Here is a 42,948-nt window from a genome sequence, read left to right on the forward strand (position 1 = left end):
CTGTTGATGAATCTGCTATATGTATTACTCCATTAGGAGGAAGACATGTAAATCACTTTTGGCGCTTGTTATCGACATTAGAAATACCGTATATAACATTACTAGATCTAGATGTAGCTCGATATCAAGGTGGCTGGGGAAGAATTAAATACGTTAATGATCAATTCTCATTATATAATCCGTCATTCATGCTCCCTCCTGAGTATGGAATACCTGATTGGAATGATGAAACACAACTAATAAGAAAATTTGATAATTACAGAGTTGAATTAGAAAAAAGAAATGTATTCTTTTCATCACCGTTAGACTTAGATTTTTCCATGCTAAAAGCCTTTCCTGAAGCTTATAAAGTAGAAAAAGAAACTCCTGATGAAAAAACAATTAAATCAGTTTTAGGGAAAAGTCATTTTGGTTCAAATCAATATTCAGTTGAAGAATTGGAGCTATTTGATACTTACCATTCTCATTTTAAAGTGGGTAGTAAACCAGCAGCTCATATTGATGGATTATCAAAAATCAATGATGAAGACCTGAAATCAAATATGCCTAAAGCTTATATCAATTTAGCACTTAAGGTGAAAGCGATATTGGAGAGTGTTCCAGAATGATAACACCTGATTTATGGGTACCAGCGAATAATTTAATTTTAGAGCCGAATGCATTAATCGCAGCAAAGGAACAGTACCGCTCACTTGCCCTAACCGCTGGGCCAGGGGCTGGAAAAACCGAATTGTTAGCCCAAAAAGCTGATTTTCTATTAAGAACTGGAATGTGTCCTTATCCTAAAAGGATATTAGCAATTTCCTTTAAAAAAGACGCAAGTAGCAACTTAAAAGAAAGGGTTCAGCTTAGATGTGGTAAGAACCTCTCTCGACGCTTTGATAGCTTTACTTTCCATGCTTTTGCTAAACGTATAATTGATAAGTATCGAGTATTATTGACTGGCTTAGATGAGTTGGAGCCTAATTACTCAGTTGGTACACAACGAATACATAGAAAGCAAATTGATTTTGACTCTCTTGTGCCTTTCGCACTACAGATTATCAATAGTTCTAATATTGTACGAAAATCAATATTACAAACTTATTCAGATGTATTTTTAGATGAGTTTCAAGATTGTACTGATACACAATATGAGCTTATTAAAGCCATTTTTTACAATTCAAATATTAAATTAACAGCCGTTGGTGATACTAAACAAAGAATTATGGGATGGGCTGGTGCCCTAGATGGTATATTTTTAAGATTCGCTGGTGATTTTAATGCACAGCCATTGAACATGTATCGAAACTTCCGTTCAAAACCAAAGCTACTACGCCTACAAAACGAAATTATTCGAAATTTAGATCCAATCTCGGTAATGTCAGAAGATTTGATTGTTGGTAATGATGGTTCAATCATTCACGAAAGTTTTAATAATAGTTCAGATGAAGCTGAGCACCTATCAAATTTAATCCAAACATGGATTATAGAAGAACATATTCCACCCTCAGACATTGCTGTATTAGTATCAAAGCAAATAGAACATTATGCATTTGACTTGATGACTGCACTCAAAGCTAAAGAAATTCCATTTAGAAATGAGCAAAGCATGCAAGATATTTCAACTGAGCCAGTTGCGAGGTTAATTATTGATTATTTACTGTGTTTATATGGACCTAGAAATCCCAAAGCATGGACAAAGGTAAATGAATTATTATCCCCATTCGATATTGATGAACAGACACGTATTTCTATTACTAGAAACTTTAATCATTTTTTTAAAGAGCAAAAGAAAAAGTTTTTAACAACAGACTATCAGCCACCAATTAAATCTTGGATAAATGCTAGTAGAGCCTTGTTAAAGTATTTAGGTTTATCAACCTTAGTTGCTCTTTCACCTGAATACGAATCTAAATCTTATTTAATAGATGTTATTGAGCAACTAGAAAATAGAATAAAGGATTTTTTAGAACAAGAAGCTGACCTTTTAAAAGCGCTCAATTCTTTTGATCATGATGAAACAGTGAAACTTTTGACTATTCATAAGAGTAAAGGCCTCGAATTTCACTCAGTCATACTGCTAGGTATTGAAAATGAAACTTTTTGGGGGAAATTGGAAGATGAAAGGTCTGCTTTTTTTGTTGGTGTTTCTAGAGCTAAGGAAAGATTAATTCTTACTGAAAGTGCAGAACGTCGACTTGACTCACCTCCTTATAGATGGAAAACAAGTCGAAGTACTCATGATGAATTCTTCAATTATCGAGTTGAGTAATAAAATCCGTGATTTTTACATGTATTGCATTAAGCCAGTCGCATAACTCAATCACATCTAAACGTCTTTCCAAAATTTCAACTTTGGAAACGTATGATTGGGGTTTATCTAAACGACGCGCAAGCTCAACCTGAGTCACATTTTTAGACTCACGAAGTTCTATAAGTTTCTTAATTAGGTCTTGATACCTAGGGTCGTGTATTGAGCGCATGGCTCAATATCAGTTACAATTAAAAATATCCCAAAATAGGATATTTTTAATTTAACCCTATCTGTTTACTGAATATTTCCTTTTGGGTAATCATTAAAAGATAGTTTAGGAATTCACTGTGAAGCAAAAATTTTCTGTGGCTAAAATCAATAGTATTGTTAAAAAGAATTTAGCAGGTGCAACTGTCGAACAAATTTGCGAAGAGTACAAAATCAGTGTAGCAACTTTCTATCGTTGGAAGGCAAGTTATATAGATATTAATGAGCAAATTCTGATTCGCTTAGACAAATTGGAACAAGAAAATTTGGCTCTAAAACAAATGTATGCTGAAGAAAGGTTATCTAATCGCCTGAAAATGTAAGGTGTTCTCACCCAAATATCGTATGTCTACGAAGATATTTTGCATTAAAAGTATCTTAGATAGCACCCACTGTCATGATAGTCGATTCTTTAAAGAGGTTATGAAACCTGACCTTTTCCAAAAAATCGGATGAGATCCTAACGTCTTTTTTCCAAGTATTAGTAACCAAATTTTCACTGTCCATCTTTGAAAATTGAGTTATTAACATTTGTAGATCCATTAGAAAATCTTCTTTGAAGCTATCGCCTAATATTGATTCCTTAGGGCCCACTAAAGAAAATACTTGGGAATGCATCAATAAAATTAAATTTTCACTAAAATGTAAATAAGGTTTTTTCATGCAAATAATAAGTAAGGTTCGATAAATAGCTCTGCTGATATCGACAATGCTACTAGTGTCCTCGACTCCCATTCGATAAAAAATTACCAATGCAGCTAAAGCATCTAAGCTAGCTAATCGTTCCAGCTGTATCAGTTTTCTAGGAGATAAACTTTCAACTAACTTCCTATCACAATTATATTTATTGGGTTTATAGAGTATCCTTTGAACTTCCCACGACAGTTTTCCAATGCCGTCTTTTAAAAGTAAATCTAAATTTATTGAATTTTTCATGGCTTGCCAAAGCACATGATTAATTATTAACGAACTACCTTGTACGGCTGCTTCAGCTTTATCTATAAGTTTTGGATGAGGAACATTTAAACCATTCTTATAGTTTCTCCACTTCCGATCATTATCAGTTACCCCCCCATTCACTACTCTAATTTTATCAGGTTCAACCATTTTTGCTATTTCAGATGGTAGTTGTGCATCTAAACCAAGCTGTATATGCGAATACCATAGTGCAACCCGTATTTGATCGACTACATCCCTTTTATTAATTCTAACTTTTCCAATATTTTCGTTTTGCAAAACATAACCCATAAAATTCAAATCAAATCCTTAAATATCAATTGTTTAAAAAAATATTTCCGGAAAAAGTTTAGTGATTTATTCAACTTGTACAGATATAGTCTCAAGTATAAGCTTTTGTTGAGACAGGTTACTACCAGGAACTCAATGGAAATCCATCCCATAGTTGATGCAACTACAATAGAAAAAGAGTTATTCGACCGTTACGGCCCGCTAATGACAGATGATGTACTACGAATCGCTTTAGGCTACAAATCTACGGAAGCCTTTCGACAAGCGTTAACGCGTAAAACAGTCCCAGTTCCTGTTTTTAGTATCCCCAATCGTCGTGGCAAATATGCCTTAGTAAAGGATGTTGCTACATGGCTGGCAAATCAAAGGAATGCTATTTTAGATTCTCAAGATAACCATTAAATTCTCAATAATCGAAAATGACCTTGGAGTGATTATGAAAAGTTAGAAAAAAAATCAATAAAAAAACGGACCCTTAAAAGGATCCGTTTGTGACTTTATATAGAAGAATATAAAGACCTGAGAATCATAGTATCTTCTCTATATCGTCACCAGTCAAGTGAGTGCTATTCAATAGTAATAGTACAGATTAGCTCATTCTCAAAAATCTATTGAGAATAGGATTACTTCTGGATGAACAGATATGCCTTATCGAACCGTATTTTTAAAAACTGATATTCAAACAAGTATCCTAGAACAAATCAGGATAGCTTTTGAATCAACTGCAAATGTAGCAGCCACACTTCATGGACAACGCAAAATCTACCAAGGTGCTTTTGGTCGTCGAACTTCACTTTTCCCGAGTGAAAAGTGTTGCGGAGCAATACCCTTAGAAAGCCGACTTGAACTCGCTCATGCAATCTCATTAGAACAAGATCCCAACATCTTAAATTATCGCTCACAAGCATTAAAAATCTTGCTAGCCAATGAACAGTATTGTTTTCCAGATTTCTTGGTTCAAACAAAAGAAGGTGCTTATGAGGTTCATGAAGTCAAACCATCCATAGCATCATTATCAATAGATGACTTAAATCGCTTTGCGATACTTTCTGATCTACTCCACTCAATGGATATTACTTTTAAGCTAATAGATCACTCAAACTTACCAAGTGAAACAGAAATATCTCAACTGCTTTACTGGTATCAGAGAGGACATCGATTCAGCTGGAGTACTTTCGAAATCAATTATGCTTTAGACCTGTTAAAACTCAATGAATTTGAAAACTCAAATCAAGCCTATAAAACACTTGAATCAATAGGCCTCAAGCAAGAACTAGCTGATTATTTATTTTTTCATCAAAGAATAACAATTAGCCCAATCAAACAAGAAATCAGTGAGGGCTATTGACATGAACAATGTTCTTTTAACCCCACAACCAGGTTTTCGTTTTTATTTTAAAGAACATCCTGACTATATTTTTGAAATCGGTTCTGTAACCTATAATGATATACGATATGCAGCCATTGCTGGTGGAAAGTCATTTTCAATTAATCCGAATGAGTTTGAAAGCCGCTACAAAGAAGGTGAAATTCTATGTGTATTTTCACCTGATAAGCTGATGATCAACCCTAAACACAGTTCAGAAATACACCGTAAAGAACGTTATGTTATAAGTGCTCTTCAAACTCTAAAATCCCCTACGAGCCCTCAAAATTTATCAAAATTAATAGAGCAAATCTCCACTGAAATTAAAGATTCTACCCCCCCTTCCTGCCGTACTGTCGCAAGATGGATTACTAAATATAAAAATTTTTCGCAGAACAAGCTCTGTTTACAAGATAAATATATAGGCAATCATCACTTAAGATTCCCACCTGAAGTCTACCAAATTCTGAATCAAGCAATTAATGAAGTCTATTTGAAACCTGAATATAGAACTGGTAAAGACGTACAAGCCTATATGCTTGGTCGATTCATAGAGCAAGGGATCTCATTGGAACAGTTACCAACACTGAGGAGTATCCAACGACACATCAAAAAACTAGACCCTTATATTAAATTAAAAATAAAGAAAGGATCTCGTATAGCGAAGAAAACTTTTCAAGCTGCCGGCAAAAGCATTATTAGCCCTTTTGCTCTTTATATGGTCGAAATTGATACACATTATCTCGATATTATTATAGTCGACCCAAAGAATAAGGTTGCTTTAGGACGACCATTTCTTGCTTGTGCAATTGATGTTTATTCAAGAGCAATTGTAGGTACGTATATCAATATGTATCCACCTAGCGCTGCAACTACTTTAGAAACAATTAAGGACATGGTTACTCGGCCGAATCATAAATTACCAGGAGGTATTCCGAGTATTATCATTCCTGATAATGGAATTGAGTTTAAAAATAATTCACTTGCGCGAGTGTGCGAACAGCTGAAAATTACTTTGACTCCTTCTCAAGTGGGTACTCCAAATAACAAGCCTCATATTGAACGCTTTTTTAGCACACTCACTCATGGGATCCTTCAAAAGTTACCTGGCACAACTTTTTCAAATCCGATAGATAAAGGGAGCTATAACTCCAATAAAATTGCTCAATTAACTTTAGAACAATTGAAAAAATATATAGATACATGGATTCACGATGTCTATCACAAATCTATTCACCATACGACTGGTCGCTCTCCTATTATTATGTGGCAAGATGCAATTGAAGATATTCGCCCCAGTTTTCTCACTGATATAGATGCAAAAATTTTATGTCGCAGGCCTATTGAAAGAAGTATTAATCACGGTCAAGTCCGTGTAGACGGCATTAGTTATTTTTCTCATTCACTTACAACACTACAAGCACAAGGCATAAAAACCGTTACTGTGCTAATTGACGATTTAAATTTAAATGAAGTTTATGTTGTAGACCCTAATAATAAAGATGTAGTTATTCAAGCAGACTCAACCAATCAAAATTATACATTTGGCTTGTCACGCGTAACACATCTTGAAGTGCAAAAGTTAAAGAAAGCCCAAACTCGATCTGACAAACAAAGGATTGGTCCAATGTCGGACTTATATCACCTGTATAAACTTATGCACGAGATACAAAGTAATCTTATTAAACATAAACCGAGACTAAAGCCCCTTACTTTAGAACTTCCCAAACAATTAAAAAAAGTTGAAGAACAGCTTTTTTCGGAAGAGAAGCATATATCTGAACAACCTGTTTCTACTATAAATACACCAACACCAATTGAGCAGTTTGGTTCTTTGGAGGTATTAAAACATGGAAAAATTTGATAATCGATTCGATAAAATTAGATCTATTAACAATATTGTCATTACTTCAAATGAGTTTATGACAGCTTTTACAGGTATACAAGATTGTGTCAAAAGAAGTATTTCCTATAGTGAACCAGTTGGAAGTATGTTGCTCGCAGAGGGTGGATTAGGAAAAACAACGTTGTGCAAAACAATTTTAAGTTTGATGCCACGTTCAGAAAAAACAGTAAAGGATTATAAAAAATCTATTATTCCAGTATGTTATGTCGAAGTCCCCTCACCAGCTACTGTAAAGTCATTGGCCATAATGATGCTTAAAGAACTGGGAGATGTTACTTGTGAAAATGGATATGGAACAACTGAATATCTAACAAGTAGGCTTATTCATTTACTTGCTCAATGCGAAACTAAGCTCATATTTTTAGATGAGTTCCATCATTTATTTGAGCGTAAACCTACATCGACGAGAATGAATCGGACTACGGGGAATTGGATTAAAACTTTAGTGAATAGAACTGGGATCAGTTTTTGCTTGGTTGGTTTACCAGAGTTCGTCCCGCTACTTCAAATTGATAGCCAAATTGCACGTAGATTCCCATTCATTTACCAGTTAAACCCATTAACTGTTGATCCCATACAAGGTGGGAGTATGCTTGCCTTTCTCGCTGAAGTTTCAAGAACACTTAATAAACAGAATATCACCTTCTCGCCAGCACTAGATAGCCAACTTGTAAGCATGCAAATTCAATTGGCAACGAGAGGTTATCACTCATACATCATGAGTCTGATTAGAGAAAGTATTACGCATGCTTTAAACGATGGAAGGCAAGTCGTTAATTCTAATGATTTTAGTTATGCCTGGAAACTAGGTATCACACTATACATTAGCAAACAAAGTAAAAATCCATTCGAAATGAATATTTCTCAAATCATATCACTCATGAAATAAATATCATTATGCAAAATTCTCTTTTAATACAAGCAATCCCTTATGAAGATGAATCGCCAATCAGCTTCCTACTCAGAACCGCAAAACTTAATGCACATAGCTCAATCTTTAATTTAGTTGGCAAAGAAAACTATAAATCCATCATTAAGAAATCTCTTAATTACCATCTAGCGGATGATGTTCGCTTTAGTTCAGTTCTGAACGCTTTAAATATAGATAGTGAATATGCTTGTTTAGCTTTTGAAAGATCAGGTCCTACAAATAGATCTCCAAGAACAATAGGAGCTATAGAAGTTCCTCATGAGTTATTTGAATTAGACAACATACGCTACTGTCCTATTTGTCTTGGAGAAAGTGCATATTTAAAAAAATTATGGATGCTCAAACCAATTTACGCATGTCCGATTCATTCATGCTTTTTAATTGATACTTGTCCAAATTGTGAGAATCCAATTACATCTAAAGCAGGTGTTCAAAACTGTTCTTGCTGTGGTTATGAACTTAATAAAGCCCCAATCAGAGAAGCAAACTCTATTGAAACCATTTATTGGTTTATCGACGTTCTAAACTTCAACTCCAACAAATTATTCAAAGAGTTTGCAGCTTGCTGGAATGCTTTTAATAACTTCTTTAAGTTCGATAGATCTAACACCGATTTGAAAGTTTTCCTTTCCGTATATGAATACTTTCATCATCCTGAACTTTCAGCACTCAAGCTCAGTGCTCTTATTAATTCTAGAATCAATTACTCACATCCTAGGGTACAGTTAATACCATTTTTAAAATATGAGAATTTTTTCAAGAAGCACATTAAAGTCGTTGAACAAAATGCAGATGAATACAAAATAAGTGAAAAAAGTATTTCTATAAAACTTAGAAACCATCAGATAAAACGTATTTTGAAAGTTTCACGTTTTGAGCTTGAGAAATTGATTGAAAGCGACTATCTAAAGCTAGGGAGAAAAGAACTTTATCGTGGAAATATATCGAGTATAGATATAGAACGCTTTCTTTTAGGCTTAATAGACAAGGATGAATCTATAGCCGACACACTGCGTGACACGACTATCGTTAATGACCACATTTGTCTAAAAGAAATTTCTAAAGTTTTAGAAATCAATTATGAAACTGCTCGTAAACTAGCAAATATTGGATGGTTCAATCTAGAACAAAATGAACTAGATGTAGCTACTCCTAAGCAATATTCAAAGAACAAACTTCATGAATTCAATAGCAAATATATGCTGATTGCTCCTTTAGCAAAACAGTTGAAAGTATCTCCTACAAATCTCGTGGAGAAATTAGCATCAATAGGTATTAAGCCCGTTCATGGGCCACATATTGACTCTACGCCCATTAACATTTTTTTAAAGACAGATGTTCAAGATATAAGTACAGCTAATTTAGAGGTCATTCAACACTATCCAACACGTACAGGTAGACAAAAAGACAAGTCGGAATCAATAACTACCAGTACAGATTATTACTCTTTAAAAGAAGCAGCTGCACTTTTAGGAGTTAGCCCAAATAAAGTTGCGGTACTGGTCCAAAAAGGCATTCTTAGCAAGGATAAGAACCATCCTCTCTCAGTTCAAATCCAGGCTAGGTCATTATTAGATCTTAAGAATAAACTGAATTCCGAAGATTATGTTCCTTACTTAGAGGCAGTAAAGCAATTAAGTTGTCCTATAAATTGGATGAAAAAAAATTGGTGCGAAACAGGATTCTTGTATATTGAAGATTTAATTTATTGGAAGCTCATTAATAAGAATGAGCTAACTGAAGTTTTGAAGTTAAAAGAGGAATACGTCACTGGTGCAGAAGCAAGTACTCTCTTAGGTATGCGTCACTCTCATATCACTAACTTACAGAATCGAGGAATTATTAAGCCTTACTATTTGGGAAAGGAAGATAAAAAGATTAGGCTTTTCAATAAAAAAGAAGTATTAAAGTTAGTATTACAATGATTTGATAATGAGTTGAAGATTCCATCTAATCCTGATGCTGGGATCTTCTTACAATTAATAGGGCTTCATTAGGAACTTCGACTTTAACTTTTATTTTAACTATATTTCCATTTTGGTCTTTGGTTTTAGTTGTATATTGAATTAAAGCATTCTTACCTACCCCTTTTAAGAGTATTTCACCGCCTTTTATCTCAACGTATTCACCCTTTTTCTTACCAATTTTTGACTCTGGAAAGAAATCTTCAAATCCATCTTTGATATAAATTAAGCTATTTTTTTCATCCTCTCTTACAGAGCCTAGTGCAATATTAATAAAAACATTTTTTGATTTATCTGAGGATAAAATATAGACAGAACTTGGAACAAGAAGAATATAAAGTAGCATCAATGAAAGCTTTATATTTTTTTCATTATTTCCATTTTCAAGTAACTTCTCATTATTTTCCTTCAGATTTTCTATAAATTTATCGATAAATAATTTCAAAATAATACTTAAAAAGAGCATTACCAATATATTTATTGATTTCCCACTATAAAATACTAAGGCAAAAGCAAAACCAAAAATGCAAAATAAAAAATTAATAAAATTATTGCTTATTTTTTCAAAAAAACCTTTGAAATCTAACTTTAAGAAAACCAGATCAATTAAGCCTTTAGACAATATTATTCGCAATGAAAATAAAACCTTGAAAAAACTCCATACAGCCCTTAGACAAAATAATAAAACACTTCCAAGCGCATAGTGTGAGCCCAAAAAAAATACATAGATGAATAAAAATTTTATTGTAATTAAGAAAAATAAAAGCCCATCTCCTAATGATAAGTCAGTAGGAAAGTAATCAATATGCCAAAAATATAAAAGGATAAAACATATACCAACACCTATAGTAAATTTAGCAATAAACCCACTATTATCAACAATAAGTTTAATTTTCTGCAATAAAAAGATAGTAAAATTCACTTATTCCCCATTTGTATTTTCCTTTCAAATCAATTTCTTAATCGACTAATTATTCATGCTAAGATTATGAGAAGTCTATCAACTATACAATATTTATTAAATTTAGATCATGATCCCGAGAACTCTGTGGTATCAATGTGATGATACTCAAAAAAAAATTAGTCAACATGAAATACTTGAAATAACTAATTCATTGGTTATTTTAGGTGAAGCGGGAATGGGAAAGTCTAGCCTTTTAGAATGGCTAGGAAACTTAAAAAATTACGCATATTGTACTGCACGTCAATTACTAAATCGTGCTGATCCCCGCCCTCTTCTTGGTGAAAATAGCATATTAGTTATTGATTCACTCGATGAGGTAAGTTCGAAAAATGATGGTGATGCAGTAGATGGAGTATTGCAAAAGCTTGAATTTTTAGGATATCCAAAATTTATTTTAGCTTGCCGTGCAGCAGATTGGAAAAGTGCTACAGGCATACAAGCTATAAGAGAACAATATTCAGAATCACCTTTAGAACTTCATTTAAATCCTTTTCCTCAAAATGATATGGCTATATTTCTTGAACAAAACTTTAGCACCCAAAGAGCTCAAGAAATTATCACTCACTTTACAGCTAAGAATCTGGATGATTTGCTAGGCAACCCTCAAACTCTTAGTTTAATTGCTAAAGTTGCAATTCAGGGAGAGCTACCTGAATCTTTAACCCAATTATTTGAACAAGCTATAGAAATTTTAAGAGCAGAACATTCTGAATCTAAATCTGAAGCACAATTGCCAAGCGAAGTCTCACTTGATGCAGCAGGAGCTGCTTTTGCCAGTTTAATCCTGACAGGTAATGAAGCTATTTCTAGAAAATCAATTATAAATTTAATTGACGGTGAACTACCGATAAGTGAAGTTAAGCAACTTCCTGGTACTGAAAAAATCGATCTAGTTTTAGGTTCACGCCTTTTTCGATCAAATGGAGTAGAACGTTTTACTTACATTCATCGTCGAATTGGTGAGTTCTTGGGAGCAAAATGGCTAGTAAAACTAGCTGATACTAACCGAAAACGTAAGCGTCTTCTATCTTTGTTCCATAGCCATGAATTTGTTCCGAGTAACTTACGTGGTTTACATTCATGGCTACTGAGTGACCCTGCTTTAGTCTCAAGTATTATGAAGGCAGACCCTATAGGTATTCTTGAATATGGTGATGTTGGAACCATAACAGTAGAGCAAGCTCAAACTCTACTAAATAGTATTCAAGATTTAGCTGAAAATAATCCTAGTTTTTATAACTTTTATAATAGAAATGGATACAGCATTCGAGCTTTCACAACGCCAATAATCTTATCTCAAATCCAGAAAATTATAATTCAATCTGATATTCCCTTTGGCTTTAGACTTTTTCTAATAGACGTCATTAAAGGATATCAACTTCCAAATGATTTTATCCAAATATTAACTAACCTTATTAATGATTCCAAAATAGAATTTGCAATACGTAAATCAGCTGGTGAAGCTCTAGCTGTTCAAGAACAATTTATAGATTGGCCTAGTATATATACATCCCTATTTCAATTAGGTGATGAGTCATCTATTAGATTAGCAATAGAGTTATTAGATGATACTGGCTACAACAAAACCAATGATGATTTAATTGCTAATCTTGCTATTTCATATTTAAAAATAAATAGTAATACTGTCGGAACATTATGGTATTTACAAGAAAATTTACCTTTAGAACAAATTGAATATGTTCTAAACTATTTTATTATGGGCTTTAAAACCCTTGAGAAAGATGATGATTCAGAAATTAAAAGTGAAGCCAAAAATTTTGCATACCGATTGATTCTAAGATTTATAGAAAAATATGCTATTACACCTAAAAAGTTGTGGGAATGGCTTGAACCTTTCGGGAATACATATGGATATCAAGACGAAAGTATTAAAGAGCTAGCAGAATATTTAAAAAATGATTACATATCAAAGCAAGCGCTACAGTACATGGTTTTGTTGGATTTACCCCACGAAGGAAATATTTGGCAAAGAGCCATATATCTTTCAAGTCGATCCTCAGGCTTAGCTCTTACTAGTCTAGATCTAATATTCATTCTTAAAAAATTGTATTTAAAAAATTCGAAAGATATTCGCTGGAAAGAAATTGTTCAATTAACACGTCACGATGCTGAAATTGGCAAGGAAGTAAGAGAGGCTGCATTACCCTTCACTCTCAATAGCAAGGATGATCAAACTTGGTTAAATCAAATTTCTGTCATTGAATTAGAAGATTGGCAAATTAAAGACCTTGAAAGGAAAAAACAAAGAGAAGTTAAAAAATCTACAGATCGAGCCAAACACAGATTATTTTACATCTCAAGTATCAATCGATTATGCCAAGGTGAATATGAACTGATACTTACACCAGCTAAAGTTTATTTACGTCTATTCACTGACATCAGTAAAGAGATCCCTGCACATGAACGTATATCAGATTGGATCGGATCTGATATTTCTGAAGCATGTATGGAGGGTTTTGAGGCAAATTTAATTAAAAACCCACCTGATGTGAATGCACAAGATATTGCAACTATTTTGCCTCAAGGTCGATACTACGAATCGAGTTTTATCCTGATAGTTGGATTAGCTGAACGTGTTAGAAATAGTAAATATTTTTCTGATCTCCCAGATGAGAGACTAATAGCTGCCTATCTTTTTTTATCGTATCGTCGATATGATGAGCACGCGGGAATCAGTAACCTTTATACACATATAATTGAAGAACTTAAAAAAAGAAAAATTTTCAAAGAAGCAATACAAGCTTTTTATGAGCCACACTTTGAAGCTCAATGCCCCCATATTGGTGGGTTATCAGAATTTATGAGAAAAATAGAATACGCTGAATTAGGTACTGAATTAGCAACAAATTGGTTAAATAAATTTAAAAATCTTAATAATGAGGATGAAAAGGAACTTGCGGATTGTTTACTACACAATGGAAAATTTGAAGAATTGAAACAGTTGATTCCGTCCTTAGATTTATTAGTGAATGAAGAACGACGAAAATACTGGATATCTGTCAACATACTTATAAATTTTGAAGAAACAATCAATAGTCTAGGAAGTCAACCAATAGATAAAAGTTTAATTTGGACTTTACGAGATAGAATAACTGGTCGCTACAGAGAGAATCATTACAATAATCTATTAAATACTAATCAACTAGAGTGGATTATTACAACTTTCCGAAATTTATGGCCAAATGTAGGTCAACCTATAGGAGGAACATTTGGGGATACAAATCCTTGGGATGCTTCAAAATTCATAGTTCAGCTCATTAAACTATTAGGTAAAAACTATAGTGATGAAGCTTGTAAAGCTATGGAACGTTTAAAAATATCATCTTTCGACGAATACACAGACTTAATCAAAACAGTAAAGTATGAACAAAGACTTATTCGTAGTGAGCATCTTTATATACCACCAACAATCAATACAATTAAAGCATTTATTACTAATGATAGTCCTCAATCAATCTCTGATTTACAAACAGTCATATTAGATGAGCTAAGTATCGTTCAAGCAAAAATTATGAGTGATGATGCTGAATCTTGGCGTGGATTTTTAAATGATCAAGGTAAGCCTTTTAATGAAGAACGATGCCGAGACCATCTAATCGGTTTACTTCGCCAAGGTGATAAAACAATCACATATGAACCTGAAACACATGTAGCAGATGACAAAGAAGTTGATATCACTTGTGTTGTAGGCAAACTTCGAATTCCAATTGAAATAAAAGGTCAGTGGCATCCTGACCTTTGGACTGGAGCAGACAAGCAACTTAATAAATTATATGCCACTGATTGGAGAGCTGAAGGTAGAGGTATTTATGTCGTACTCTGGTTTGGTGAGAGATCTGATAATAAAAAATTAAAAACACCAGGGAGAGGTAAATTCAAACCTACCACCCCTCATCAACTACAAGATATGTTGGTACTAAATAGTCGAATTGCTCAGGAAGGTAAAATTAAGATAGTAGTTATTGATTGCAATAGAAAAAGACTTTGAAAACACATTTTCAAAAATTGTCATAGGTTGTGTCGTTTTACCAAAAAAATGACATAGGTTGTGTCGCTGATCAATGTCATTGTACGTCGCAACCACACTCAAGTCATTGAAGTTAATAAACTCGAAATGACAAACTATGTGTCGCATGACGCAAAAGGGAGGCTTAACAGCCTCCTTTTTTTTAATTTTTTTTAAAATAAAATGGAGAATAAAACAATGCCTGATGATATCGTCACGCGACACATAAGTTGTCAGTGAAAAATATTATTTTGCATCTTGCTTTTCTTTTGCGACACATGCCACTACTTGTAACACAAGACCTTCAACAAAGGAGTTATCTTATCTCATATCTCCTAAAAGAAAATGGGCTGTTATTATGAGATTGGAAATGTTCTAGTTGTTTTAGGGGGGATTACCCTTTAATCCAATTATTTCTTACTTTAAAACTAAGACATTTTTCAGGCTTTTCAACTTACAGAAGATATCTATTTGTTGAAATTTCTTTGAATTCTATGGTTATATTTTATGTATTCGGTGTATGCCCATAGACATATTCATCTTTTGTCTGAAAAAAGAAATCAAAGCTTTGACTCATTAACGGATCTTGTTGGCTTTGCTTTTGGTAGATAAGTGCAAGGCTTTTGAGATAGTGATTAATCCAATCTATTTTGTTACAAAAGAAGGCATAATCTTTTAGATCCTTGTAAAGATTATTTAATTCTTCAGAAATGTTTTCAATATTTGGCTGAAACAACCAAACAGTAATATGCATTGGCTTTATTGCTGTAAGCTCATAAGGCTCCAATGGAGAAAAACGTTGGATGGTATAAAGTTGTGCACCATATTCACTGTAACTTGAACAAAGTAGTTTTGTGTTTTCAACCTGAAAGTAGCCTGTACCTAATTCTAGTTCTCTGATTTGTCGTGATATTTCTAAGCATTGAGGAAGCTTATTCATGTCTGATTGAGTAAGTTTCTTAAATAACTCAATGGCTCGACTAATCACATAGCTTTCGCCCGTTCCAGTGATAATCCCTTTATCCCATAATTGAATTTTAGCAATTTTTTTAGTATCGAATTGGGTTTCGCCTGTTTCTCTTAAAATAATTTTCTTATTGTCAGTAGTGACAATAATGCTATCATTTAACTGAATTGCTATGATAAATGTCATACTTTTAGCAAAATTAGTGAATTAACAATATTTATATTATGCCAAATTAAGGTTGAATTTTATAAACTTATAATAAATAGGTAAATCTATGGCTGGTGGCTCTCAGATCATCATCAATCAAGATGGAATAACTATCATCACCCCTGCAAAGTTTGAGGCTAAAGCAGGACAGCATCTTTTTCAGTCTGGTGCTCAAGTTCCAATGCTTAAAAATGTTCTAGCTCAACCTATTTGTATTGAATGTCTTGTGAAAGCAGCAAAAGAAGGTTTAGGGATAGTAAGAAGATGAGTTTACAAAATTATAATCTAGATCAATTAATTAATAATAAAATTAGTGAGGATTCATTTTTCTTATTAGTTGATGGGGCACAAATTGATCGTACTGTGATACACAATATTTCCTACACATATGGGGATGGTATTTATTTATTCAAAGGAACATATGAAGAAGAAGCCCATGAATATGGACCGATATTATTTGATTTATCACAACTAAGACAGGATCAAATAAGTAATCACATAGAACTTATGAAAGCTAAAGACTCTATGATTTTGATCAGAAGTTTTTTGGATACAAAACAATTAAAAAATACACTATTAGAAAAACTCTATCTTGAATTCGAGGATGGTGGAATTGGAATTCTTAGATATTACGACCCTCGTGTAATAAATCGTTTTTCTTTGATTTTTACAAATGAACAAAAAAAGCAATTCATGGAGGGTTTGGAATCAATTTCTTATTTACTTAATCACCTTATATACGAGATAAAAAGCGATGCTTAAGTTAAATAAAAATCAAATAGATAGCTTGGAAAAAGTAAAAAATAGAGAAGAGTTATGTGAAAAAATTTATAACTATCTTTTAGATAACAAACAATCTTTTCTTGAGTATCAAATTAATTACAACCTGTTAAAACAAGAAATTTACGCAAGTTTTGATTTATTGATTTCATTGTTATTAACAGATAACGAAGTAATTTCACAACTTATTGTATGGAATACCATCATAAGAAAAAATCTTCTCCAGGATCTAGATGTACAAAAATTTATATATGGGTCAAATCTTAGAGGAAAAGACCTATTGTCTACTTTAGAGTTTCATGAGTTAAGTGAGAATTAAATGGTAGGATTCCTTATAAGCTTAGGGCGATTAGCTACAGTTGGAGGCCGAGGAGCAGCAACTGGCACAACAGGAGGTGCTACAGCAGGAAGTACGACGATTGCTGTTGAAGCTGCCAAAGGTATGGCTGCTGTTGTTTTAGCTAAAGAGGTCAGTAAAGATATAACTAAACAACAGCGTTGTAATAAATGTGAACCTTATCAATTAGGTAATAAGCATCAAATAAAACGCCCAATGGGTAATGAAATCAATACTGAATATCAAATTAAAATAGCCAACTTATCAAGTTACCCTCTAACATTCCAAGCTTCAGATCCATATCTTGTTTCAGGAAATACAAAACAAACAACAGAAATACAAGAGTGGGTATTATCTGGAGTCTCATTTGATGGGCTATGGCCAATGCAATGTATACTTGTCGAAGCGAAAGGGCGTTATGCTCAATTTTTAGAAGGTAAACCTGATTTTATGAAAAATAATATTTTTCTAAAAATGCGTAATGAGGCAACTAGCCAAAGAAGTGTTGTTAGTCGTTTTAAAACATCAAAGTTGAATTGGTATTTTTATGAAGAAGAAACTAAAGTGTATTTTGATCGTTTCAGTCGCAACATAGTGCCAACAATTTTTATGCCTTTATAAAATAGGATTTCAGTATGAGAGAGTATTTTCTTAGTACACGAATACCAAAAATTCTTGGTAATAATGATAATGAAATAATTGAACAAATAGAAAAAGTTGAGCAGATTATATCTGAACTGTCAAAAATTGATCCTATTTTTAAGACTTGGTATATCAATAATGCAACTAGCTCAAAACCACCTTTAGACTATCCTTTCCCTTCAGAAAAATCGAAAAAATATTTGTTTAATCATAGAAAAGAAGACAGTTTTGAAATTTTTGGGCTCTGGAATGGATCGTTAGAAACAGAGCTTTTTGCGAGTTTTAGTTTCGATAGAACAGGTTTAGTTATGACTTTCAAAAAAGTCTTGACTCTTGAGCAAATAATTCAACTTTTTAAAGTCGTATTAGAATATCCTAAGAATGATTATGTATATCTAAATAGCGACTTTTTTGGAGATATCAATGTTTTTCCACATCGGTTAGAAACGACTTCCATTTGCTATATCCCCATTAAAATAGATGAAAAATTAATACCCCACCTTTACAAAATTGTTGATGTTGATACCCCTCTAAATAAAGGAACTATTCTAATTTTTGATGAGCATTGGGCAGATGAATCAGATGAAATGAAGAAAAAAGTACAAGAAAACTCTTTAGCCTTAGTTGAACTAGGAGTGATTCCTGAAGCTGAATTACCTGAGGATTTTTTTGAGCAATAGCAATTCCTAAAATCAAAGTAATAGGTGTTATAGACAATTATTTTCATTTATTAGTTTAAATCATACTCATATGACATAACGAAAAAACCCGATCATTTCTGATCGGGATTTTTGATTCATGCCCCATCTATGATTAATTTTTAAGCAAAGCAATTTAGTTGAAATTTCTTTGAATTTTAAGGTTGTATTTTGTGTATTCGGGATATGTCCATAAAAAATATTCATCTTTTTTCTGAAAAAATAAATCAAAGCTTTGACCCATCATTGAATCAACTTGGCTCTGCTTTTGGTAGATAGGTGCAATACTGTTAATGTACTAATTCATCCAATCAGTTTTATTCGTAAAAGATGCATAATCTTTTAGATAATCATAAAGATTTTGTAGGTTCTCAGAAATGGCTTCAATGTTAGGATTAAACATCCATACTGTAATGTCCATCGGTTCCACAGGAATCATACTATAACTCAGTTTGCCATCCATACTTTCTAATTTATAAAGAGCTCACTAAAGATAGAACCAAGTAAGAGCAATGCAATAAGTGTGAAGCCTATCAGTTAGGTAATAAACATCTGATTAAGCGTTCTATGGGCGCCGAAGTTAATACAGAGTATCAAATAAAAATATCAAATTTATCTAGTTATCCCTTAACATTTAACTCCTATACGCCATATATAGCCGATGGCAATACAAAGGCTACTACTCCAATCGAAGAGTGGAATTTAGTTGGTACATCATTTGATGGGCTATGGCCAATAGAATGTATTTTGGTCGAAGCAAAAGGACAATATTCACAATTTTTAGACCCTGAAAAACCTAGATTTCTAAAAATGGATGTTTTTAATGGGTTAGTTTTAGAAGCTAGAAGGGAAAAAACTGTAATTACTCCATATAAAACAATAAAACCTACTTGGTATTTTTATGAGAGAGAAGCAAAAACATTCTTTGATAGTAATGGAGGGCTTATTGTGTCCTCTATATACATGTCTTTATAAATAGGATCGAACATGAGCGAATTTTTTCTTAATACTCGTTTTTTTAAACGGCTACCATCATCAGGCAGTGATATTCAATCGCAGTTGAACACATTAAAAGAAATCGTAAAAAAAATTGTTGTAATCGATCCTATTTTTTCTACATGGTATATTAATAATCCAACTGGGAAAAACCCTCCTCTTGATTATCCATTTCCTTCAGAAAAAGCGGATAATTTTTTAATAACATTAAGAGAAAAGGATCCATTTCAAAGTTTTTCCTTATGGAATGGCGAAGATAACTCAAATTTCGGAAGTATTAATTTTGATACTTTTGACTTTAGAATGAGTTTTGAAAAAATAATTCCATATGAAAAGATAGTAGAAATCCTGAAAGTTCTACTTGAACATATCCAATTTAAATATATGTATATAAGTAATAATTTTTTTGCAGAGATAAATGTATACCCTCATAGACTTGTAACTTCTTCAATTTGCTATATATCTAAAACTATTGATATAGATTCTATCCCTCATTTATATAAAAAGATTGAAATAGATAATGATCTAAATAAAGGTAACATCCTTGTTTTTGATGAGAATTGGGCAGATGAATCAGATGAAATGAAGAGAAAAATACAAGAAAACTCTTTAGCCTTAGTTGAACTTGGAGTGATTCCTGAAGCTGAATTACCTGAAGATTTTTTTGAACAATAACAATTCCTGTAATTCCACAAAATAAGTCTTAAACGTAATAGTTTAATTTTATACATATAAATCATTACCTCACAAAAAAACAAAAAGCCTGATTATTTTTAATTAGGCTTTTTTGATTCACGCCCATCCAAGATTTCTTTTTAAGCAGCGTTAAGCAATTTTATTTAGTTTGTCTTAATTTACAAATAGCTAAACTTGCACTTTGACTAAATAGTTACTAGTTTCATAACCTTCTTAAAATTTTTAACTACATTCACCGTTATTCATACTATATATCAAGTTTCTAAAGGCATTTTTAATAATATTCTTAAAACCCTGTACTTATCAAAATGACACAGGTTGTGTCGTTTTATCCAAAAAATGACATAGGTTGTGTCGCTGAAATTGTCATTATTTGTCGCAATACTTTCTAAGTAATTGAATTTATGAGTATCGAAATGACAAACCTTGTGTCGCATGACGATTTAAACCCTCTTCGGAGGGTTTATTTTTTGAGAATAAAGCATGGAAATAATAATAAATACAACAACAAAAGAAAATTCACTGATTTATAGGTCGTGGATATGCGTCATTATTATGGGGCTTCTTTTCGGCATGTATTACCTGTTCATACAACGCTTTTACCTACTCATTATCACAATCATCATTACGCTTCCAGTAACACTCATTGCTGCAACAAGAACATGTCATCACTGCTATTTTAAAGCACTAACATTTAATAGCTTGGTCATATTCAGCATATGCTTTTACCCCCTTATCATTTTTAATCATACAATTTCGATTATCTTCATAAGCTACTGTTTAATTGATGGATATCTTGTACAAAAGAAAATTAAAACGCTGCTCAAACAACCTAATTTTATCCAGTCGATCCCTACAGTAATTTCCAATAGAGACCAATTCAGTCTTGACCATGAATTGATCCACGGGAGAATATGGCAACGAAAATATCACCTGCCTTTACTCTATTTAGTAATTTTATTCACTATTCCATTGGCTTTTCTATCGAGATTAGAAAACAGCTATTTTCTTTACGTACCTGTTAGCTTATTTCTCTCCTTTTTCATTTGGGAGTACACCATTAAGAGATTTATTTATTTTTCTTATTTATTCAAATCACACCTTCCTCACATTCAAACTACAAAATAGACAAGCTAAAAATGACTGTCGTTATGCAGATTACGGACGGATACCATCATCAAACCAAGGTCATAGTCCCTTCATCGCAGACGGAACTATGACAATAAACCTTCATTTTAAATAGCATTTTGTAAACATCAATCTCAATGCATATACCACTGCCATCGCAAATATTGCATAACCCGCAGGAGTAATAAACAACGGAATACATAAAACAATCACCACGGTTAAAGGATATAAAAGTTTTCTAAAGCCACTTTGATGATGCAATTCATGGAGTAAATATAAACTTGTCGTATAAATCACGAGGCTGATCGCCACAAAGTAGCTTTCTTTTTCAGAACTAATCAGTGCCTCATGCGAAACCACATCGACTGCGGCAGCTAAACTAGCACCAATCGCCGCGATACTAATAAAGACAAAGAAATGTCCATACCCCCAAGTAAATGCCATTTTTCGGCTATTTAAACGCTCTGCAATACTGGTATCAAAATAAGACCACCACATGGTGAACATCATCATCAGGCCGCCTACCATCAAAAAGATCAGTTCAGTACTAAAACGCTGATTTGTTAATGCATCAGTCATCGCAATCGAACAGCCGACAATAGATTCGCCTAAAACGATAATGGTGAGCAGTGAATATCGCTCTGCAATATGATGCGCATGCCAAGGTGTACGGCTTGCAGCTTCTGCAAAAACTGGCACAGAAAGTTCAGCAATTGCGAGCAAAATGAAAAGATAAACGGTGAAATGCAGCGGTGAAAAATGAAAGAACAGCCACCCGACTTGTACCAGTATGATGCCAAACGCATAGCGTAATGCAGTTTTCCGACGGGACAGATCATGCTTTGCAACGCGAAACCACTGCGTAACTAAGCCTAGACGCATAATGGCATAACCAATCACAATTACGTCAAAATCCTGCTTTTGAAATGCGCTTGGAATACCTGCAGCAATGACCAAAGAACCAATAATCTGTACAAAAGTTAAGATTCGATAGAGCGCATCATCATTATCATATGCTGAGGCAAACCAACTAAAGTTCATCCACGCCCACCACAAAGCAAAAAACACCATGCCATACAGCGTTAAACCCTGAGCTAAATGATTTTCAACAATGGCATGATGCAGTTGCTGCCCTGCGGTTGCGATCGCGACAACAAAGATCAAGTCAAAAAGCAATTCTAAAGAGGTCGCGACACGATGATGCTCATGTGGATCACGTGGGTGCAAAGGTTTGAGCCACTGACTAGGGAATAAAAATGATTTGGACATAGCATTCAGCTTTATTGTTTTCTGTCTGAATTTTTTCAAAAGCCTGAAATAGTTACAAGGTCGATTACATAAATCAGATGAGAAACAGTTTTCTAGAAAAAGGATAATGGTTTTAAAAACCTACTTAAGCGTTAGATATTTCAATTATGGAAGTAAAAATTCAAAGTGACAAAACTGCGAAAGGCGTTTAAAACAAAAACTCGATAGATCGATGTGTTTTTTTATATCTCAGCTATATTTTTCTCTAAATTTTAATGACATACTGCTAGTAATTAAAAAAATAATGAAATCTAAAAGTGATGTTAAAAGAAAAATTAGCGTCTTTTCCTGACGCAGTTTGGGTACAGATCCATTATGATCAAATGCAAGTTTTAACGCGTGATCATCAAATTGTAGCTGAACAAAACTGCCCTTTGGCTTTTATAGAACGCGGAAGTTTTGTCCGAAATTATCATATTGCAGAACAGTGCTTCAACCAACTCATACAACAGATCCACTTCAAGTGGTATGAGTTTGGACAACCGGTTATTTTTATTCAGTTAAAAGAACGCTTAAGTGAAGAAGTCAGCGCACTCGAGCTACGAGCCATTCAAGAAATGGCACTAAGCGCAAATGCACATTTTGTATTTGTCTACGATAAACATGGCATCGCACTCGAAGCAGAAACCATCAAAAATGATGAGTCACCTTTGCTCAAATGGTTTTTCTGTGGGCTGATTTTTCTGATTTTGCTGATTATCTTTAAATAATCAGCATCATTCATTAGGTTCGGTGCAACTACGACACTTTCTGCTGCTGCAATTGCTCAATACTCGAAATCAAATCGCTAAAACGATCAATCACCAAAGCCGGTGCAGCCGTTTGAATTTCTTCTGCGCTACCATAACCATAGTTCACAGCAATACTCGGCACTGCATTACGGCGTGCACCTAAAATATCGTACTCACGGTCTCCCACCATCACACATTCTTTTGCATCTAACTGTTCTTGCTGCAAAATGTATTCAATTAAATCGCCTTTGTTGGTGCGCTCACCGTTCAGTTCACTGCCATAGATCACAGTAAAATATTGTGCCAAATCAAAATGTTCTAAAATTTGGCGAATTTTGACTAAAATTTAAACCTTATCTAGTACAACCCTTTAAATTTTATATAAGTTATTACATTAAAATCTCGTTTGTTTTTAACTACAGAAACCTCACCCCAACTAAGATTCCAATAATTTTCATTATTTTTTTCAGTGGGAAAAGTAGAAAATTCTTTCTCATAAAATAATTTTAACAAATCAAACTCTCTATCTAATTTCTCATTGGATACATTATCCCAATCAACTTGAGTAACTGGACCATCTATCCAATGTAATAAAGCTTCTGTTAATTCATTTTTTGACGTTTCAAAAAAAATATTAAATTTAAAATCATGTATTAAAATTTCAATTAAAGACTGATAAACCACATGATTTAATTTAGAAACCCTTATCTTTTTCAACATATTTTCTGAACTTAACTTTTTAAAAATATTTTTTATCTCTTTAAGATCATTAATTTGTATATTACTATTACTCATTAGCTAGCCCTATATTAAGTTAATCCAGAAATATTTTTTTCTTTAAAGCTGACCGATTTGATGGCGTAATATAATACTGCGTTCCTCCCCCAGTTCCATAATCCTTATTAGCTAATGCCTTAGCACGCCCTACACAAATATCTTTAGTAACGATAAACTCACGTACCTTTGTCCGTGCATCACGAGGAAAGCGATCAGGTGCTATCCCTTTATGCCCAACCTGAACGAGATCGTGGTATTTTATAGCAGACCCATTAGCTTGACTCAACGTCGATACATCTGCAAAAAACCACCAGGTTTTGCCCCATATGGTGCAAGAGTATAAAGTTTCGTTCCCTTTGGTAAAACTATATTTTCCCATTTATCTTGTTGATCATAAGGTTTCTGACTCTGAAAATACCTTGCACCCTGTGATGGATTTGCTGTTTTACACGGATTACTATCAGGACAAGGTTGTTTTTGTGTAGTTCCCTGATTACGTCCTTTTCCACTACCTCTTCCTTTAGAACCTTTTCCTTTTGCTAAACCTCTCGGATCTACCCATTCAACAGGGTTTGGTGCATAAGCATAAACATTATGACCACCCAAAAGTCCAATCGGGTCTTTAGAAATAAATCGCCCTACATCAGGTGAATAATACCGATGGCGGTTATAGTGTAGCCCTGTTTCCTCATCAAAATACTGACCTTGAAAACGAATTATGATCAAATGCAAGTTTTAACGCGTGATCATCAAATTGTAGCTGAACAAAACTGCCCTCTGGCGTTTATAGAACGCGGAAGTTTTGTCCGAAACTATCATGTTGCAGAACAGTGCTTCAACCAACTCATACAACAGATCCACTTCAAGTGGTATGAGTTTGGACAGCCGGTTATTTTTATTCAGTTAAAAGAACGCTTAAGTGAAGAAGTCAGCGCACTCGAGCTACAAGCCATTCAAGAAATGGCTCTAAGCGCAAATGCACATTTTGTATTTGTCTACGATAAACATGGCATCGCACTCGAAGCAGAATCCATCAAAAATGATGAGTCACCTTTGCTCAAATGGTTTCTCTGTGGGCTGATCTTGCTCATTTTGCTGATTATCTTTAAATAATCAGCATCATTCATTAGGTTCGGTGCAACTACGACACTTTCTGCTGCTGCAATTGCTCAATACTCGAAATCAAATCGTTAAAACGATCAATCACCAGAGCCGGTGCAGCCGTTTGAATTTCTTCTGCACTACCATAACCATAGCTCACAGCAATACTTTCCACTGCATTACGGCATGCGCCTAAAATATCGTACTCACGGTCTCCCACCATCACACATTCCTTCGCATCCAACTGTTCTTGCTGCAAAATGTATTCAATTAAATCGCCTTTGTTGGTTCGCTCACCGTTCAGTTCACTGCCATAGATCACAGTAAAATATTTTGCCAAATCAAAATGTTCTAAAATTTGGCGGGCATAGACCGTCGGCTTTGCTGTAGCAACATACAAGCGAAAACCTTGCTGTTGTAAAGTTGCTAGAGTTTCGGCAACGGCAGGATAGACTTTATTTTCAAATAAGCCGGTCACTGCAAAGCGCTCGCGATAACCAAGTAAAGCCTGATCTGCAAGTACATTATGCACATCGACATTGAGGATTTTGGCCAAAGAGGCTTTCAAAGGTGGCCCAATGATCCAATCGATATTGGTCTCATCCGAAATGGGATGTCCAATTTTCGCCAGTCCATAGCGTGCTGAAGTGGTAATGCCAACTTTTGGATCTGTTAATGTTCCATCGAGATCAATCAATATATTCTTAATCACAGCTTTTACCTTATCCATTCACTTCTGCAAAAATACTATCGAGTGTTCGCTCAAAGTTGCCTATACTATCGCAAATTTTGTTTAATAAGGACATCATTGTGCGCCCTACTGTACTGTGCTTTTCAGGTCTTGACCCTTCAGGTGGTGCAGGACTGCAAGCGGACATTGAAGCCATTGGTCAAAGTGGTGCACATGCTGCCATTGCGTGTACAGCGTTAACCGTTCAAAACTCACAACAAGTGTATTCGTTTGAAGCGACCTCTCGTGAGTTATTGCTGGCCCAAGCACATGCTGTCGTCGGTGACCTCCCTATTCGCTGTGTAAAATCAGGAATGTTAGGAACGACTGAAAATATCGCGGCTCTCGCTGAGTTTTTACGTGAACATCCCGAATATCATTATGTTCTCGACCCCGTTTTAGTTGCCAATAGTGGTGGTTCTTTGGGCGATCAAGCAACGTTGGTCAAAGCCTTTGCGGAATTGATTCCACTTGCCACAGTGCTTACACCTAATACCGTAGAATTACGCGCACTCACAGGTGAAGACGACATATCTAAAGCTACAGCAAAACTTTTTGCGATGGGCGCTCAAGCGGTATTAGTAAAAGGTGGGCATGAAAATACGCCAGACTATATCCAAAACTCGTTGTACATTCAGGGTGAATTAGTTTCTGAAACCCGTTGCCCACGACTGGATGGGGAATATCACGGCTCAGGCTGCTCATTGGCGAGTTTTATAGCTGGGCGTTTAGCCTTAGGTGATGAGCTCAAAGCAGCTGTTCATCATGCCGAAACATGGCTATTTGGTGTGTTGAAAATCGCTGAATCACCTGTTGTGGGCGGACAAAAAATTCCAAAACGTTTTTAGTATTGTTGGTTATTCATGTTAAGCCGATAAAAACTACTTTATATGATTTAAAAGCCCTGTATATCAGGGCTTTTTGTAATTAAGAGTCGAGTTGAACCCAATATACTAAGGTTGGAATTTCCCATGCACCGCCAGCAAATCCTTTGCACTGTGTGGTTTTTGCCATATAAGTTTGGATAAAGCGCTGACCGTTCCACGACCATTCCCCTTTACTTTGACAATCGCCAATGCCTCGTCCACGTTGGTTGGAGAAAATTTGTCCTTCACTAAACCCACTTCCAGAAAAGGTCACGGATTGTTTGATTTGCTTTAAATTTCGATCCATTAACCAATAGCCATTGCCACTGTTATATGCCCCACGCCAACATGGCACTTCGACCAAGGCATTTTTTCCATTGATTGGAAACACCACCACCCGGTCATCCTCTAAGAAATTTGCATCAAAGAGTTGAGGACAATCTTCTACTGTCGTTTTTTTCTTTATCAATCCAAATAATTGTTTGGCTGTGGGCGCATTGACGGCATACCGCGTTTGTAAGCCCTTACTATAATTTTGAATATACACTTTCGGAATACTTTTCGGTTTGAGTACATTGGCCGAACTGCTATTGGCTTTACGCAATAATGCCGAATTTGTCCCTATGCGCTTTTGAAAATCATCCATACGGAGCAAAACCGCACTAGCGCCCTGCACAGACAATAACCATGTTTTGTTGTTGCCTTTCCACACAATCGGTTGATTGGCTTGTAAGGCTTGAATCAGTTTTTGAGTTTGAGCTGCACTTAACTGACCTTCCGCAGTTTTGGCATCAAGCTGCACAGTTCCCTGATTTTTACCTAAAGTGTAAAGTTGAAGCGGTTTATTTGCCGCACTTAAGGTTTCAGGATCGAGTTTCACTCGTGCGCTGACTTGCGCTTGAGCGCCCGCAGCACGTTGTAATAATACAGAAATAGCGGGCTGATTGCCCTCCGCTTGATAACCTGCAACGCGACAAGTCCCCGTATTATCACAAGCGATTTCCCAATCCTTATGTGAAAAATAATTTCCTTGAATTTGAGCAAAACTCACACTACAACCCAATGCAGCAACGTAGCCCAATAGAAGTTGCCAGATGACATTATTTTTGTTCATGTCTTTGGCTCAAAATAATTATATTAGAACCATCTTAAAATGCTTTTCACTGAAACTCCAGTTTAAATGGATCTGCTACATGATTTAAATTTATAGAGATGAATCATTCAGTTGCTGTATCTCTTCACATTTTTTTCGCTTCACATTTTCATCACTGAGCGTATTCATCAAATCTGCCGCTAGGCCTTTTAAAAGACTCATATCATCATCGGTCATTTGATTCGGCTGCCGATCTAAAACACAGAAACTTCCCAATGCCACCCCATTACGGTCTCTAAGTGCAACGCCTGCATAAAAGCGAATGCGGTTATGCATCAATTCAGGTAAATGCGCAAAGCGTGGGTCACGTTGTAAGTCTTCAATAATCAAGCGTTCATTTTGATATACCAAATGGCTGCAGATTGAGTCTTGTTTCGACTGGCGCACCTGCATCGGTTGCTCGGTAGCCTTAGCCAAAGGGCTACCTGGTGTATAGACCCAGTCTTGCTTGACCCAAGAAATTTGTGCATATTTCACATCGAAGGCTTGTCGGGCTTCTTCAATATATTGTTCATAAATCGGTAAATTCCGATCATCCAAAACATTCAGTTCTTCTAATGCTTTTAAGCGCTGCGCTTCAACGCTAGGATCAGGCTCATCCAACCAAGACTCACCATGCGTCAATTGAAAAGCTTCAATGGTTAATATCAAATCATTCATATTATTGACTACAGCATCGACGGTAAAATTTTCTTTGATCGCATCTAATTGCTTTACTTCATCACAGCTCCACAGTGCAAAAATCAGTTTTTTATCTGGAAACTGCGCCTTAAAAACATGGCTTAAAAGGCGAATTTGAGCTTCTGGTGCTGTATGAAAAATCGAAATACATATGATCTGAATATCCTCTTGGATATCACCCATACTTTGATGCTGATTTTGAATTAAGACGTCGCTAAAAGCCTGAGCCTGAATACCGCTTAAGCTTAGGCCATGCGCCAACATAGCCGATACTTGAACATCAATTTCCCAACGTGCGCCGATACACAAAACCTCAGTTTTCTGATCCTGCTGTGCCACTGGATATGCCCGTTGAAAACTATGATTAAACAGTTTTAATCCCTGATGTAAACGTAGTCGATGTTCAGCACTGGCCTCGGTGTTGTGGCCTCTCGAAAAAATCCGTATGGCTGGAATCGCGACTTTGGCATAAAACGCATTAACCCGCCGTGCCTTGATTTCATCCGTCGCATCCTTCGGTAACTTTTCAGCAATAAAAGTCTGTGCAACATCCATGGCATCTTGCACATCATCAGCGACTAATCTTTGATAGAAGCGCTCATGCGGTGCCAATGCAGGCGTACTACCGATCAGGGTTTTAATAAAACCTAAGGATGGTACATAGCTCGAAAGCACCAATAAACACGCGGTTAAAGGCGTCGATAAAATTAAACCAATCGGCCCCCACACCGCCGTCCAAAACATGGCGGCAATAATAATGGCTAAGGTTGAAAGTCCGGTACTTTCCCCATATAACCAAGGCTCAATAATATTATTACTGACCAATTCCAAGAGCAAAATTAAACCCACTGTCCATAGCACCATATTCCATGTGGGATCTACCGCAAAAGCCAATGCAATGGGGAAAATCGCAGAAATCATTGGGCCGACATAGGGAACAAAGCGCATCACTATCGCCACCATTCCCCACATAATTGCTGCCGGCACCCCAATAAACCAAAGTCCCAAGGCCATCGGAATACCGTAGGTCACATTGACCATCAGCTGCATACGTAAATATTTACCGATACGATTGGCGGCTTCATCGAGTGCGTCTGTTCCGATATTTAAATTGCCGCCCAGCAGCTTAAGGAAACGGTCATGCAAATCTTTCCGATTGACCAAAATCAGAATCACAAACAAAAATACAATACCCGCGGTTGCCAAAGGATTGAGCACCCGCTCGCTCCAAGCCATGACCGCTTCAGCCGTGGTTTGTTGTTGCCCCACTACTTCAACTTGCTGAACTTTAGGATTTTTCTCTTCAGGCACCACATCATCTATCGAGTTTTCAACAGTATCTATGGTGGTTTTTGCGCCATCCCAAACACTTGGACCGCGTGCAAATTGACGAATAGAATCCATTTTCTTTTGAATCGTACCGTGATATTGCGGTAACTCTTGGCTTAATTGCCCCAGTTGATAACCCAAATAAGAGGCCGCGCCGGACAAAATCGCCAAAGCCAAACCGACCACAATAAAAATAGATGGCATCTGCGGTAGTCCCCAACCACGGAGTTTCATCACCAGAGGATCAACTAAAAAAGCCAATAAGATTGCGAGTGCCAATGGAATAAAAATATCTTTACCAAGATATAAGGCCGCAATCAGCAAACTGCAGATGATGAATCCTGCCGTGATTCGAATCACTTTATGTAAATCTGCGGGAGGCATTTGATTCGAGGCGTTCAGGTCTTGTAAGCCTTGCTTTTGACCTGATGGTGATGATTCAAAATCTTGCGCTAATTTATTATTTTTATGATCCATTTTCTTATCCTGAACGATGGTCATTATTTTTTAATTTAGGCTGAAGTTTTAGAACTGCATACGCATTTCATGTAATGATTTGCAAAGAAAAAAAACAGAGCGACATGGCTCTGTTTTCATACTGCTTTTTGAGAAGAATTAAAAGGTAATCACTTTACTTTGATGAGTCACAATATCCACTGGAACAGAAATATGTTGATGAACGATCTTCCATTGAGTCTGTGTTTTTTTCATCCCAATGGTGTTACGACACCATGAGATCCCTGGCGTCGGTATCCCACTCTTATCATCAATTTTGGAATAACAGTGCAGAAAGGCAATATCAGGTTCTGCATGGATGACCAGTTCCCGCCTAAACACCTTTAAACCTTCACGAAAATACTCTCTATAAAATTCCCACATTTTTTGATATGCCATTAAGCCGCGCATTTCACAACTGGCATCAAAAAAGTTCACATCTGCTGCGCAGGATTCAGCAATATTCTCAATTTTCAATTGGCAGATAACCTCATCCCAATTGGCTAAAAATTGCAGAATTTCGTCAGCGGCCTGTTGGTCACCGACTATTTTGATTTTATCTTGCATCTCTGGCACCTATTTCTTTTATTTTTTATCAAGCATTATTCTGTGAGGCGTTTGGAAGTTGAATTTCAACGATCTTCCAGCTCCAACCTCGGCGTTGCATACTAAATACGGTATATGTTGCTTCACTTAGGCCTTGGAGCGGCACATACAGATCAAATCGATTCCAAGCACTATAGCTTGCTTTGGGTTCAAGGGACTGGCTTTGTTTTAAAGCGACAGTAGTTGGAGTTGCATCCTTTTTGGATGATGTTGATGTATGAGGTTGTTCTGCGACCTTATTTTCAGCATGAGTGAATAGTTCAATCTCTGAGCTAATCATGCTCGGATTGGTTAGTTGGGTTATTTCTGGTAATTGAATCGACTCTTTTAATGCTTTGCCTTGTAAAAGCAGCATGATACTGTTTGGATTGACCAGACTGTCGACCAGCGTTGCACTGAGGACTGTGCTGAGCTGCCCACCCCACGACTGAGCGAATTCGGGTAAATGCTGTAGCCCAGTTTTCTGTTGAATGAGGTCTTTAACTTGTGGTTTTAGACTCGATTTGACTGCCGCAAAATCGATATATTGAGCAATTTTTTCAGGTTGATTGTGCTCATAGGCTTGACGTATTTGGTACAGCACCCAATACGGAGACGCAATCATCCAACCCAAGACGATGATCAAGATCGCAATGAGCCCATAATACAAAATATGATTCTGCTTATTCATCGTTCACCACTCTAGCCAGTGAAGTTGTGGTACTTCCTTGTACCGTTAAATAAGCTTGATCTAGATTGAATAGCATCCAACCTAACAGCGCTTATCTGAGAACCATATAGCTTTTGATCTTGTGATTTTGACGAACCTTCAGGTTTGTTCATCTCGCTTTGGCTGTCTTAATCAGGTTGTTTCAAATTTAAGCTGTTAATTCTCTAATTTGGGTATTCGCACCATGGGTTTTAACTGACTAAATGCCTTTATCGCGCGATTGCTCACTGGCATAAAATTGGCTGATCCCAATAATATGATGGTTTGCCGCTTTCAGATTGAAATATGGTTTACCATTATTAACATTCAGTCGTTCAAAGCGACTATCATCTGCACTGTTGTTTTGTACAGACTCTATCCCGTTTTGTGATGATGCTTACACTTTATATAATTCACTCGTTAAAATGATTTCACCGTTCCATGCTTTTAATACAAAACGAAACTGCTGATCATTAGAATGACTGATCTCGTACCATCCCGACATATGTTACCCCTTCATTTTCATTGTTTTATCTATTATTCGATCAGGATTTATTATTGGAAATTGAACCTGATCTACAGAATATAAATGAACTCGGTCACATTTTTCAATGTCTTTTTTGATCAGAGTAAAGGCTTAAAATTTAATCACTAAGAAAATGATTTTCAATAAATAATTCCAATAAAAAATAATCCGACCGAAGTCGGATTTCATCATTCTTTCATCATGATGTATTTGTGAATAGAGGCGCATTACTCAACGCATTGAATAAAGGCCTTAAGGACTGACGATCTGCTTTGAATATGTTGCTTTATTCATTTCTAAAATTTCTACACAAAGTTGCACTTCTACTGCTGAAGCTATGACATGTTGTTTCAACACGTCCAATAACAACAATGAAATTTGCTTTTGAACTTCAACCGTTCTACCCGTCAATAATGAAACTTTGGCATGCATATACGCATGTTGAGCGTGTTCATCCAAACCCACAACAAAATCTTCCTGAGCGACAGCTCGGCTCTTAATATCATTGATGGCACTAACATGACCCGATTCAAATAAGGCAGTGTTTAGCGCTTTAAGTAAAGGACGAGCCTCAAGCTCAAGATTATTGGAATATTCCAAATGAATATGCGGCATAGTAAAGACTTTTCAAACCCGTAATGCGTCTATTATGCAGGCTGAAAAATAAAATCTATAGCGGATTAGTTATCTATTTCATGTTTAAGTAGACATCCCAAGCCAAGTGTGGCCTTGGCTTAGGATGATTGAAGATTGCTTTAAAGCGAACAATAACGAAACTTAAACTTTTTTCACGTATTCAGATTTGAGTTTCATTGCTCCTATACCATCAATTTTACAGTCAATGTCATGACCATCTGTTGCATCAGCTAAAAGACGGATATTTTTAACTTTTGTGCCCACTTTCACCACTGAAGATGAACCTTTAATTTTAAGGTCTTTCACCACAGTAACCGTGTCACCATCGGTCAATACATTGCCATTGGCATCTTTAATCAGCATCTGTTCATCTGCAGCACTTTCGCCTTCACGCCATTCATGTGAACATTCGGGACAAATCAGTAAATCGCCATCATTATAGGTATATTCAGAATTACATTGGGGACAATTGGGTAAAGACATAAAAAACCTCAAAAAAAGATGGACGCAAAAATCCATAAAAACTTAATATAACATTTTTATGTATTTCATAAACTTAAAAACCATAAATTTCGTATGGTTTAATCACCTTGTGAAGGTCGTAAATTTCACAACGCTACAGCACTTGAAGGTTTAAATTTTAGATCTCTAATGAGGTATTTAATATTAACGCTTTTAAGATATGCGCATGATTTTTATCCGTATGTTTAGCCGCTGTGAGTAAGGTTAGTGGCTCCTCTTTTTCCCATGCCCGTAGTTGTTCCAACTCGGCTTGATGTGGCTGTATTTCTTGCAAATAGCGCTGTTTAAACTCGTCCCATCGAGAAGCCATTGCCTCATCTTGATGATACCAACGACGTAAATCTGTAGATGGCGTCAATGCCTTCGGCCACAAATCTAGCTCTGCGCTCACTTTACTGATACCACGCGGCCACAAGCGATCGACCAATATGCGTTTCCCGTCATCTGGGCTTATCTCATCATAAATACGTTTAATGTGTACAGTCATTGAGCCCTCCTTCGCCTATTTGCAGTTTTTCAATCATTCGTCAGATTATTCATCGGGGATCGCTGGATTCACTAAAAAAGCCAGCAACTGTAAAGACTCCTGCCACCCCAAATAACAGGCATCAGGTGGAATAACGCTCGGCAACCCTGCCTGTACAATCGTCACTTCGGTTCCTACTGATACCGCTTTAAACTCAACAGTGACCTCGATTTCACCGGCCAACTCTGGCATATCAAATTGGTCTGTATAGCGCAGTAAATGATTCGGCACGACTTCATGATAATCACCATGGAAAGCGTGTGTGGTTCCCGTTGAAAAATTTTGAAACGACATGCGGTACGAGCCACCTACACGCACATCAGAATGTTCCACATGGGCAGTAAATCCATGCGGTGCCATCCATTTCACCAAAGCATCTGGCTCCACAAAGGCACGATAAACGCGCTCTACAGGCGCACTAAAAACACGATGTAATCGAACAGTATTGCTCATGATGATGTCCTTTTGTCATTGTTTTCACTGAATCATCCACATGCATTCACCCTCGCTTTATCGTCCATTTTTATCACACTGAAACGTTCTAAATGAAACAGCTTTGAGACGTGCGAGAAAGGTCATTGCTGTTCAATACTATAGCGAATCCTACAGATTGATCCCATCACTTTAACGCAATGCAGTGTTATGTTTTGTGAGCTGCACTCATATTTATTTTAATTAAAAATATTTAAAAATCAAAATTTTACACAATTTTTATAAAATTTAAATAATAAAAAACCCAGTTGAATCACTGGGTTCTTGTTGCTAAAGATGCAATAGTGAGACTTAGCTCAATTGTGCTTCATCTTCATCCAGATCATCATCTTCATAGATATAAGCCATACAACCCCAGCCGTCATATTCGCCCGAATGTTGTTCCGCAATTTTAATAAACCACTGCTCTAAATCAACGATATCTTCATAATCAGGCTCCATATAAACATAGACCGTGATAATCCATTCCACGCGATCTGATTCTTCATCTTGGAACAAGGAAATTTTTTGCTCTTCTTTCAATAAATACAATGCACACTGTTCAGCCTGCGCTTCGTTGGAAAAGGCAATTGAATATTCGATTTCGTGCGGCACAGATAAATCATCACCATCTTGCTGCATCTGCCACAGCACATTGCCATTATCATCATCTGGAAATTGTTTAAAATCACGAGTCATTGTACTTTCCCTTATCGTTTATGAATTTTATTCTGTTGACTTAGATTAACGGATAATTGTTGCAATTTGAATTAGCTAAATCTCTTTAATCAGAAATAGAACGCCGAAGTGATCTTTCTTATAACAATTCAAATTAAACCACAACATCCATGTGGGCCTGAGTTTCTTTGAGATGTAAAACCAAAGCTGCCATTTTCAATTCTTCTAAGCGTAATTGTAGATAACTGTCGAGTACCCGTGCCTGACTAAAATGTACACCATGCGCATTGAGCAAGGTGAAATCATCCGCCAAAGCCTGCAATAACTCACCTAAGTTTTTGGTATTTAATTGGGCTAAATACAAATCAGCACGACTATTAAACACCAATGTAAATAATTGCATCGCAGCCAAACGACGTTCTTCATCAACATAATTACAGTTTGCAGTCGATTGCTGCTCCATCGCATCAATCATTTTACAACGTACCGCAGTCAAATTTTGCTTTGCCGCAGATTCATTTATGCCATCCATCAGCTGATCTAAAATACTCTGTAAGGGTAAAAAGAATGTTGACTGATAGCCCCTTATTTTGTTGTCCAAAGCACGGTTGATGTTTTCCAAATGCTGCTGATCCAGCGCTTGGCTATACAAACCCTTTAACTCGGCACGGGCTTGTTCCTGTATTTGTGATTTAGCTTTTTCTTGATATTTGCTCAAATACTGACGCACTTGTTCGATCTGTGCGCGAATATCATTCAACATGATATCGGCATTGGCTTTGGTGACTTCCACCAAACCATCAGCCTGTAAAGTTCGATACTCAACATATTGTTCAATATCCACAATATGTTGATATTTCGCTACTTTATCGACTTGGATTTTTAAGCCACTGTTTTGAATGCGTAATTGACTGATTTCATAATTCAGTTCATCTTGCTGCGACTCTGTTTCAGCCAGTTTTAACCGCGCACGATCGAAGTTTTCCTGCAGTGAACGTAGGGTTTTATCATTTTTCAATTTGCGGTTATAAACAAAAAGGAGAGCCACAATTAATAGGATGATAAGGACGATTAAAGCAATATTGATCATTTGCTAATCCTCAAAATAAGCTTCAATAATTTAAGTTTATTCCCCAAAACAAACCTAAGTTACAAAAGTTAAAATCTATAATTCATTTCATATTAGCAGAACAAATGCAAAAAACCGTATTTATCTGACCAAATACACACTTGCACACAATCCAACTAAAATACTGTTTTAAATAAATTTAATAAAAAATTTTCATATTAAAAAATAATCAATCAATATTCTTTAGAAAATATAATAAAACTTTAGAAATGGTATTTACTTACTAAAAGATACAAATAAACTTAATATTAATCTTTGTAAATATTTCACACACTTTATAGAGATATTTAAATTATTTATATATCCCCAGAATTGGGGATATGTTGTACATCATTATTCATTTTTAAGCAGAAAAACCTATTTAAAGCTGTAATTATTCTTAGCTTGCTAAGCTGCATAAAGATTTCAATTCAACACAGCAGATTTTCTGAACAATGAGTATTCACATGAATATGCTTTAAAATTCTGCCGCACAATGAATATGAACAGCTTGTTGGGTTAAGGGCTGGGTAAATGCCAGATCGCAAGCATGTAACGCCATCCGTCCGAGTGAGCTCTGTTTTGCATTCGGGTGATACAGTTGATCCCCTGTAATGGGGTGCCCAATATGCATCATGTGTACACGTAGCTGATGAGAACGCCCTGTCACTGGCGTTAATAATACTCGGCTAATATCCTTGCTTGCGTCATAGCTAATGGCTTGATACAAGGTTTTTGAAGGTTTACCTAATTCAAAATGCACCATCTGACGTGGGCGATTTTCCCAGTCCGTAATGAGGGGCACTTCAACACTGCCCTCACCTTCAAGTTTGCCTTGAACCAAAGCCACATATTGCTTTTGAACCGTCCTCGCTTGGAACATTTTACTCACTGCCACTTCTGCATCGCGGTGTTTCGCAAACATCAAAATGCCTGATGTTGCCATGTCTAAACGATGGGTAATTTTTGCAGCAGGATACTGCTCCAAAACACGAAGATAGGCACTGTCATGATGCTCAGGCAAACGTCCCGGAACCGACAGCAATTCCGCCGGTTTTTCGATGACAACCAAGTCTGCATCTTCATACAAAATACGTAGAGGACCTTGAGGCGGCGCATAGACAAAGTTGGGATCTAAAGGCATGGATAGACTGTGTACTGGGAGAATGTCGGCAAAATAACAACTGACTAATTCGCTGTCAATCGACTTTAACCGATCAGGTCTAACCCTAACGATTATTGCTCCCCAATTTACCAAAGGCTGGTGCTAATGAATGAGACAAATCATCCTCCAGTAACTGTAAGATGCTTGCACTCGTGGTTAAAGGATACTGATGTAGTGTGATGCGATATTTGCCCTGAAACCACTGCGACAAATGCAAGGCATAAGTTTGTTTAGGCCCAAGACCTAGATGTTGTTTTAAACGGTTCTTTATACCTGTCCGTGATGATCCGACATACAGAATGTGATTGGGTTGATTTAACTTGGCGCAAGCATGGGTTTTCAATGCCTTAAATGCGGCATAATCCTGATATGTCTGCTGTATATCGCCACCAACCTGCTGTATCACATAAATATAATGTGCGTGTTGAGTAAGATCATCAAAACTTGAAAACTCAAATATACGCTCAGCTTTAGTCTGCTGTGCCTGCAGACAATCCTGTATCAATTGATCAAGATAACCCATAATAAAATTATTTAAAATTTAGATAGTTAAGCATAACAACTTTGTGAAAAAGGACAATCCGAAGCTTAGATTAAGTTTGAGTTGTTCTGCGTGATATTCATTACATCAGCAGTGATCAAAATTTGTTGGGAATGAATGCGAAGTTTGGAATTTTGAAAAAGATGGAAGGATTTATTATTCGATTTAATTCTTAAAAATTTTTTAGGGTGTAAGAGAAAACAGTATTGTTTACTTCAACTATCATCACTTTGTAAGTCATGATCTTATAGCCTATAAACTTCTGGTTTATAGCGTCCTAAGCTGAATCGAGACCTTTTGGGTGAGTACTGTACACGTGTTTTGCACCACTGACAGCATGCTACTCTTTTCAATCTCTATCACACCCTTGAGATATATAGTAGTGGTATCGATGAGGGATTGTTTCCCTGAAAATTACTATTTTTGACTTATTTTAAAAATATTTTTCACATTTAAAGATATATTGAAAATATTTTCTTCTTGTATCATGTTTTAGCATTTTTTCCATCTGATAAATGACTTTTCCCGAGAATTTTCGCCATAGTTTATCACTCAAACCATCGGGATCATTTGAATTCTAGACAGGACTTTTAACCAATGAGAACTTGTATTGAAATGAGTTCTCCAACTGGATTAAGAGTCAATAATGAATACCACAGCGAGATTTGAAAATTGAGGTGTGCTTGAAAAAAGTAGCAAAAGCACAGAAGCTATTCAATGCGATGAAAATGTGATGAAAATGAAATTCCTTCAGATTTAACACTTGGCTTAGGACTATTTTTACGGGAGATGCCTGATGATCTTTAAGCTTATGGTGATTAAACGGGTGTCGTTTGTTTTATGCGGATTAAAGGAGTAATGATTCATTATTCTTTTTTATTTTGGCTTAAATTTTTGGGGTGGTATAAGAGAAAACAATATTGTTTACTTCAACTATCATCACTTTGTAAGTCATGATCTTATAGCCTATAAACTTCTGGTTTATAGCGTCCTAAGCTGAATCGAGACCTTTTGGGTGAGTACTGTACGCGTGTTTTGCACCACTGACAGCATGCTACTCTTTTCAATCTCTATCACACCCTTGAGATATACTTTAACCAAAGAGGATCGGGATTAATTTCCTAAGTTTTTCTAATTTTCTACAAATTCAGCAAATTTTTTCAGCCATTTTAGGTTTAGCAGGATATTTTATCTTTTCAGCTCATTTCAGCGTTTTTTATCTGCAGATTTACCCAATTATAAGAAAATTTTCTTTTACAACAGACAAAACGTCCAAGCACAGCGTCAAATTTAAAAATATATCGCCGCTGAACATTCATCCCTTAACTTCATACAAAACTCCGCCCTTTGAGTAGAGATCTAAGCCTATCCATGTTCTGCAGATATTAGGGTTGATCTTTTCAACGCATGATTGGTCATTGAGCTAAATAGCTTTGTACCCACTGTGCGCTAAACCACCAACCACTATATGCCGCCATGCCACAAAGTAAATTGGCCAAAATTTTATTCATTGGACTGAGGTCTGATGCATATATTTTGAGATTGATCAGATAAGCAATCACAGCATATACCAGTCCAATCGCACCACCAATGATGATCAGGATCAAAGGCCATGCTGCATAGGCATGTGCCTGTGCTGGATATTTTGTAGAACGGATGGTTTCTGTGGTCATGCTGCATATCCTATAAATAACGCGATTACCTGTTTTAGTTAGCAATTTCTGCGCCATTTTTCTTGGATATACAGCGTTATTTCAAAGTTAATGCATGTTGAATTTCTAGCTTTGACTACAGCATTTATCGCAACCAACAACTTTTTCTGTTGGCCAGCTCATTCGTGCACGCTTATAAGCGAGTTCGAAATTGGCAAAATAACCAATCAATATTTGCTGGTCAAATTGCGGCATGTCTATACATCCTTGCGTACCATTGTGAATTAAATGCGAGCCATTCGATAAGGCATTTTCATCGACTATAAATTTAATCATCTACCATTCCCCTCATTATTTTTTATAAAATTCAAAAGATTAATAAATCCATATAAAAATTATGTGATTCATAATCACATAATAAAATTATGCCTTTATTGTTCAAAAATCAATCGAATTTTAAAGATTTTTTTAGGTGTCTCTTGGATGACTTAAACGCATAATGATGTGCTCTTTTAGGACGGATAGGTGCGATTGCTCGATTGCATTTTTTGCGCTTAAGCCAAGTGCTTGGAATGTTGAGTAAAGGTATTTTTCACTCGAACTGACATCAACAAATACGGCGTCCAAATCAGACAACCCATAGTACTCGTCGCTAACTGTATGATGGTCTGTGTATCAGTAGCGCTTCTTATATTTTTTATAATCTTTATCAAACTTTGCTAATACTCAGTTTCTGATTTTTAATTTTATATTTATTAAACAAAACGCAGATCATTCACTCTAAAAGATGGATTCATTTTAGAGTGAAATGTTGATTGGTTTATAAAGGGGTATCGACCTGTACAGTTCGTTTTTGGCGTATGCGGCGAACCAACCAGATCACGATTGCAATTACTAAGATCACCACGAAAAATGGGACTAAAAAGGCCAATACTGACAAGACTGCAGCACCAATCCATTCCCCTGTAGATAAGATTGGATTTGCAACACCACCTGTGGTTGCGGTAGATACGCCACGTGCAGCGACGGTACTCATTTGCACTGCTGTTGCTGTACCACCACCCACGATAATTGCTGCAGCCCAACTGGCAAACTGTGACATTTCACCTGAGCTTACTGCCATTGTAGCGATGGTCCCTGCAATCATGGCTGCAGGTGTTGAAATGGTGTCGAGCGCATTATCTACCCAAGGAATATAGTACGCGGCGATTTCACAGACAGTCGCAATTGCTAAGCCAATACAAACTGCAGGCATAGACAACCATTCGAATCCTTTCATTGGTTCGAATAATCCTAAAATGGAAGCAACACTCATCACCAATAAAGGTACAAAGACACGGAAGCCACAGGCAGCACTTAAGCCAATACCAATACACAGTCCTAATATTGTTTCCATGGGCTTCTCCGAATGGTCAAACGTACAATTTGTTTTTATATATGCTGTGTTATACGTTAGCAAAAAGCCCTATCGAGTGATAGGGCTTTTCTTTCTAAACAGCGGATAACTGTTAGTGTTTTGCAGCTTAGGCATTCTTATTGTTAAATTGATTGCCTTGGCATTTGGTACACGGTGGTAAACGATCAGTACCAATTTCTAAGTAGACGCGGTGTCCGCATTGAACACAAAAATAGAAGCCTGTTCCGGGTTTTTGACCAGCAGTAACCATTTTTGTTCTCCATGTGTTTTTAGAAATGGTAGATTCAGTATAACCCTCTTGTGATGAATGTCTATTGGTCATTTCGACAATTGATAATGGCATTTAGGCAAAGCATAATTTCGATTGGAAATTTTGGTGGGTTTACAGAGATTTGCTGAGCCAGTTCTCTACTTGCAGTTCATCTACATGCAGAAATTCTTTTTATCTCTAATTTACTTTGCTTTTCGTTCTTGCGGTGGTTCGTCTACTCTTGTTTCTGCATAAAAGTCGCCAGGCATTTGCGCCAAAACCTTAAATAACTGATCTGCTGTGACAGGTTTTTCACGCAGTATGACCTCATCGCCCCTGCGGAAGATTTCGACTTCTTTTCCTTTAAAGCGAAATTCTTTGGGTAAATGAATAGTTTGACTGCGACCTGTCATAAAAACTTTTGATGTGCTCATAAGGCAATTCCATTAGTTTTAGTCTATAACTTTCGATAAAAGTTTTGCATCTAAAAAAAGCCCTACAAATTATGGGCTTTTTTAATAGAGGAAACTATATTGATCTAGTGACTTAGGTCGACTTTTTGTGAAGATATTTTGGTTATTGGGTGAAGTTCAAATAGTTAATTTAATAGCAAAGAAAAAATATTTGTTTCTTTTCTAAGACATTTTTTTTCTAGAGTTATAGCTTGCTGATTAAGAAAGCTAATATGTGCCATCAATAATTCTGCCAACTTACTTCTTCTAATTAATTCTCTAGCAAAACTATCTATTTTATAAGTTTCTTCTAGATCAATATCACCATTCAGTCGAATATATTCCAATAATTGCTCTTCAAAATAAGAATCCTTAAGTTCAGAAATTAATTCCTTTTTTAAAAGATAAAAATTAAAGAAGTCATTAGCATACAAATTATTTAGAAAATGAAAAAAATGACAATACTTATTTGATACACTCCCCATTGCATAACCAACCCCATAGCCATCTTCTTCATCATATATACTTATTCCAGAATACACCCTTTCTAAAATACCCAAATAATCTCCTTGTTGATTTAGCTCATTAAAATTAAGATTAATTTTTTTAATTTTCGGAATCACCCACTCTTTCTCAATTAAATCACTATTAATATCATAAACCATTAAAAGAATATTATCACCACCATTAACTTTATATAATTTATCAAATAATTCGTATTTTTTATCTATACTTCTGTTTACTAAAAATTGTGCTGTAAAATATTCTTGAAATGAGCGATGGGTAAAAGAATAACCTAGACCATCTCTTTGCAATATACATACTGACTCTAGTAAGTCTTTTAAAAATTCATCACAGGAGGCATCTATATTTGATATTTTAATAGCATTACTTATATAAAAGTTTATTTTTGCTTCCTCAATGTAATACGCTCGATCACAATAAGTAAGTATAGAGAATGCTTCTAAGCATTTTTTAAAATCATCTAATGCAAGACCTGTGAATGATTTTCTCTTATACATACTTTTTAATGAATCATGCTTATTAAACAATGTTAGAAAAGCCTGCTCGTAAAATAAATAAGCCTCTTTCATAAATCAAAAAACGAACAGTCTCTTGCTGATTATTTGTACCGAAGAATTTTAAATATTCATGCATAATCTGCGGATGAAATACATC

General features: G+C 35.8%; 46 protein-coding genes and 3 pseudogenes (1 of these 49 only partly in view). 19 read left to right on the forward strand and 30 right to left on the reverse strand.

Annotated elements, in window-relative coordinates; translation table 11 throughout:
- Nucleotides 1-608, forward strand: the final stretch of a protein-coding gene (locus tag AC25JC_RS08685; RefSeq protein WP_486923858.1) for an ATP-dependent nuclease. It extends 1,297 nt beyond the left edge of the window; only the last 608 of its 1,905 coding nucleotides appear in the window; its start codon lies beyond the left edge, outside the window; its stop codon occupies nucleotides 606-608.
- Nucleotides 605-2,254, forward strand: a complete 1,650-nt coding sequence (locus AC25JC_RS08690; protein WP_486923859.1) for a UvrD-helicase domain-containing protein — start codon at nucleotides 605-607, stop codon at nucleotides 2,252-2,254. The genes AC25JC_RS08685 and AC25JC_RS08690 overlap by 4 nt, the downstream gene beginning before the upstream one ends.
- Here the strand turns inward: AC25JC_RS08690 and AC25JC_RS08695 are convergent.
- Nucleotides 2,235-2,465 (reverse strand): helix-turn-helix domain-containing protein, encoded by a 231-nt coding sequence (locus AC25JC_RS08695; RefSeq protein ID WP_486923860.1) that lies wholly within the window; start codon nucleotides 2,463-2,465, stop codon nucleotides 2,235-2,237. The two genes, AC25JC_RS08690 and AC25JC_RS08695, sit on opposite strands and share 20 nt — an antisense overlap.
- A gap of 118 nt (nucleotides 2,466-2,583) precedes the next feature.
- Here AC25JC_RS08695 and AC25JC_RS08700 point away from each other — a divergent pair, with 118 nt between their 5' ends.
- The gene (locus AC25JC_RS08700) at nucleotides 2,584-2,826 is read left to right on the forward strand and encodes a transposase (protein ID WP_486923861.1); all 243 of its coding nucleotides are present in this window, start codon (nucleotides 2,584-2,586) and stop codon (nucleotides 2,824-2,826) included.
- 55 nt (nucleotides 2,827-2,881) lie between these two features.
- Here the strand turns inward: AC25JC_RS08700 and AC25JC_RS08705 are convergent, their stop codons facing one another.
- Complete coding sequence (locus AC25JC_RS08705) at nucleotides 2,882-3,751, reverse strand: hypothetical protein (RefSeq protein WP_486923884.1); 870 nt, start codon at nucleotides 3,749-3,751, stop codon at nucleotides 2,882-2,884.
- 135 nt (nucleotides 3,752-3,886) lie between these two features.
- On the opposite strand from AC25JC_RS08705, the gene AC25JC_RS08710 reads away from it, so the two are divergent.
- From AC25JC_RS08710 to AC25JC_RS08730, 5 genes are all read left to right on the forward strand, one after another.
- The gene (locus AC25JC_RS08710; protein ID WP_486923862.1) at nucleotides 3,887-4,153 is read left to right on the forward strand and encodes a hypothetical protein; all 267 of its coding nucleotides are present in this window, start codon (nucleotides 3,887-3,889) and stop codon (nucleotides 4,151-4,153) included.
- Nucleotides 4,154-4,394: 241 nt separating this feature from the next.
- The gene (locus AC25JC_RS08715) at nucleotides 4,395-5,099 is read left to right on the forward strand and encodes a TnsA endonuclease N-terminal domain-containing protein (RefSeq protein ID WP_486923863.1); all 705 of its coding nucleotides are present in this window, start codon (nucleotides 4,395-4,397) and stop codon (nucleotides 5,097-5,099) included.
- A 1-nt stretch (nucleotide 5,100) separates the two neighbouring features.
- Nucleotides 5,101-6,981: a Mu transposase C-terminal domain-containing protein gene (locus tag AC25JC_RS08720; protein WP_486923864.1), complete on the forward strand. Its 1,881-nt coding sequence runs from the start codon at nucleotides 5,101-5,103 to the stop codon at nucleotides 6,979-6,981.
- Nucleotides 6,968-7,912 (forward strand): TniB family NTP-binding protein, encoded by a 945-nt coding sequence (locus tag AC25JC_RS08725; RefSeq protein WP_486923865.1) that lies wholly within the window; start codon nucleotides 6,968-6,970, stop codon nucleotides 7,910-7,912. Before AC25JC_RS08720 ends, AC25JC_RS08725 begins: the two co-directional genes overlap by 14 nt.
- 8 nt (nucleotides 7,913-7,920) lie before the next feature.
- Nucleotides 7,921-9,879 carry a TniQ family protein gene (locus AC25JC_RS08730; protein ID WP_486923866.1) on the forward strand — a complete coding sequence of 653 codons (1,959 nt, stop codon included), beginning with the start codon at nucleotides 7,921-7,923 and terminating at the stop codon, nucleotides 9,877-9,879.
- A gap of 25 nt (nucleotides 9,880-9,904) precedes the next feature.
- Here the strand turns inward: AC25JC_RS08730 and AC25JC_RS08735 are convergent, their stop codons facing one another.
- Entirely contained in the window at nucleotides 9,905-10,840 is a 936-nt protein-coding gene (locus AC25JC_RS08735) for a hypothetical protein (RefSeq protein WP_486923867.1), read from the reverse strand.
- A 109-nt stretch (nucleotides 10,841-10,949) separates the two neighbouring features.
- Here AC25JC_RS08735 and eruA point away from each other — a divergent pair, with 109 nt between their 5' ends.
- The gene (gene eruA, locus AC25JC_RS08740; RefSeq protein WP_486923868.1) at nucleotides 10,950-14,891 is read left to right on the forward strand and encodes an NACHT domain-containing antiphage protein EruA; all 3,942 of its coding nucleotides are present in this window, start codon (nucleotides 10,950-10,952) and stop codon (nucleotides 14,889-14,891) included.
- A 523-nt stretch (nucleotides 14,892-15,414) separates the two neighbouring features.
- Here the strand turns inward: eruA and AC25JC_RS08745 are convergent.
- Nucleotides 15,415-16,062: a hypothetical protein gene (locus AC25JC_RS08745; protein WP_486923869.1), complete on the reverse strand. Its 648-nt coding sequence runs from the start codon at nucleotides 16,060-16,062 to the stop codon at nucleotides 15,415-15,417.
- A gap of 88 nt (nucleotides 16,063-16,150) precedes the next feature.
- Between AC25JC_RS08745 and AC25JC_RS08750 the strand changes: the two genes are divergently transcribed.
- From AC25JC_RS08750 to AC25JC_RS08780, 7 genes are all read left to right on the forward strand, one after another.
- A complete protein-coding gene (locus tag AC25JC_RS08750; protein ID WP_111886108.1) occupies nucleotides 16,151-16,351 on the forward strand; it encodes a hypothetical protein in 201 nt (66 codons plus the stop codon).
- A complete protein-coding gene (locus tag AC25JC_RS08755) occupies nucleotides 16,348-16,845 on the forward strand; it encodes a DUF4123 domain-containing protein (RefSeq protein ID WP_111886109.1) in 498 nt (165 codons plus the stop codon). Before AC25JC_RS08750 ends, AC25JC_RS08755 begins: the two co-directional genes overlap by 4 nt.
- Nucleotides 16,838-17,182 (forward strand): hypothetical protein, encoded by a 345-nt coding sequence (locus AC25JC_RS08760; RefSeq protein WP_111886110.1) that lies wholly within the window; start codon nucleotides 16,838-16,840, stop codon nucleotides 17,180-17,182. The genes AC25JC_RS08755 and AC25JC_RS08760 overlap by 8 nt, the downstream gene beginning before the upstream one ends.
- Complete coding sequence (locus AC25JC_RS08765; RefSeq protein ID WP_111886111.1) at nucleotides 17,183-17,821, forward strand: Tox-REase-5 domain-containing protein; 639 nt, start codon at nucleotides 17,183-17,185, stop codon at nucleotides 17,819-17,821.
- 14 nt (nucleotides 17,822-17,835) lie between these two features.
- Nucleotides 17,836-18,522: an immunity 52 family protein gene (locus AC25JC_RS08770; RefSeq protein WP_180034536.1), complete on the forward strand. Its 687-nt coding sequence runs from the start codon at nucleotides 17,836-17,838 to the stop codon at nucleotides 18,520-18,522.
- Between the two features lie 585 nt (nucleotides 18,523-19,107).
- Entirely contained in the window at nucleotides 19,108-19,515 is a 408-nt protein-coding gene (locus AC25JC_RS08775; protein WP_180107314.1) for a Tox-REase-5 domain-containing protein, read from the forward strand.
- 12 nt (nucleotides 19,516-19,527) lie between these two features.
- The gene (locus AC25JC_RS08780) at nucleotides 19,528-20,211 is read left to right on the forward strand and encodes a hypothetical protein (RefSeq protein ID WP_180107312.1); all 684 of its coding nucleotides are present in this window, start codon (nucleotides 19,528-19,530) and stop codon (nucleotides 20,209-20,211) included.
- A 1,251-nt stretch (nucleotides 20,212-21,462) separates the two neighbouring features.
- Here AC25JC_RS08780 and AC25JC_RS08785 read toward each other — a convergent pair.
- Nucleotides 21,463-22,629 carry a low temperature requirement protein A gene (locus tag AC25JC_RS08785; RefSeq protein WP_486923870.1) on the reverse strand — a complete coding sequence of 389 codons (1,167 nt, stop codon included), beginning with the start codon at nucleotides 22,627-22,629 and terminating at the stop codon, nucleotides 21,463-21,465.
- A 299-nt stretch (nucleotides 22,630-22,928) separates the two neighbouring features.
- Between AC25JC_RS08785 and AC25JC_RS08790 the strand changes: the two genes are divergently transcribed.
- Nucleotides 22,929-23,378: a hypothetical protein gene (locus tag AC25JC_RS08790; protein ID WP_486923871.1), complete on the forward strand. Its 450-nt coding sequence runs from the start codon at nucleotides 22,929-22,931 to the stop codon at nucleotides 23,376-23,378.
- 28 nt (nucleotides 23,379-23,406) lie between these two features.
- Here AC25JC_RS08790 and AC25JC_RS08795 read toward each other — a convergent pair.
- The 4 genes and pseudogenes from AC25JC_RS08795 to AC25JC_RS08810 all read right to left on the reverse strand — a co-directional run.
- A pseudogene (locus tag AC25JC_RS08795) lies at nucleotides 23,407-23,742 on the reverse strand (HAD-IA family hydrolase); the annotation flags it as partial.
- A gap of 14 nt (nucleotides 23,743-23,756) precedes the next feature.
- Nucleotides 23,757-24,194 (reverse strand): hypothetical protein, encoded by a 438-nt coding sequence (locus tag AC25JC_RS08800; RefSeq protein WP_180156328.1) that lies wholly within the window; start codon nucleotides 24,192-24,194, stop codon nucleotides 23,757-23,759.
- Nucleotides 24,195-24,213: 19 nt separating this feature from the next.
- The gene (locus AC25JC_RS08805; protein WP_486923872.1) at nucleotides 24,214-24,462 is read right to left on the reverse strand and encodes a hypothetical protein; all 249 of its coding nucleotides are present in this window, start codon (nucleotides 24,460-24,462) and stop codon (nucleotides 24,214-24,216) included.
- Between the two features lie 248 nt (nucleotides 24,463-24,710).
- Nucleotides 24,711-24,893: pseudogene (locus AC25JC_RS08810) on the reverse strand (RHS repeat-associated core domain-containing protein); the annotation flags it as partial.
- Between the two features lie 9 nt (nucleotides 24,894-24,902).
- Here AC25JC_RS08810 and AC25JC_RS08815 point away from each other — a divergent pair.
- Entirely contained in the window at nucleotides 24,903-25,289 is a 387-nt protein-coding gene (locus AC25JC_RS08815) for a hypothetical protein (protein ID WP_486923873.1), read from the forward strand.
- 28 nt (nucleotides 25,290-25,317) lie between these two features.
- Here AC25JC_RS08815 and AC25JC_RS08820 read toward each other — a convergent pair whose 3' ends face one another.
- Nucleotides 25,318-25,989, reverse strand: coding sequence for an HAD-IA family hydrolase (locus AC25JC_RS08820; protein WP_486923885.1), 672 nt, complete (start codon nucleotides 25,987-25,989; stop codon nucleotides 25,318-25,320).
- A 98-nt stretch (nucleotides 25,990-26,087) separates the two neighbouring features.
- Between AC25JC_RS08820 and AC25JC_RS08825 the strand changes: the two genes are divergently transcribed.
- Nucleotides 26,088-26,855, forward strand: a complete 768-nt coding sequence (locus AC25JC_RS08825; protein WP_078192312.1) for a hydroxymethylpyrimidine/phosphomethylpyrimidine kinase — start codon at nucleotides 26,088-26,090, stop codon at nucleotides 26,853-26,855.
- 79 nt (nucleotides 26,856-26,934) lie between these two features.
- Here AC25JC_RS08825 and AC25JC_RS08830 read toward each other — a convergent pair whose 3' ends face one another.
- The 20 genes and pseudogenes from AC25JC_RS08830 to AC25JC_RS08925 all read right to left on the reverse strand — a co-directional run bounded on the left by AC25JC_RS08830 (nucleotide 26,935) and on the right by AC25JC_RS08925 (nucleotide 42,821).
- Complete coding sequence (locus tag AC25JC_RS08830) at nucleotides 26,935-27,987, reverse strand: DUF1176 domain-containing protein (protein ID WP_180152846.1); 1,053 nt, start codon at nucleotides 27,985-27,987, stop codon at nucleotides 26,935-26,937.
- Between the two features lie 90 nt (nucleotides 27,988-28,077).
- Nucleotides 28,078-30,513 (reverse strand): AI-2E family transporter, encoded by a 2,436-nt coding sequence (locus AC25JC_RS08835; protein ID WP_486923874.1) that lies wholly within the window; start codon nucleotides 30,511-30,513, stop codon nucleotides 28,078-28,080.
- Between the two features lie 138 nt (nucleotides 30,514-30,651).
- Nucleotides 30,652-31,098 (reverse strand): nuclear transport factor 2 family protein, encoded by a 447-nt coding sequence (locus AC25JC_RS08840; RefSeq protein ID WP_218948979.1) that lies wholly within the window; start codon nucleotides 31,096-31,098, stop codon nucleotides 30,652-30,654.
- A gap of 28 nt (nucleotides 31,099-31,126) precedes the next feature.
- A complete protein-coding gene (locus AC25JC_RS08845; RefSeq protein WP_486923875.1) occupies nucleotides 31,127-31,807 on the reverse strand; it encodes a DUF2939 domain-containing protein in 681 nt (226 codons plus the stop codon).
- A gap of 238 nt (nucleotides 31,808-32,045) precedes the next feature.
- Nucleotides 32,046-32,330, reverse strand: a pseudogene (locus AC25JC_RS08850) (YegP family protein).
- A gap of 273 nt (nucleotides 32,331-32,603) precedes the next feature.
- Complete coding sequence (locus AC25JC_RS08855; RefSeq protein ID WP_486923876.1) at nucleotides 32,604-32,966, reverse strand: 5-carboxymethyl-2-hydroxymuconate Delta-isomerase; 363 nt, start codon at nucleotides 32,964-32,966, stop codon at nucleotides 32,604-32,606.
- A gap of 162 nt (nucleotides 32,967-33,128) precedes the next feature.
- The gene (locus AC25JC_RS08860) at nucleotides 33,129-33,470 is read right to left on the reverse strand and encodes a zinc ribbon domain-containing protein YjdM (RefSeq protein WP_486923877.1); all 342 of its coding nucleotides are present in this window, start codon (nucleotides 33,468-33,470) and stop codon (nucleotides 33,129-33,131) included.
- Nucleotides 33,471-33,627: 157 nt separating this feature from the next.
- On the reverse strand, nucleotides 33,628-33,996 hold the full coding sequence (locus AC25JC_RS08865) for a DUF488 domain-containing protein (protein WP_111884822.1): 369 nt from the start codon (nucleotides 33,994-33,996) through the stop codon (nucleotides 33,628-33,630).
- Between the two features lie 45 nt (nucleotides 33,997-34,041).
- Complete coding sequence (locus AC25JC_RS08870) at nucleotides 34,042-34,488, reverse strand: SRPBCC family protein (RefSeq protein ID WP_078191122.1); 447 nt, start codon at nucleotides 34,486-34,488, stop codon at nucleotides 34,042-34,044.
- A gap of 330 nt (nucleotides 34,489-34,818) precedes the next feature.
- Nucleotides 34,819-35,205, reverse strand: a complete 387-nt coding sequence (locus tag AC25JC_RS08875; protein ID WP_111884820.1) for a ribonuclease E inhibitor RraB — start codon at nucleotides 35,203-35,205, stop codon at nucleotides 34,819-34,821.
- Between the two features lie 133 nt (nucleotides 35,206-35,338).
- On the reverse strand, nucleotides 35,339-36,274 hold the full coding sequence (locus AC25JC_RS08880; RefSeq protein ID WP_486923878.1) for an SNIPE associated domain-containing protein: 936 nt from the start codon (nucleotides 36,272-36,274) through the stop codon (nucleotides 35,339-35,341).
- A gap of 496 nt (nucleotides 36,275-36,770) precedes the next feature.
- On the reverse strand, nucleotides 36,771-37,436 hold the full coding sequence (locus AC25JC_RS08885; protein WP_078191125.1) for a pseudouridine synthase: 666 nt from the start codon (nucleotides 37,434-37,436) through the stop codon (nucleotides 36,771-36,773).
- Nucleotides 37,437-37,521: 85 nt separating this feature from the next.
- Entirely contained in the window at nucleotides 37,522-37,980 is a 459-nt protein-coding gene (locus AC25JC_RS08890; protein WP_180023129.1) for a GIY-YIG nuclease family protein, read from the reverse strand.
- 1,433 nt (nucleotides 37,981-39,413) lie between these two features.
- On the reverse strand, nucleotides 39,414-39,671 hold the full coding sequence (locus tag AC25JC_RS08895) for a hypothetical protein (protein WP_486923879.1): 258 nt from the start codon (nucleotides 39,669-39,671) through the stop codon (nucleotides 39,414-39,416).
- 105 nt (nucleotides 39,672-39,776) lie between these two features.
- A complete protein-coding gene (locus AC25JC_RS08900) occupies nucleotides 39,777-39,986 on the reverse strand; it encodes a hypothetical protein (protein WP_486923880.1) in 210 nt (69 codons plus the stop codon).
- A gap of 218 nt (nucleotides 39,987-40,204) precedes the next feature.
- Nucleotides 40,205-40,363 (reverse strand): DUF2569 family protein, encoded by a 159-nt coding sequence (locus AC25JC_RS08905; protein WP_486923881.1) that lies wholly within the window; start codon nucleotides 40,361-40,363, stop codon nucleotides 40,205-40,207.
- A gap of 107 nt (nucleotides 40,364-40,470) precedes the next feature.
- Nucleotides 40,471-41,046 carry a DUF4126 domain-containing protein gene (locus AC25JC_RS08910; RefSeq protein ID WP_111884815.1) on the reverse strand — a complete coding sequence of 192 codons (576 nt, stop codon included), beginning with the start codon at nucleotides 41,044-41,046 and terminating at the stop codon, nucleotides 40,471-40,473.
- A 127-nt stretch (nucleotides 41,047-41,173) separates the two neighbouring features.
- On the reverse strand, nucleotides 41,174-41,410 hold the full coding sequence (locus AC25JC_RS08915; protein WP_143221616.1) for a zinc ribbon-containing protein: 237 nt from the start codon (nucleotides 41,408-41,410) through the stop codon (nucleotides 41,174-41,176).
- A 110-nt stretch (nucleotides 41,411-41,520) separates the two neighbouring features.
- A complete protein-coding gene (locus AC25JC_RS08920) occupies nucleotides 41,521-41,751 on the reverse strand; it encodes an antitoxin (protein ID WP_180107294.1) in 231 nt (76 codons plus the stop codon).
- Between the two features lie 164 nt (nucleotides 41,752-41,915).
- The gene (locus tag AC25JC_RS08925; RefSeq protein ID WP_486923882.1) at nucleotides 41,916-42,821 is read right to left on the reverse strand and encodes a hypothetical protein; all 906 of its coding nucleotides are present in this window, start codon (nucleotides 42,819-42,821) and stop codon (nucleotides 41,916-41,918) included.
- Nucleotides 42,822-42,948: the final 127 nt, after the last annotated feature.

It is taken from the genome of Acinetobacter sp. P37, assembly GCF_057480965.1.

Coding starts and splice junctions, on each gene's coding strand:
- AC25JC_RS08690 (WP_486923859.1), top strand. CDS start 605: ATGATAACACCTGATTTATGGGTACCAGCGAATAATTTAATTTTAGAG.
- AC25JC_RS08695 (WP_486923860.1), bottom strand. CDS start 2,465: ATGCGCTCAATACACGACCCTAGGTATCAAGACCTAATTAAGAAACTT.
- AC25JC_RS08705 (WP_486923884.1), bottom strand. CDS start 3,751: ATGGGTTATGTTTTGCAAAACGAAAATATTGGAAAAGTTAGAATTAAT.
- AC25JC_RS08710 (WP_486923862.1), top strand. CDS start 3,887: ATGGAAATCCATCCCATAGTTGATGCAACTACAATAGAAAAAGAGTTA.
- AC25JC_RS08715 (WP_486923863.1), top strand. CDS start 4,395: ATGCCTTATCGAACCGTATTTTTAAAAACTGATATTCAAACAAGTATC.
- AC25JC_RS08720 (WP_486923864.1), top strand. CDS start 5,101: ATGAACAATGTTCTTTTAACCCCACAACCAGGTTTTCGTTTTTATTTT.
- AC25JC_RS08725 (WP_486923865.1), top strand. CDS start 6,968: ATGGAAAAATTTGATAATCGATTCGATAAAATTAGATCTATTAACAAT.
- AC25JC_RS08730 (WP_486923866.1), top strand. CDS start 7,921: ATGCAAAATTCTCTTTTAATACAAGCAATCCCTTATGAAGATGAATCG.
- eruA (WP_486923868.1), top strand. CDS start 10,950: ATGATCCCGAGAACTCTGTGGTATCAATGTGATGATACTCAAAAAAAA.
- AC25JC_RS08745 (WP_486923869.1), bottom strand. CDS start 16,062: ATGACATTTATCATAGCAATTCAGTTAAATGATAGCATTATTGTCACT.
- AC25JC_RS08750 (WP_111886108.1), top strand. CDS start 16,151: ATGGCTGGTGGCTCTCAGATCATCATCAATCAAGATGGAATAACTATC.
- AC25JC_RS08755 (WP_111886109.1), top strand. CDS start 16,348: ATGAGTTTACAAAATTATAATCTAGATCAATTAATTAATAATAAAATT.
- AC25JC_RS08760 (WP_111886110.1), top strand. CDS start 16,838: ATGCTTAAGTTAAATAAAAATCAAATAGATAGCTTGGAAAAAGTAAAA.
- AC25JC_RS08765 (WP_111886111.1), top strand. CDS start 17,183: ATGGTAGGATTCCTTATAAGCTTAGGGCGATTAGCTACAGTTGGAGGC.
- AC25JC_RS08770 (WP_180034536.1), top strand. CDS start 17,836: ATGAGAGAGTATTTTCTTAGTACACGAATACCAAAAATTCTTGGTAAT.
- AC25JC_RS08775 (WP_180107314.1), top strand. CDS start 19,108: ATGGGCGCCGAAGTTAATACAGAGTATCAAATAAAAATATCAAATTTA.
- AC25JC_RS08780 (WP_180107312.1), top strand. CDS start 19,528: ATGAGCGAATTTTTTCTTAATACTCGTTTTTTTAAACGGCTACCATCA.
- AC25JC_RS08785 (WP_486923870.1), bottom strand. CDS start 22,629: ATGTCCAAATCATTTTTATTCCCTAGTCAGTGGCTCAAACCTTTGCAC.
- AC25JC_RS08790 (WP_486923871.1), top strand. CDS start 22,929: ATGTTAAAAGAAAAATTAGCGTCTTTTCCTGACGCAGTTTGGGTACAG.
- AC25JC_RS08800 (WP_180156328.1), bottom strand. CDS start 24,194: ATGAGTAATAGTAATATACAAATTAATGATCTTAAAGAGATAAAAAAT.
- AC25JC_RS08815 (WP_486923873.1), top strand. CDS start 24,903: ATGCAAGTTTTAACGCGTGATCATCAAATTGTAGCTGAACAAAACTGC.
- AC25JC_RS08830 (WP_180152846.1), bottom strand. CDS start 27,987: ATGAACAAAAATAATGTCATCTGGCAACTTCTATTGGGCTACGTTGCT.
- AC25JC_RS08835 (WP_486923874.1), bottom strand. CDS start 30,513: ATGGATCATAAAAATAATAAATTAGCGCAAGATTTTGAATCATCACCA.
- AC25JC_RS08840 (WP_218948979.1), bottom strand. CDS start 31,098: ATGCAAGATAAAATCAAAATAGTCGGTGACCAACAGGCCGCTGACGAA.
- AC25JC_RS08845 (WP_486923875.1), bottom strand. CDS start 31,807: ATGAATAAGCAGAATCATATTTTGTATTATGGGCTCATTGCGATCTTG.
- AC25JC_RS08855 (WP_486923876.1), bottom strand. CDS start 32,966: ATGCCGCATATTCATTTGGAATATTCCAATAATCTTGAGCTTGAGGCT.
- AC25JC_RS08860 (WP_486923877.1), bottom strand. CDS start 33,470: ATGTCTTTACCCAATTGTCCCCAATGTAATTCTGAATATACCTATAAT.
- AC25JC_RS08865 (WP_111884822.1), bottom strand. CDS start 33,996: ATGACTGTACACATTAAACGTATTTATGATGAGATAAGCCCAGATGAC.
- AC25JC_RS08870 (WP_078191122.1), bottom strand. CDS start 34,488: ATGAGCAATACTGTTCGATTACATCGTGTTTTTAGTGCGCCTGTAGAG.
- AC25JC_RS08875 (WP_111884820.1), bottom strand. CDS start 35,205: ATGACTCGTGATTTTAAACAATTTCCAGATGATGATAATGGCAATGTG.
- AC25JC_RS08880 (WP_486923878.1), bottom strand. CDS start 36,274: ATGATCAATATTGCTTTAATCGTCCTTATCATCCTATTAATTGTGGCT.
- AC25JC_RS08885 (WP_078191125.1), bottom strand. CDS start 37,436: ATGCCTTTAGATCCCAACTTTGTCTATGCGCCGCCTCAAGGTCCTCTA.
- AC25JC_RS08890 (WP_180023129.1), bottom strand. CDS start 37,980: ATGGGTTATCTTGATCAATTGATACAGGATTGTCTGCAGGCACAGCAG.
- AC25JC_RS08895 (WP_486923879.1), bottom strand. CDS start 39,671: ATGACCACAGAAACCATCCGTTCTACAAAATATCCAGCACAGGCACAT.
- AC25JC_RS08900 (WP_486923880.1), bottom strand. CDS start 39,986: ATGATTAAATTTATAGTCGATGAAAATGCCTTATCGAATGGCTCGCAT.
- AC25JC_RS08910 (WP_111884815.1), bottom strand. CDS start 41,046: ATGGAAACAATATTAGGACTGTGTATTGGTATTGGCTTAAGTGCTGCC.
- AC25JC_RS08915 (WP_143221616.1), bottom strand. CDS start 41,410: ATGCCATTATCAATTGTCGAAATGACCAATAGACATTCATCACAAGAG.
- AC25JC_RS08920 (WP_180107294.1), bottom strand. CDS start 41,751: ATGAGCACATCAAAAGTTTTTATGACAGGTCGCAGTCAAACTATTCAT.